This window comes from Helicobacter macacae MIT 99-5501 (assembly GCF_000507845.1).
Classification (GTDB): Bacteria; Campylobacterota; Campylobacteria; order Campylobacterales; family Helicobacteraceae; genus Helicobacter_B; species Helicobacter_B macacae.
This window is the reverse complement of record NZ_KI669455.1, coordinates 445,223-502,893: the sequence shown is the minus strand read 5'-3', so window position 1 is coordinate 502,893 and position 57,671 is coordinate 445,223. Positions and strand designations below refer to the sequence as shown.

Here is a 57,671-nt window from a genome sequence, read left to right as displayed (position 1 = left end):
GTCGCTCCGTATTCTGCACCAAAACGAAATAAATAACTTGTCGCATTTGAGCGTGCATTGCTATAAAGAAACATTACATCAACGGTTGGCACAAGCGCGATAAACCAGCCGTTTCTGTCATTTGGATTTGTGTAGATTGAGGGTTGTGCGTATTGAGTGTGTCTTAGTCGTCTTGATTCTTGTGGAGTGTTTGTAGCACCTGATAGTGCTGTGGATTCGTATTTGTAGAATTCTCTTTGCTGTCTTTTTGCTTCTCTTAGCTCTCTTTTTTGTGCTTGTTTTGCTTGGCGATTCTCTTGGGCTTGCCTCTCTTTTCTTTCTTTTTCCTCTTTGGCTTTGGCTTGCTTTTGTGCTTTTATCTCTTTGTTTTGTGCTTCTCTTTGGATTTTGGCTTCTAGACTTTGTCGCTGTTTTTCTAGCTTTTGCAATCTCTCGTCCAAATAGCTATCAGCTATGCCAAAAGATACACTAAATAAAAATATGCTTAAAAAATAGATTTTGCACTTTTTTAAGTGTCTATTACTCCCCCCCCCCCCCGCACAATTTAGATTTTGTGATAAGTATCTGCAAAGCATAAATATCCTTTATCTGGTTTTGTGTTGATTTTTTGTGTTAGTTTTTTTTGTGTGAATTTTCTGCGTGATTTTATATATATTTGATTTTGGATACAAAAATAGCTTAGCAAAATACCAAAATCTAGATTCCACCCCCTCCACCAATTCAATTCAACTCAATCAAACCTAAATCAAATTCAGTCCAAACCCCATTGGACTACTTTACCCCGCCTTTGATTCGTTTCACTTCCACGCTTATGCGTTTCATTTTGAATTTTAGCCTTTTTGATTCTAGTAGTTTTGACACTCTGCTAGTATTTTTAGACTAGCCTTTGCGTTTTTCGATGATTTCTTTTGCGGTGTTGTTTGGCACTTCACCATAGTGGTCAAACTCCATACTATAAGTCCCGCGTCCCTGTGTAGCCGAGCGTAAATCTGTGGAGTAGCCAAACATTTCAGCTAATGGCACAAAAGCATTTACGATTTTTAAGCCCATTCTGTCGTCCATTGAGTTGATTTGCCCTCTTCTGCGGTTTAGGTCGCCTATGACATCGCCCATATATTCCTCTGGGACTTCCACTTCGACTTTCATCAGTGGCTCTAGCAAGACTGCGTTTGCCTTGCGACAAGCGTCTTTAAACGCCATAGAACCTGCGATTTTAAACGCCATTTCACTAGAATCCACTTCGTGATAGCTTCCGTCATAAAGCGTTACTTTGCAATCCACCACAGGATAGCCCGCTAACACGCCGCTTTGCATTGCTTCTTGTATGCCTTTATCCACAGCTGGGATATATTCTTTGGGGATTACGCCACCACTGATTTCATTGACAAACTCATATCCTGTGCCTGCCTCTTTTGGCTCTAGCTTGATATGGACATGTCCATATTGTCCGCGCCCGCCCGATTGCTTGGCGTATTTGCACTCTTGGGTAACTTCCGTGCGAATCGTCTCTCTATACGCCACTTGTGGTTGCCCCACTTCAGCTTCTACTCTAAATTCTCGCTTTAGTCTATCTACGATGATTTCTAGGTGTAACTCGCCCATACCACCGATGAGGGTTTGCCCTGTTTCTTCTTGTGTACTGACACGGAAGCTTGGGTCTTCTTCAGCTAGCTTGCCTAGTGCGACTGCCATTTTTTCTTGGTCGGCCTTTGTTTTTGGCTCTACGGCGATATGAATCACAGGCTCTGGGAATTCCATTCGCTCCAAAATCACAGGTCGCTTCTCATCGCATAGTGTATCGCCTGTAAGCGTGTCTTTTAGCCCGACAAAAGCACAGATTTCACCTGCATAGACTTCTTTTATGTCTTCACGCTTGTTGGAGTGCATTTTTAGCAATCGCCCCACGCGCTCTTTTTTACCCTTAGTAGAATTTAGCACATAGCTACCTGATTCTAGTTTGCCTCGATATACGCGCACAAAAGTGAGCTGCCCTACAAACGGGTCAGTCATAATCTTAAAAGCAAGTCCTGCAAACTCGCCATCATCGCTAGATTCTACAAAAATCTCAGCATCATCGTTTTGTGGGTCTATGCCTTTTATATTGGTTACCTCTGTGGGTGCGGGGAGAAAATCCACTACCGCATCAAGCAAAGTCTGCACACCTTTGTTTTTGAAACTAGAGCCACAAAGCATAGGTATAAGGCTCATAGAGTGGCAACCTAGCTTGATTCCTAGCTTTATCTCATCTATGCTTAGCTCCTCGCCACCTAGATATTTTTCCATAAGTGCTTCATCTTGCTCGGCAGCAGCTTCGATGAGTTTTTCTCGATAGGAGTTTGCTTTTTCTTGTAAATCGGCTGGAATCTCCTCAATGTCGTATTTTGCCCCCATTGTTTCATCATTCCACACGATTGCTTTCATAGCGATTAAATCTACTACGCCCCTAAAGTTTTCCTCCGCACCGATTGGAATATTGATAGGCACAGGATTTGCCTTTAGACGCTCTTTGATTTGGGATTCTACGCTATAAAAATTCGCGCCGATTCTATCCATTTTGTTTACAAATACAAGTCGCGGGACGCCGTATTTATTTGCCTGTCGCCACACGGTTTCACTTTGTGGCTGCACGCCACCCACCGAGCAAAACACAGCCACTGCCCCATCAAGCACGCGCATAGAACGTTCAACTTCGATAGTGAAATCTACGTGTCCGGGAGTGTCGATAAGATTTACTTGGTAGTCTTTCCAAAAGCAAGTAGTCGCCGCAGAAGTGATAGTAATCCCTCGCTCTTTTTCTTGCTCCATCCAGTCCATTGTAGCGGCACCGTCGTGGACTTCGCCGATTTTATGGCTAACACCTGTATAAAATAAAATTCTCTCGCTTGTAGTTGTTTTCCCTGCATCAATGTGGGCTGCAATACCGATATTGCGGATTTTGTTTAGTGGGGTTTTTCTCGCCATTTGTTATTCCTTTTTTGTGGCTTGTAAGCCTTGTGGCTACCAGCGATAGTGGGCAAATGCTTTGTTTGCTTCCGCCATTTTATGCACATCTTCTTTTTTCTTAAATGCTGCGCCTTTATCGCTTGCTGCGTCCATTAGCTCATTTGCTAGCCTATCTACCATTGTGCGTTCGTTTCTTTTGCGAGTGGCTTCCAAAATCCAACGAATGCAAAGCGACTGCTGTCGCACAGGTCGCACTTCTACGGGGACTTGATAAGTCGCGCCACCTACGCGTCTAGAGCGCACCTCTACAAGTGGTTTTACCCTTTCTAGGGCTTTTTCAAAGATTTCGATACCTTTTTCGCCACTTTTTTCCTCTATCTTTGCAAACGCGGCGTAGATGATTTTCTCTGCTACACTTTTTTTGCCATCATACATCATTTTATTGACAAACTTAGTAACGACTTTGTTGTCATAAATTGGGTCGCCTAGAATCTCTCTACTAGGTGCTTTTCTTCGTCTCATCTAAATTCTCCTTACAAAAGTGATTTAAAGTGATTTTATGTCTTTGGAGTGATTGTGCTTGGTCGGCATAAGCTATTTTTTATCAGCCCCGCCTGCTTTTGCTTTTTTCGCACCATATTTTGAGCGAGATACGCTTCGTTTTGCTACACCTGCGGTATCAAGCGCACCACGCACGATATGATATTTCACACCGGGCAAGTCCTTTACCCGTCCGCCACGCACTAGCACGATAGAGTGCTCTTGGAGATTGTGTCCTTCGCCGGGGATATAGCTAATGACTTCAAATTTACTTGTCAAGCGCACTTTTGCGACTTTACGCAAAGCGGAGTTTGGCTTTTTGGGCGTGGTCGTATATACACGCGTGCATACTCCTCTGCGCTGTGGGCACTCTACCAATGCTGGCGACTTTGTCTTTTTGATTACTTTTTTTCGCTCTTTGCGAATTAGTTGGTTAATGGTTGGCAATGTTTGTCCTTTCGTTTAAATTTGCTACCAAGATTAAACCCAAGATTTTACAACATTTAATCTTTGTTTTCTCTTAGTTTTTTCCAGCTTATTCCAAAATCCGCAAGTTGATTTTAACTTTCTTGGGTTTTTTTGGAATCTTGCTCCTTAGCTTTAAGGATAAATCTCTTATCCTTGTATAGTCCTGTTCCCACAGGTATCATTCTACCTAGCACGACATTTTCTTTCAAATCCTCCAAGAAGTCGGTTTTTGCTGCGATACTAGCCTCTGTAAGCACTTTTGTCGTTTCTTGGAAAGAAGCAGCAGAGATGATAGAATCACTGCTAATAGCCGCACGCGTGATACCAAGCAAGACTAGCTCTGCGATAGCGGGCTCTCCGCCTAGTGCGATGATTCGCTCATTTTCCTCTTTGAAATGTCGCTTGCTTACCAAGTCATTTTCGATAAAGCGCGTATCACCAGAATCTATCACGCGCACTTGCCTTAGCATTTGGGATACAATCACTTCAATATGCTTATCAGCGATATTTACGCCCTGCCCTCGATAAACTTGTTGCACTTCATTTACGATAAATCGCAATAGCTCTTTTTCTCCACCTATACGCAAAATATCGTGGCTTGAGGTAACTCCCTCTGTGAGTGCCTCCCCTGCGTGGACAAATTCATTTGCATAAGCCAAAATCCGCTTATTTTTGTCGATGAGATACTCACTCACTCTGCCGTCTTGAGCTGTGATGATTACTCGCTCTTTGTTTCTCACAGGCTTGCCTATGGTGATAGTGCCATCGATTTCAGCTAGCACAGCTGCATCTTTTGGTCGTCTAGCTTCAAATAGCTCAGACACGCGAGGCAAACCACCTGTAATGTCGCGCGATTTTACTGTGGCTTTTGGTGTCTTTGCTAGCACATCAGCACGAGCGACTTTGCCACCCTCTACTACCTCTGCTGAAATAGAAGTGTTTGGCTCTAGCACATAGCGTTTGACTTCTTTGTCGTTTGAGATGATGATAGAGGGCTTAAACCCAGCAGGGATATAGTCATTGATTTTTAGCTTTTTCTTGCCATCTGTTTTGTCCTCTTGCTCGGTAACCGTTACGCTTGGGACAATGTCTTCAAAGCTTACTTCCCCGTCAATATCGCTAATCACAAGGGTGTTATAAGAGTCCCAAGTGGCGATTAGGTTATCGACTTTTTGGGTAGGCTCTGCGATTAGAGAATCAGGCTCTACTAGACTATTATCGCTTAGCACGATTTTGGAATCTCGTGCGATATAGTGCCTTGTAGCTTCTCTGTCATTTTCATCGGCAATAACGGCAAAGATACCTTTCTCTTTGATGACATCGCCTGCTTTTATCTCGTGTCTGCGCTCCAAATGGTCGCCCTCTAAGAAATAATATTTTACGATACCTTTTTCTTTGGATAGTATCCGCTGTGAAATGGGTGCGTTGTCTTTAGCGATGATTTCACTTGCATAAGGGATACGATTTGGAACATTCCAGCCGTCTTTTACGATGTCTATGATAGAGCCACCTTTGGCGACTTTGTAGCCACTGCTATGTGCGATATAGAGCTTGCCCTCAAGTCGCCCACTGACACCTGCAAGCTCATTTTGCTTGGCTACATCGCGTTTGCGCACCGTGTATCGCGCTTCTTGCTTGCCGTTTTTGACGGTTAGGACGATTTCATCGTGCGTTGACTCAATATTTAGTGTGCCATCAAATGGGGCTTTGACTTTTGGCTCTACCACTAGCACAGCAGCATTTCTGCGATTTACTACGATATTTTTGCCCTCTTTGTTTTTGTAGGTTTTGAGATTGTAATACCGAATAAAGCCCTCCTTTTCTGCGCGGATTTCTTTTTCCTCTTGAGTTCGGCTAGCTGTCCCACCTACGTGGAATGTGCGTAGAGTTAGCTGTGTGCCCGGCTCGCCGATTGATTGCGCAGCGATGACGCCCACAGCTTCGCCCGGTCGCACCATTTTGCCCTCACCTAGATTTAGTCCATAGCACTTAGCGCATACACCTTTAGGAGCTTTGCAGGTAACAGAATTTCGTATCGTTACAGATTTTACATTTGCTTCAATAATTCTGCGAGCTGCTCGCTCATCAATAAGTGTTTCAGCACTAAATAGCACTTCATTTGTGATAGGGTCTATCACATCAGCGGCAAGCACTCGTCCAAATACTCGCTCTTCTAGCGATTCTAGCAATTCAGAACCATCAATAATATCGCCAATCTCTATACCCTCGTGTGTGCCACAATCTTCCATTGAGATTTTGACATTTTGGCTGACATCAATTAGCTTGCGCGTTAGGTAACCTGCGTTTGCTGTCTTTAGCGCGGTATCAGCTAGCCCTTTTCTTGCGCCGTGTGTGGAGTTAAAATACTCAAGCACATTTAAGCCTTCTTTGAAGTTTGAAACAATAGGTGTCTCAATAATCGTGCCATCAGGCTTTGCCATAAGTCCGCGCATAGCAGATAGCTGCCGAATCTGTGCTGTGCTACCACGCGCACCAGAATCTGCCATCATATAGATAGAGTTGAATCCGTCTTTGTCTTTGGCAATGATTGTATTCATTTTTTCGCCAAGCTCTTTGCTCGCTTCTGTCCAAATGTCAATCGTCTTGTTGTATCGCTCTGCTTCTGTTAGGATTCCGTGCTCAAACTCGTCTTGAAGTTTTCGCACTTTTTGTCTCGCTACGGATATGATAGATTCTTTATTGTCAGGGATAATAATATCTGCAGCAGAGATAGAAATACCCGCCTTTGTCGCATAGGTAAATCCTAGATTTTTGAGATTGTCTAGGAAAGTCGCTGTCGTGCCGATGCCTGCTTCTTTATAGACATAGTCGATAAGGACACTAATGTCTTTTTTCTTTAGCACACGATTCCATAGATTTGTAGGGACAAAGTCTGGCAAAATCGAGCGCAAAATCATTCTACCTGTGGTGGTAGTAACAGGTTGTCGCTCAATAACGGTTTGGATTTTGGCATTTATATCTAGCTCGCCTGCATCAATAGCCACCATAATCTGGTCAATATCGCTAAATAGCTTATGCTCGCCTTTGACACCCTTTTTTTCTAGGCTTAGATAATATAGTCCCAAAACCATATCTTGGCTAGGCACAGCCACAGCCTTTCCGCTTGCGGGAAGTAAGATATTCATAGAGCTTAGCATTAGCACTTTGCATTCTGTGATAGCTTCTTGGCTAAGTGGAACGTGCACAGCCATTTGGTCGCCATCAAAGTCTGCGTTAAACGCAGAACAAACAAGAGGGTGAAGCTGGATTGCCTTTCCGTCAATAAGCTTGGGGTGGAATGCTTGGATAGATTGCTTATGCAGTGTAGGAGCACGGTTTAGTAACACAGGGTAGCCCTCTACGATTTCTTGGAGGCATTCCCACACTTCATTTACTTTTTGTTCTATCATTTTCTTTGCTTGCTTTAGTGTGCTAGCATAGCCTTTTTCCTCAAGTCTAGCTAGCAAATGTGGCTTAAACAGCTCTAAAGCCATATTTTTTGGTAGTCCGCATTGGTCCATTCGCAGATTTGGTCCCACGACAATGACGCTTCGTCCGCTGAAATCTACGCGCTTACCAAGTAGATTTTGGCGGAATCGTCCTTGTTTGCCCTTGATGATTTCGCTTAGGGATTTTAGTGGGCGTTTGTTTGCTCCTTTTACTGCATTGGCGTTTCTGCCATTATCAAATAGCGCGTCAACTGCTTCTTGGAGCATTCGCTTTTCATTGCGAACGATGATTTCAGGTGCATCTAGCTCAAGTAGTCGTTTTAATCTCTGATTGCGGTTAATCACGCGGCGATAGAGGTCATTCACATCGCTTACGGCAAATTTCCCGCCATCTAGCGCGACTAATGGACGCAAATCAGGTGGCAACACAGGAAGCACGGTTAGCATCATCCATTCTGGACGATTGCCTGAATTCATAAAGCTTTCTACCACTTTTAATCGCTTGATGATGATTTTCTTTTTGGCTTCGGAGTTTGTGGATTTGATTTCATCACGCAAGGATTTTAGCAAAGCTGCCAAATCAAGCTGTTCAAGTAGCTCTTTTACTGCTTCTCCACCCATTTGTGCGACAAACCCTTTATCCGCAAAACGCTGACTAATGTTTTGGAATTGCTCCTCATTTAGCACATCATATTTTAAAACAGGCTTTGTAGATTCATTGTCATAAAACGCTTCGCTTGGCTCTTTTACGATATATGCTTCATAGTAAAGCACGCGCTCCAAGTCTTTCATCTTTACACCCAAAAGCGTGCCGATACGACTAGGCAAAGAGCTTACATACCAAATATGCGCCACAGGCGTTACAAGCTCAATGTGCCCCATTCTAGAGCGGCGAACTTTTGAGCTAGTTACCTCTACACCACACTTTTCGCACACCATTCCTTTGTAGCGAGGTTTTTTGTATTTGCCACATAGACATTCATAATCCCTCACAGGTCCAAAAATCTTGGTGCAAAATAGCCCATCTCGCTCTGGCTTGAGCGTGCGATAGTTTATGGTCTCTGGTTTTTTGACTTCGCCACGACTCCAAGAGCGGATTTTCTCTGGGCTAGCAAGCACAAGCTGAAATGAGCTAAAATCTTTTGGTCGATTGTCCTCTTTGATTTCTAGTGGCTTTAGCTCGCCGTTTTCATCGGTATTGCGCTCATCATAGACATTAACATCAAGAGCTAGAGATTGCAATTCTTTGGTAAGGACATAGAATGTCTCTGGGATTTCAGACTCTCCCACAGGCTCGCTTCTAGTGATAGAGCGATAGGCATTTTCGCGCCCATTTATGTCATCGGATTTTAGGGTAAGCATTTCTTTTAGCGTATGTGCTGCGCCATAGGCTTCTAGTGCCCACACTTCCATTTCCCCAAATCTTTGTCCACCAAAGAGAGCTTTACCTCCAACAGGCTGCTGGGTAACAAGGCTATAAGGTCCTGTGCTTCGTGCGTGCACTTTTTCATCGACAAGGTGGTGGAGCTTTAGCATATACATATAACCAACATTGACTTTTTCGCGGATTTTCTCTCCTGTTTTGCCATCATATAGCTCAACTTTGCCATCCATATCGATTTTGGCTAGCTCAAAGAGTGTGTCAAGTTTTTTCATCGTAGAATCCTCAAACACAGGAGTGGCAAACTTCACTCCCCTAGCCCAATCTTTGGCGCATTCCAGCAAGGTGCTATCATCACATTTTTTGATAAAATCAATGATTTTTTTATCTTTTTCGTTGCTAGATTCTGCGATTTTTAGCATTTTTGCTCTTAGCTCGTCTTTGAAATTGTTTTTTTGATTTTCCAAAATCTCCTCAAGCTGCTTGCCCAATCGCTTGCCGACAAGTCCCAAATGAGTTTCCAAAATCTGCCCGATATTCATACGACTTGGCACGCCTAGTGGATTTAGCACAATATCCACAGGCTCGCCATCAGCAGTATAAGGCATATCTACCATTGGCACTATCGTGCTTACAATGCCTTTGTTTCCGTGTCGTCCCGCCATTTTGTCGCCAACTTTTAGCTTGCGCTTAGTAGCTATGTAGATTTTAACTTGTTTTACGACACCGCTTGGCAAAATGTCATCTTTTTCTAGGATAGATAGCTTTTCTTCGTGCTCCTCGCCAAGTGTCTTTTTTTGCTCTAAGAAACTTGATTTGATTTTGTCATACTTGGTTTGCACAGCTTTTGGATAGCTTTTGATAAGCGTGGCTAGGGCAAAACGATTGATATTTGCTATCTCGTTTTTGGAGATTTTTTGCCCTTTTTTGTATTTTTTGCCATTGACTTCAGTATCTGCGCTTAGCTCTTCTTTGCTTAGCATAAGCCCTACGCGCAAAAGCTCCTCTTTATTTAGCATAGTAAGCCTATCGTGATGCTCAATATCAAGTGCGGATTTTTCTTGTTCATAAGCACTCTTAGCTCGCGCATCACGCTCATAGCCCTTTTTGGTAAATATTTTTACATCGACAATCGTGCCCTCTAGGGAAGGTGGACAATAAAGTGATTTATTTACCACGTGTCCAGCCTTTTCGCCAAATATCGCACGAAGTAGTCTCTCTTCGGGACTTGGCTTGACTTCGCCTTTTGGAGATACTTTGCCAACTAGAATCATACCTGCGGTTACATAAGTGCCGATTCGCACGATTCCGCTTTCATCAAGGTGGGCTACTTCTTCTTCGCGCACGCCCGGTATATCTGCTGTAATCTCCTCTGTGCCGTGCTTTAACTCTCTTGCTTCGATTTCTTTTTCATAGATATGGTTAGAAGTGAAAGCATCCTCTTTGATAAGTCGCTCGCTTACTACGATAGCATCCTCGAAGTTGTATCCATTCCAAGGCATAAATGCTACGCGGATATTTTTGCCTAAGGCTAGCTCGCCTCTATCCATACTCGCGCCATCAGCGATGATTTGCCCTGCTTCTACTCTATCGCCTTTTTTGACTATCGGGCGTTGGACAAAGCAAGTATTTTGATTGGTGCGCAAGTTTTTTTGCAATGAATAATCATCAATATATACACTATCTCCCTCCTCACCCAAAATGTAAATATTGCGAGAATCCACTCGCTCAACAACACCACCTCGCTTTGCTTTCACAGCTTCCCAAGAATCTCGTGCGATGACTTGCTCAATACCTGTGCCGACAATGGGGGCATCGGGCTTAAGCAGTGGGACAGCTTGTCGCTGCATATTTGAGCCCATAAGTGCGCGGTTTGCGTCATCGTGCTCTAGGAATGGAATCAATGAAGCCGCCACACCCACAAGCATTCGTGGGCTTAAATCGATTAGCTCTACCTCTTCGGATTTGCGCAAAGTGATTTCGCCACCACAACGAGTCTCAATAAGAGAATCTACTATATTGTTGTCTGCATCAAGTTTAGTGCTTGCAGGGGCGATGACTTTGCCGTCTTCTTGTGTCGCTGTGAGATAGACTACTTCATCAGTAACTTTGCCATTTATGACTTTGCGATATGGTGCTTCGATGAAGCCCAAATCATTCACGCGAGTGAAAGTTGAGAGAGTGTTGATAAGCCCGATATTTTGCCCTTCTGGGGTTTCAATAGGGCAGATTCTACCATAATGCGTAGGATGCACATCGCGCGCTTCAAAGCCGACGCGCTCTTTTACTAGCCCACCCTCGCCAAGTGCTGATAATCTGCGTTTGTGCGTGATTTCGCTAAGTGGGTTTGTTTGGTCCATAAATTGAGATAGCTGCCCGCCTGTGAAAAACTCCATAATCGTGCTTGTAATGGTTTTTGCAGTTATCAAGTCTTGAGGCATTATACTATCAAAATTCCCACTCATCGTGGTTAGCTTATCTTTTATTGCTTTTTGCATTTTGACAAGCCCAGAGTGCATCTCATTTGCTAGTAGCTCGCCTATGGCGCGGATTCTGCGATTGCCTAGATTGTCTCTATCATCAATCCTAAACTTGCCTTGCCTGCCCTCTTCTTGGCAATTTTTGACACCCATAAGATAGCGAGCGGATTCTATGATGTCCTCGTGCGTAAGTACTGTTACATAGTTTGGCACATTTAGTCCTAGCTTATGATTCATTTTCATTCGCCCTACGCGTGTCAAATCATACGCCTCCGCATCAAAAAACAATCGCTTCACAAACTGCTTTGCTACTTCTTTGGTAACAGGCTCACCCGGTCGCATAACCTTGTAGATTCTAATAGCGGCTAGCTCATTCTCATCACTGATTTTCTCACTTTGTTTAAGTAGCTTTAGAGAATCTGTCTCTGCGATAAATGCGTTTATAATAGAGCTATCTACGCCATTTGCAAGGTCATTTACGATGACAAAATCTTTTAGTTTTAGCTCGGTTATTTTTTTGAGCTTTGCTTCATCGATTTGGGTCAGCGTATCAAGGATAACTTCGCCTGTTTTTTTGTCTATGATAGGCTCAAAAAGATAGCGATTTAGCAAAGTTTTGGTAGGGTATTGTATATAATCAAGCCCTTTTTCTTGTAACTCTTTTGCCTTTTTGGCACTTAGTCGCTTGCCTGAGGGCACTATGACTTCGCCATTTATGTCTTTTATATCAAATTCTACCCTACCCTCAAAATCCGCAGGATTAAACTTAATAAGAAATGTATCTTTTTGGATTTTGATATTTAGGCTTGGGTAAAAGATTTTCAAAATATCCATTTTGCTATACCCAAGTGCACGCAAAAAGATAGTCGCAGGGACTTTGCGCCGCTTGTTTATGCGGACAAACATTGTGTCTTTGGCATCGTATTCAAAATAAAGCCAAGAGCCTCTATCAGGGATAATCTGCCCCATATATATGGGCTTATTTACGGTTGAAGTAGAATCATCTTGCTTAAAAATCACACCGGGGCTTCTGTGTAGCTGATTTACTACTACGCGCTCTACGCCGTTTATGATAAAGCTAGTGCGGTCTGTCATCAGCGGAATCTCACGCACAAAAATGCTTTGCTCTTTTCTGTCCTTTGGCGCGAGTTTATCGCCTTTTTCGTCTTTTTCCCATTGGATAAGTTCGACTTTGAGTTTTAGTGGGATAGCATAGGTAATACCTCGCTCCATAGCCTCTCTAATGGTATATTTAGGCTTGCCATACTCGCAACTTTTGTATTCAAGCGTGATACGATTTTGGACATCTTGGATGGGGAAAATGGATTTAAACACTTTCTCTATGCCACTTTCTTTGCCATCGCGAGGATACAAAAACGAATCATAGCTATCACGCTGCAAAAGCAAAAGATTTGGCACTTCTAAGCCTTGCTGTTTAGCAAAATCAATACGAAGTCTATTTTTGGCTTGTGTTTTTGACATTTGATAATCCTTAAAGAAGTATTGAGCTACACCCTAAGAGATTGTAGCACTTGATATGCAAAATATATTTTTGTCGTAGAATTTATACATTTTGCGTATCATAAAAATGAGATTTTAGAATTTATGTTTAGAGATGTTTTTGGGTTTTAAATCCCTATAACTTTAAGTGATTTAATCTCTTTGGTGCTATTCCACTGCGTTTTTTTGTATAAGATTACCACTAAGATTTTGCAATCTCTGCTTAAAATCCCATAAACTACATTTGCAACGCCAAGACAACCCGCTTACGCCAACTATTCTACCAATTCTACAATCTCTTAGGGTGTAATGACAAAGCCTAGAATGTGCTAGATTCTAGGCATACAAACTTTTAAGCAACCTACTTTTGTAAGTTTAGCAAAAGCTATTTGACTTCTACTTTTGCACCTGCTTCTTCAAGCTTTTTCTTAAAGGCTTCAGCGTCATCTTTATTGACACCTTCTTTTATGGTGTGAGGAGTTTGCTCGGTAGCGTCTTTTGCTTCTTTTAGTCCAAGTCCTGTGATTTCACGCACAGCTTTGATAACGGCGATTTTGTTTGCGCCCGCTTCGACTAAGACAACGCTAAATTCTGTCTTTTCCTCTGCACCACCTGCTGCACCACCGCCTGCTGCTACTGCACCTGCGACAACGGTAGGCGCAGCACTAACGCCAAATTTTTCCTCAAATGCTTTTACAAGCTCAGAAAGCTCTAGGACTGATAGACCACCAATGTAGTCTAGGACTTCTTCTTTTGTGATAGCCATTTTTTCTCCTTTTTATGTGGTTAGTTTTGTTCTTTTTGCTTTCGTAAATTGTCTAATCCTGTGGCAAAATATCGCGCAGGAGCAGTCCAAACAGACAAAAGCATACCGATGAGTTCTTCTCTGCTTGGGAGTTTTGATACAGCGATAATATGTGCTTTATCCACTTTTTCGCCTTCAAAACAACCTAGCTTGATAGAAAAACTCGCTTCATTTGCGCTTGCAAACTTGACAACAATCTTTGATAGTGCGATTTGGTCTGCTCCCCAAATAAAGATATTGGTATCTTTTATATCCAAATCTGGGTAGCTAGAATTTTTTAGCGCAATACTTGCAAGCGTGTTTTTTATCACTTGGACTTTTGCGCCAGCTGCACGAGCCAAACCTCGCAACTCTTCTAGCGATTTGACACTTGTGCCTTTGTAATCGCAAAGAAGCAAGGCATTAGCTGCTTTGAATTCTTGTGTAAGGTTGTCAATGAGTTCTTGCTTTTGGGTTTTTGTCATCTTTCCTCCTTTCAGACGAGACTTATACAAGGCAACTAGAATCTAGCAATTAAGCTGTTAAGCCCTTGTAGTCATCAGTCTAAGATAAATGGATTCTCCTAAAGATTTGTTTTGTGTTGCGATTTTAGATTGTTTTGTCGTCCTTTTTATGTTTTTTTTATTTTTATTGTTTTGATACACTCTAGTTATACCCTTATTGCTTGTATTTTCTTACTTGCGAAATGATTGCAAAGTGAGCTTTGCAGAATATTAAGATTATTGATTTATTCCTTATCTAGCATAGTTATCCCAAAAATTAGCAGAATCAATAAACTTTATAAGTAATTTTTTGGGATTCTCAACTCTTTTACACTTAGTAATCATTGCCCCAGCTACACAAATCAACCTACGCTATACTTAGCACAACACTGCGCGACTAAATCTCTATGTGATTACTTCACATCCATTAAAATCTGTGCGTCTAGCTTCACTGCGGGAGACATTGTCAAAGATAGAGCACCACCGCGGATAAACTTGCCCTTTGCACTAGAGGGCTTTAAACGATTGATTGTTTTTACTAGCTCTAGCATATTGTCGCGGATTTTATCCTGCGGAAAACTTGCTTTCCCTATTGGTGCGTGTATATTTCCTTTCTTGTCTACGCGGAAATTTACCTGTCCACTTTTAGCATTTGACACTGCCTTGCTTATATCAGCAGTAACTGTGCCTGTTTTTGGGTTTGGCATTAGTCCTTTTGGTCCTAAGATTCTACCAACCTTACCAACAAGTGCCATCATATCTGGCGTAGCTATAACCATATCAAAATCTGTGTTGCCGTTTTTAATCTCTTCTGCCAAATCATCTGCACCGACAATATCTGCACCTGCTGACTTTGCTTCATCAGCCTTTGCCCCCTTGGCAAATACAGCTACACGCACTTTTTTGCCTGTGCCGTGTGGCAAAACAACCGCTCCGCGAATCATCTGGTCGGCGTGGCGAGGGTCTACACCTAGCCGCAAGGCGATTTCGACCGTCTCATCAAACTTTGCTGAAGCAAGTGATTTGACCGTGCTAATTCCAGAATCTATGTCATAGAATTTGCTTTCATCTATCTTTTGCAATAGATTTTGGATTCTTTTTGCTACTTTCATAGTCTCATATCTCCTTAAAATTTTAGATTCTTAATCTGTGATTTCAATACCCATAGAGCGAGCACTTCCAGCCACTATCTTTTTGGCTGCCTCTATGTCATTGGCATTTAAATCCTCCATTTTTGTATTGGCTATTTCTTCAAGCTGTTTGGAGGTTAGTTTGCCTATCTTATTCTTTAGTGGATTGTCAGAGCCCTTTGTGATATTGGCGGTTTTTTTGATTAAATCCGTTACAGGAGGTTTTTTGGTAATAAATGAGAAACTTTTATCTTGATACACGGTAATGATGACAGGAATATTGAAATTTCCCATATCTTTGGTTTTCTCATTAAATGCCTTGCAAAACTCCATAATGTTGATACCTCTTTGTCCCAAAGCTGGACCTACGGGTGGAGAAGGATTTGCTTTGCCTGCAGGGATTTGTAATTTTAATTCGCCTACTACTTTTTTTGCCATTTTTTACCTCTCTAATAAGATTATTTGCTGATTTAGATGATTTTCTCTACTTGTGAATATAGTATCTCTATCGGTGTATTTCTACCAAAGATAGAAACATTTAGTTTTAGCTTTTTATGCTCTATGTCATACCCCTCAACAGTCCCAGTGAAGTTTGCAAATGGACCTTCATTTATACGGACAACCTCGCCTTGTTCAAACGAAATCTTAGGTTTAGGAGCAGCACGGTTTTGCACTTTCTCAAGTATATGAGCTATGTCGCCTTCTCCGAGTGGAGTTGGCTTTTTGCTTTCGCCTATAAAACCACTCACTTTTGGCAATGACTGAATCGTATGCCAAAGCGAAGTGTCTAAATCAACATTTATAAACACATAGCCCGGATACAAACTCCTAGCACTTACCTTTTTGACACCATTTTTTATCTCATATACATCCTCGGTGGGAACTATGATTTCTTTTAGCCTATCTTGTATTTGATACTGCTCGACTAGATTTTCAATAGCCCTTTTTACGGATTGTTCGCTTCCAGAATAGGTCTGTATAGCATACCAGCTCAACGACATACAAGTCTCCTAAGTTTCTATAAAATACTAGACACAGAAGCAGACAAAATCAAATCAACTAATCCCAAAAACAATGCAATAACAAAAACAACCACCACGACAGAAATAAGAGCATTGCGAATCTGCTCTTTAGTAGGAAAAATTACCTTAAAGAGTTCCTCTTTTGCCATTCTGTAATAAGAGATTATTTTTTTCATTGTTTTTAAAGCCTTAGTCTTTTTTTATTTTGTTGGTTTTGATTAGCTCAACGCAAATGGCAGGTCAGGAGGGACTCGAACCCCCAACAGTCGGTTTTGGAGACCGATGCTCTACCATTGGAGCTACTGACCTTTAAAAGCTAGAGAATCTACTTAGAAAACTAAGTAGATTCTGCAAGATTCTAGCTTTTTAGCTTAACTTCCTTATGAATAGTATGCTTGTTAAGCCGAGGGCAGAATTTTTTAAGCTCCAGTTTCTCTGTCTTTGTCTTGGCATTTTTCGTTGTGCTGTAATTTATATCACCGCACTCCGAACATTTTAAGCCAATTTTTACCACATTGCCTTTTGCCATCTCGTAGCCTTACTTGATGATTTTGCTAACAACACCAGCACCAACAGTCCTGCCACCCTCGCGGATAGCAAACTTCGTGCCTACCTCAAGTGCGATTGGGCTGATAAGCTCAACCGTGATTTTGACATTGTCGCCGGGCATTACCATTTCTACACCATCGGGCAACTTGATAGAGCCTGTTACATCAGTTGTGCGCACATAGAATTGTGGGCGATAGTTATTTACAAATGGAGTATGTCGCCCGCCTTCATCTTTGGATAGGACATAGATTTCACCCTCAAATACGCTATGAGGAGTGATAGAGCCGGGCTTACAAAGAACCATACCACGCTCTACTTCTTCTTTTTTTGTTCCGCGCAAAAGGATACCGACATTATCGCCAGCCTCACCTTTATCAAGCTCTTTTCTAAACATTTCTACACCTGTAACGGTAGTTTTTTGCGTGTCGCGGATTCCAACGATTTCAACCTCGTCGCCCACTTTTACTACACCACGCTCAATCCTACCTGTAACAACAGTTCCGCGCCCTGCGATTGAAAACACATCTTCGACAGGCATTAGGAATGTCTTTTCTGTATCACGCTCAGGTGTTGGAATATAAGCATCTACTTCAGCCATAAGCTTTAGGACTTTTTCACCCCACTCACCCACACTGCCAGATTTTGCTTCCTCAAGTGCTTTGAGTGCAGAGCCAGCTACGATAGGTGTGGTATCACCGGGGAATTCATATTGGCTTAGCAATTCGCGCACTTCCATTTCCACCAAATCGAGCAACTCTTGGTCATCTACCATATCTTGCTTATTTAGGAATACTACAATGTAAGGCACGCCCACTTGGCGAGAAAGCAAGATATGCTCTCTAGTTTGAGGCATAGGGCCATCAGCTGCCGAAACGACTAGAATCGCTCCGTCCATTTGTGCCGCACCTGTAATCATATTCTTTACATAGTCAGCGTGTCCGGGACAATCCACATGCGCATAGTGGCGATTTTCTGTCTCATACTCAATGTGAGAAGTAGCGATAGTAATACCTCTTTCGCGTTCTTCAGGCGCATTATCAATCTTGTCGTAGTCTTTCATTTCTGCAAGACCTTTTGTTGATAAAACAGCTGAAATAGCAGCACTTAGTGTTGTTTTGCCGTGGTCTACATGCCCAATAGTCCCAATATTCACATGGGGCTTGTTTTTGACAAATTTTTCCTTTGCCATAAGAATCTCCTTAAAAAAATTTCAAAGTCTTGGATTTTATCTTAAAGTTCTTTATACGAAGCTAAAAAACTTTAAAAAACATCCCAAAAACTAAGATGACGAGAAAAACTGGAGCCCATAAGCGGGATTGAACCGCCGACCTCTTCCTTACCAAGGAAGTGCTCTGCCACTGAGCTATATGGGCTTTTACAAATGTTGTTTTAGAGAGTGAGTAAATGAAAGCATTTATTCAGCTCCCAGTGGTGGAGCGGGAAACGGGGCTCGAACCCGCGACCCTCAGCTTGGAAGGCTGATGCTCTAGCCAACTGAGCTATTCCCGCAAATACCATTTTGGCTACCACACCTAGAATCAAACAAGAATCTAAGATGGTGGTGAGTCGTGGATTCGAACCACGGAAGACATAGTCAGCAGATTTACAGTCTGCCCTCGTTGGCCACTTGAGTAACTCACCAAAACAGCAAAAACTGGTCAAACGCCAAATGAGATAGATTCTCTTTTGTTTGTGGTTGTAGAAATGGAGCTGGTTAAGGGACTTGAACCCCCGACCCTCTGCTTACAAGGCAGATGCTCTACCAACTGAGCTAAACCAGCATAGGCTAACAACAAAACGCTTAACGCAAAAAATCATAAAATGCAAGGCTTTATGAGGTATTTTTGAGTTCAAATTTTGTATCCACAATTTTTTAGTGCGGTGTTTTTTATGATTCCCAATCAAATTTGGACAAAATTCAAACGAAATTTAAAAAAGAAAACTGCGATTATATACAAATTGTGGCTTTTTTGTCAAGGGTGGAACGCTTATTTTAAGCATTTTTTATATGAATTGTTACTTTTGGGGATATTTTTGCAAATACTACTCTAAGCAAACACAACACAAAACGCCGTATAAATCAAATAAAAAAAATACTATACAAAAAATTTCTCGCAAGCAAAAAATTCACAAAACCCACTGCCAAAATCCCAAGAAATTCCACAGATTTATTCTGCGACACTTGCCCCAAGCCCAAAAATCAAAAGCAGGCTTTTTACCGCTGTTTTAAGCGTAATTTAATATTTTTTTAATTATAGTTCAGTTTGCAAAAAATTTAGGTAACTTTTATTTTTACCTCTTTAGCCATTTCTGCGCTACTATATTAACATTATCGTAGTGCATTTATAGCGCACTTGAAAGCATATCAGTCCAAGCATATCAGCCTATGCAAAAATATAAAAACTTTACCAAAATGTCAAAAAGATTGTCTAAAATACTTGATTAAAACTACAAAAAACACTAAAAAGGTGGAATCCACAAAATGTCAAAACCGCAATCCCCCCAAACTATCACAGAAAAAATATTTTCTCATCATTGTGGCAAAAAAGTCTATGCCGATGAAATCATAGAAACAAACATTGATATGGTTATCGGCAATGATATTACCACTCCGCTATCCATAAAAGCCTTTGAGAATTCAGGTGCAAGCAAGCTAGCAAATCCAGATAGTTTCTGCATCGTGATGGACCACTACATACCTGCAAAAGACATTCTCTCCGCAAATCAAGCTAGAATCTCACGCGATTTTGCCAAAAAGCACTCCTTAAAGCACTACTTTGATGAGCGAGATATGGGCATAGAGCACGCACTTTTGCCAGAAAAAGGCTTGGTAGTCAGCGGAGATGTCATCATCGGGGCAGATTCTCACACCTGCACTCACGGAGCATTGGGTGCGTTTAGCACGGGGCTTGGTAGCACTGATTTGGCTTATGCGATGATAACGGGCAAAAATTGGTTTAGAGTGCCTCGCTCTATCAAGGTAAATTTTCGTAGCGAAAATATCAAAAACGGCAAAAGCACAAGTATGGCAAAGGGAATCTATGGAAAGGATTTAATCCTAGAAGTGATTCGCAGGCTTGGCGTTGATGGCGCACTGTATCAAGCACTAGAGTTTGGTGGAGAAGCCATAAGCACGCTTAGTATGGATGATAGATTTTCGCTATGCAATATGGCAATAGAAGCGGGGGCAAAAAACGGCATAATCCCACCTGATGAGATAACAAAAGAATTTTTGGATTCTAGGAAAAAAGCAAATGGAGGTTTGAGGGCAGAGCCTATCTTTCATACAAGCGATGAGGGAGCGAAGTATGAGCGCGTGCTAGAAATCGACACAGACACACTAGAGCCACTTGTAGCATATCCGTTTTTGCCAAGCAATGGCAAAAGCATAAGTCAAGCGACAAAAGATGATATAAAAATCGACCAAGCCTTTATCGGTAGCTGCACAAATGGACGCCTAAGCGATTTGCAAATCGCAGCCTCCATCCTAAAGGGCAAAAAAATCCACTCTGATGTGCGACTAATCATCACACCGGGCACACAAGCTATCTACAAAGCCGCTCACAAGCTAGGCTACATAGATACTCTCCTAGAATCAGGGGCACTTATCTCAAATCCCACTTGTGGAGCTTGTCTTGGCGGATATATGGGGATTTTGGGAGATAATGAAAAGTGCATAAGCACGACAAACCGAAATTTCATAGGCAGAATGGGCTCTCGCAACTCACAAGTGTTTTTGGCAAATTCTGCAGTAGTGGCTTACTCCGCGATAGCAGGCAAAATAGCCGACCCAAGAGAAGTGCTATGAATGTGTTGTAAATATACTTGTGGATAAAAGCTGTGAGATTTTCATAAAAATCACAGGAACTTTAACAAGGGCTTTGTAGCATAAAATAAGATTTTGCAAAATCATAATAAATTTTTAAGGTAAAACAACAAGTGGCATAAGGAGAGAGTAGCATAAAGAGTGTAAAAATAAAGTGGAGTAAGAAAAAAGTAGCGTTAAAATGGTGTAAAGATAAAATTATCAAAGCAAACTTCTAGTGTTGAAGTATTGATTTGCAAAGCAAGGCAAGGCAAGCCAAGCAAAATAAAACAACAAGGCAAAATAGCAAGATAGAATCAGGGTAGAACAAGTAGGACAAATTAGGAGTAGCAGGAGTAGTAAATGGAAAAAGTGGCAAAAAGCAGTCAAAGCAAAATGGGGCAATGCCAAGCAATACGCGGGATACGCTTGGCACATTGGAAAAACTATCGACAAAATCAAATCAAGCAAAATCACAAAAATAGGCAAAATCTACAAAACCCAAAAACTTTTGACACACTTCAAGTTTTCAGCATTTTAGGTATTTCTAGCACAAAAAGGGAGGATATTTACGGGGGGGGGGGGGGCGATAAAAAATGGCAAAAGAGGCGATACCTATGCGTATAGAGAGAGTGGCAAGCCCAAGTCAAAGGGCGAATATGAATAGTTTTGCAAAGATTTTGACTGCTATTGCGGTTGTTTTGTTGGGATTTTATGTTTACTCGCTTGATTTATTTAGCGAAAATCCACCACAAACCAAAGTCTATCTCTACATAAACCCCACCAAACCTGTCCCCATAGATGACACAAGCGTGTGGAATACAAACCGACAAATCGCTGTTTTTGCCCAAAGTGTGAGCGGAATCAAATCCTACACCATAAAGGCTCGCACAAAAGGCGGGCTTACTGTGGTAAATACAAAAGAAGTGCTAAATGATAAGCCAAAAAAACTAAAAATAGTGCTACCAAAGCCTGATGTCCCACTGCCTGATAAAACTACCGTGGATTATGAGATTTGCATCACCGATTGGAGTAATGCAAATCTATTTAGCGGAAGCACGACTAAGAAAAATCTGCAACTAACTATCAACTCAAAGCAACCCGTCATAACCGTCATATCACATTCTAATAAAATCAGCTATGGTGGTAGCGCACTTGTAGTGTTTCACATAGATAGCGTAGATATAGGGGAGCTAAGCATTAGCAATGGCGTGCAAGAATTTATCCCTTTTCCCTTTATGAAAGAGGGATATTATGCCGCACTTATAGCGTGGTCAATCGCTAGCAAAAACTTCAGTGCAAGCATTTTTGTGCGAGATTCTGGCTACAATACTCGCAAAATGGTTGTGCCATTTATACGAGATAATGCTCCACGCTACTCCAAATCCACCATTGTGCTAAAAGAGGATTTTCTAAACAACAAGCTAGATTCTTTGATTAGTGATATTGGCCGTAGTTTCCCCGCAGGTATGGAGGATAATTTTGAAAAATTCCAATACATAAACGAAACCATTCGCAACCAAGATGATGAGATTATCTCCACAAAGCTGCAAGAAGCAATGAGTGCACGAGCAATCTTGCTATCCCAAAAACCTAATTGGGAAAACTTCACTCCGCTCAAAGGATATAGCACGGTCGGTAGGTTTGGCGATGCTCGCACATACATAGCACCTGATAAGCAAACAAGTCAATCTGTGCATTTGGGAATTGATATGGCAAGTGTCAAAAATGATAAAATTATGTTGTCAAATGACGGAAAAATCGCCCTTTCACAACAGCTAGGCGTGTATGGCAAAACCATTCTTGTAGAGCATAGCTTCGGGCTAGTAACGCTGTATTCTCACTTACAGGAAATCCAAAGAGATGAAAATGAAGTCGTAAGAAAAGGCGATGTCTTGGGGCTCACAGGGCAGAGTGGCTGGGCTTTTGGCGACCATTTGCACTTCGGAGTTTTGGTAGGAGGCGTGCCTGTGAGGGTAAGTGAGTGGCTAGACTCAAAGTGGATAAAAAACAACATAACAGATATTTTTGAAAGTGCGGCTTTAAGCATACAAAGGCAGGGCGAGAATCCTATGAATTTGGAACAATAATAGCAGTATGCAAAATCTAAGTGCTTGATAAGATTTTGCAAATTTGTAGCAAAAGTCTTAAAAAGTCTTGCGAAATTTTAGAAGCAAAATCTTGGAAGCGAAATTTTATTAAGTTTGCAAAGTTTTAAGGAGAATCCACAATGAAAACAAGACAGCATAATCAACGAGTAATTGTCCTAGAGGAGCAAAATGAAAATGATATTATCAAATTCTTGCATAAAAATGCCTTGTTGCTTATGCGCTTTGTGATAAACTTCAAGTCCCCTATTTCACAAAATCTACAATCCACGCTAAAAGAGCTAAATCTCTGCTACTTCGTGGGTGTGATAGAATCAAAGCCCACTCAAAGCGAGCAAGAAAAAATAGAAAATCTAAACACAGATTCTACAAAAGAGATTTTAGGGACAAAATCTAGCCAAAATGATTTAGACAAACCCAAATCTTGTGCCAATTCCACAAAGATTATCCACAAGGTGCGAAGTGGTGAGGAAATCACACATAATGGCTCTCTACACATTCTAGGCGATATAACAAGCGGGGCAAAGGTAAGTGCAAGCGGAAGCGTAACGATATTTGGCGATTGCTATGGGGTGCTAGAAGTTAAGGGGGAGTTTTTGATTTTGCGCAAATTGCACTCGGGGTATATTGTGTTTGATGATGAGAAGTTAAATGCCGATATGCTCGCAAAAATAAACGCAAATGACAATCTAAAAATCATCATAAAAAATGGCACAAATATCATCATAAAAGACATAGTTTTGGGCTAAAAATAGTGCAAAGTGTATAAAATCCAAAAATCTAAAATAAATGAAAAATCACGCAAGTTTGCACTAAACTTGCAAAGTTGAACTAAAATAACAAAACAAATACAAAAAAACTACAAACAATAAAAGGATAAATAATGAAACAACGAACTATCAAAAACAAAGTAGAGCTAACAGGTATAGGGCTTCACAAAGGCGTGCCTGTGAAGCTAGAGCTAGAGCCACTAGAAGCAAATAGTGGAATCGTATTTTATCGTAGCGATTTGGGCGTGTCTATCCCACTTAAGCCAGAATCTATCATTGATACGACTATGGCGACTGTAATAGGCAAAGGCGAAGCAAAAATCTCTACTATTGAGCATCTAATGAGTGCGATATATGCCTATGGGATTGACAATCTAAAAATCAATGTCGATAATGAGGAAATCCCCATAATGGACGGCAGCTCTATCGCGTGGTGTATGTTACTTGATGAAGCGGGGATTAGGGAGTTTGGCGAGGCAAGAGAACTTGTGATGATAAAAAAGCCACTTGAAGTGCGCGATGGCGATAAGTTTGTGCGACTAGAGCCAAGTGAAAAAACGATTTTTGATTTTGCCATAGATTTTAAGCACCCAGCCATAGGCAAGCAACAATATAAGTTTGCATTTTCTCGCAAAAACTACCGCGAAGAAATCGCACGCGCTAGGACATTTGGATTTTTACAAGAGGTAAATTATCTGCGTTCTATCGGGCTTGGCAAAGGTGGAAATCTAAACAACTGCATCGTGCTAGATGAAAGCGGGATAATGAATAAAGACGGCTTGCGATATAGTGAGGAGTTTGTAAGGCACAAGATTTTGGATGCGATTGGCGATATGGCGATACTTGGGATTCCCTTGCTTGGTAGCTATGTGTCTTTTGCAGGTAGTCATAAGCTAAATTCTATGCTTACACAAAAACTCCTTAGCGATGAAAGTGCTTATGAAATCATCACTTCTACACAAAACGAAAAAGCGATTGAGTTTGAAAAAGCACTAGCACTTGATTAGGATTTGATAGTTGCATTTGCTTGGCAGATTTTGCCAAAATCTCTTGTTTAATTTGTGCATAGATTATTCTGTGCGCAAGCAAGGTTTTTGCTAGAAATTTTGTGGCGGGTTTTGTAGCAAGTTTTGTGAAAAATTTTACAAAAATGTGCTTTGTGTAGTGCCACCAAACAAGCTTGATAATATAGCTACTAGCAGACAAATCCCATAAATCCATTAGCCTAGCCAACACTGCAAAATAAGGAATGAAATGCCCTCTTACAAAGCCTCTCTTACGCGCTTTAGCGCACTTATAGATTCACTAGAGCAGATTCCCACTATTGGCAAAAAGTCCGCTAGAAAAATCGCTTTTACACTTGCTACGGAAAATAAATATTTAGCCTTGCAAATCGCACAATGTATCGAAAACTCAATAGGTGCGGTGCGCTCTTGTAGTATCTGTGGTGCGCTTAGCGAGAATGAAATCTGTGAAATCTGCCTAGATGATAGCCGAGATAGCACCAAACTATGCGTGGTGCTAAATGCTAGAGATATTTTCACGCTAGAGGATATAGGGGATTTTGATGGGAAGTATTGGGTGCTAGAGGGCGAGCTAGAGAGTATAAACTTCACTGCGATAAAAGAGCGTGTAGCAAAGCAAGGCGTGCAAGAAATCATCTTTGCTTTCTCCCCAAGCCTAGCAAACGAAGCGGTAATGCTTTTTATCGAGGATAAATTAAGCGAATTTAGCCACATAGTGTTTAGCAAAATAGCTCAAGGTGTCCCCACAGGCATAGGACTAGAAAATATCGACCAGCTCTCACTATCTCGTGCGCTAAGTGCGCGAGTAAAGCTCTAAAATTCTATATCACTTAAGCAAAAAATAATCACTAGCAAATATTGATTTTACTAGCCAAAGGCATAAAATTTGATTCTGTCAAATACTAAAATTAGCATAGAGTTGGTATAATCCGCGCTATAAATTTAAAACTAAAAAATCTTAAAATACAAGACACTTACAAAGAGGACAAAATGGGATTTGAGATATTTGGAATGCGTGTGTTTGACTTTAGCAAGCCCTTTGGATATTTTGAGGCTTTTAGCACGATATTTATCGTGTGTGCTATTGCGTTTATTGGATTTCTACTGCTTGCAAATGCTGCCAAAAAGCACAACAAACATAACTAGATTTAGAGAGTATTTATAGTATGAAAAAGATTTTTTTATTTTTTGGGTTGGTGGTAAATCTTGCTTTTGCTAGCTCCGTGCCACAATGGGCAAAAAGCGGAATCTGCAATGAAAAAGACTGCGCAGTGGGCGAGGCAAGCAAAAAAGAGGGAGAGGCTTCTGCCCTAGCTCGTGCGCTAAAAAGCCTACGACTAAGTCTAGGCACAAGCGTGCAAGCAAACTATGAGGAGCGCGTAAACAGCGAGGGTGAGAGCAAAGCAAGTGCCCAAACCAAAATCTATGCTTCTATGCAAAATATCGGCTACAAGGTAATCGATAGATTTATCGATGATAAAAAAATCTACATAAAAATCCAATATGAACCAACAAAAAAGATTTTGCCAAATGAGGAAATAGGCGAATTTAGCATAATCTCAAACTTTGAAAAACTATGCAAATCACGCGATTTGGACGGATACTACTGCGTAAGTTTGGGCAAAAAATACGAAAATGGCGAAAATGACTTGGCAAAAAACGACACTATCGCGCTAAAATACTATGAACAAGGCTGCAAAATGGGAACTTTGGAGGGCTGCGTATATGCGGGGAATCTTTTGCAACAACAAAATATGCAAGGTGTTTTAAAAGGCGAGAAATCAAGCCAAAAAGCAAAGCAGTTTTTTAGCAAGGCGTGCGAGGGAGGGCTAGGACTAGGCTGTGAAAGGCTAGCAAGTATGGAGAGTGAGCCAACATTGCGCAGGGATTTGTATAAAAAAGGCTGTCTTTTAGATGATGCGCTATCTTGTGCTATTTTGGGCGAGATATATGAGTTTGGGCTAGCACATCTCTCAAAAAACCCCATAACTGCTGAAGTGGCATACGAGGATTCTAAGGGAATCGATAAAAACGGCGATGGCGCAGTCATACTAGCTTCAAAGATAAAAGATAAATCTCGCAGAATAAGAGAATACAAAAAACTATGCGAAGCGCATAACGCACGCGCTTGTGCCTTGCTAGGACAAGAGGAAAACAATATCACATACTTAGAAAAATCTAGTGCGCTAAACTCGCCTCGAGGGCTGTATTTCCTAGCCCTAAAACAAGAAGCTAGAAGCACCAAAAGCGAGCTACTAAAAAAGTCCTGCTTACTTGGAGAAGCAAAAGATTTCACAAAAGGTTGCGTAGAGCTAGGCAATCTATACGCACCCTCAAAAGAAAGTCTAGAGTATTATTCTATCGCTTGTGGAAGCCTTTTTTACGCGCAAGAAGCGTGTGAGAAACTATATGAAATCTCGCCAAAGGCTTGCAATAATGAGGTAGTTTGCGAGCAAATAGCAAACGCTAGACGCACTACAACACAAGTAGCACAAGAAAACGACTATGACACTTATGCACACGCTACAAAATCTAAGTCGCGCCACACACCAAATGATGAAACTGCTCTAAGTTCCCTATCGCCTAGATTTAGCCTATTTCTAACTGCGGGTTTTGGTGCAGCAGATGCCATAAAGCTAGAAAATATCAAAGGATATGATGAAATCCAATCTAGTGGCGCAAATTTTGTATTTACACTTAGATTTGGCTCTGAAATGCGACTGCTACACAAAAAATTTACCCCATATATTGCGCCCTACATTGGCATAAGCTCTACGGATATTTTTGATATTTCTAACTTTAGTGGCGTTAGCTCCACTCGCTCAAAAACATTGAGTATGACAGCGATAAATGGTGGCTCACAAGCGGGAATCAAGCTAGGTGGATTGAGAGTATATGGGCTTATAGACTATGGGTATAGGCTTTTTAGCGAGGGGACACAAGATATTGCTGTGCCTATTAGAAGTGCGCTAGGAATAGGTGGAGGCATAGCCTATCGCTTCAAAGTATGGGTTATCAGTGTAGAGTATCTGCAAGCAACCTATACTTACAATGGTGGGGAGATAAAAAGCAATAATAGGCGAAATAACTATTGGAGCAAAAACTTGGAGCTAAATCTAAATAGCTCCACACACAAAACAAAATCTAGCATATTTCTTGTAAATCTAGGGATTGCGTTTTAGATTTTGGTTACACGATTTTATATTTTCTAGATTTTTGCTTTTGTGCAAAATCTAAAAACTCCTTACGCGAAGTCCTATGCCTAGCCTATGAGAGATGTGATTATACTCATATAGATTGTCTCCATAGCCATAAAAATACTGCACATAAAGCGAAGTAAAATCATTTAGCCCAAAAGCATATCCTAGTCGCACACTTGCGTGATAGCGAGCATAGTCTGCAAGCAATGGCGTAAAATGCACTTCAGCTAAATGCCGTGAGTGCCTGTAGTAGAGCTTGATATTTGCATAGCCCATATACTCTGGCAAGTCTATATTGTCCTTGCGCTGCTGGATATAGGGCCAAGCACTGATATGCACACCCAAATTGTGCTGCTTTTTGACATTGCCAAAATCCCTCTCCCATATCGCCTCTAGCATTAGTCGATTTGCAGCACTTCGCGAGCGACAATCGCTAGGCGTAGGGTCTTCAAAGGATTCTCTCTTGCACTCTTCCCCGCCTATGCCATTGCTATAATGCAAAAATCCAAATCGCACTTCTTCTAGTCTCCCTCCCAAAATCTCCACCCCCACAGGATATGAGTAAAAAATACTTGGCTTGTAGTCTGTATCTCGCACGGGGCTAGAGTAGCGGAAATTAAACTGCTGAAACCACATAGTCTGCGTGTAGCCAAAAAACAAACTCCCCTTACTCCAAAAAGCCCCACGCCAAATAGGGATTTTCGCGCTTAGCTGGAATTTTAGCTCGTTTCTATCGTTTATCCCCCACACAGGCGTGAAGCTGTGATAAAACAAAAAATAAGTCCCCTCGTGCTCAAAAATCTGCATATAGTATTTGTAAGAATTCTGCGCTTTTTGGGCACGCTCTTTGTAAGTGCGGGAGAGAAAAAGCGTGCTTTTGTTTTGTGCAAAAATGTGTTTTTGGGTTTGTCAGTTTGTGCCGTAGTGTCTTGCAAAATCGATTGTGAAGTGGGGCTTAGGGTGGTTTGTGGATTTAAAATAGTTTGTGGGTTGGTTTGCGGATTTGGTTGCAAAATGCTTTGTGGATTTGCTTGGGAAGTTGGCTTTGGAGTGCTTCGCAAAAGATTTTGCCAAGAGTCTCTATTTGGTTGCAGTATGCTTGATTGTGTCGCGCCTGATTGTGGCACGCCTGATTTTAGCGTGCTTGATTCTAGTGTGCAAGATTCTACCACTAGCGCAAAAACGCAAAAATACTTAAAAATTTTTATTGATTCTTTTTTCACCTCTTGCTACCTCATTAGATATTCTTATCGTTTTGCAATATTCATTGATGGCTTATTTTACGCCCAAAAATTGCACAAGTCAAAATCTAGCTAGCTTTTTAGCTAAGCAAAACTCGTATTGTAATACATAAATGCGGATTTTATCTATGTTTTTGTGGCAAAAATGCTAGATGATTGTCAAAAAATAAAATGAAATGGGTAGCAAAATCTATCATTTTAAGCACGAATCATAAAAACCAAATTTTACGATTTTGATTTGCCACTAAATAGGCGATTAAGTTTTGTTATTTTGCTTCCTTTGTATTTGGCAGCAAGTCGCGCAAGTCCATATCAAACTCGGTGGCGATGATGAAAAGGTGGTGCAGATTGTAGCACACGCCGTGTTTGCGCGTCTCAATCTTGGCGATATAATTTGGCGACTTATGTCCCAAAATCTGCGCGAGTGCGAGCTGTGAAATCCCCCACTTCACGCGCTCACGCTTGACTTTACGCCACTATTTTATAAAAACTCCTTGATATACTACTTCGCGCCTTTTGTGCGATTGCATTCGCGGCAGAGCATTTGACAATTTTCAATAGTCGTTTTCCCACCCTTACTCCAAGCCTTTATATGGTCGGCTTCCATTTCTCCTATTTCAAATTTTTGTCCAGCGTTAGGACATTTTTTATTCGCACAAATTCCCCCTTGCTTTTCATACACTTCGCGCCTTGTATTTTCATCAAACGCCCTCAAACTCAAATGCTTTTCATCTCCGCTTAGCACATATTCATAGATTCCCTTTTTGTCCCCCACTTCGCTATCTTGCATTAGTTCTGCGATTTTAGCTTCAAGCTCTGTGGCATCTAGTGGCTTATCTTTGTATTTATTGTAAAAAATCCCCCACTCTAAGCCTTTCATTTCATTGCGATATTTTGGGAATTTCATCTCCACCCAATCAATCACCGCACAAAAATATCCCCACAGCTCATCAGCATTTTTAGAATCTTTGGCATTTTTGCCCATATACTCACAAATCGCCTTATCATCTCTTTTATTTACTCTCCAAGCAATCGCTTTCTCCAAATACTCCTGCCTCAAACTCTCACACTTCAAATACCTTCCACCTTTTTGCTCCGCAAGTGATTTGCGCTTACTAAATCTCCTTTTTGCATCACTTAGCCACGCGCTTACATATATGGCGTTTCGTAGCTCTTGCTCGGTGAGCTTTTCACCTGCGATATTTATCACTCTAAACCACTCTAACTTCTCGCTTTCCTCGCCCTCGCACACATACACCATAAGTTCATAACTTAAAAACTGCTCTTTTTTATCCTGCGCTAAATTATGAAAATACTGCTCATCTACGCTAAAATCGCCATTGTGATAATCACAAATGCTTATCGTGCGCTGCTGTCCGTCAAGCACTTCATAAGAATCCTCGCCGTTTTTTACCCAATAAATAGAATTAAGCGGAAATCCCTTAAAAATTGTGCGAATCACTTCATCGCGTTGTTTAGCTTTATAGACAAATTCTCTTTGATAGGCTGGGCGGATATTTAGTCTGCCACCATATCCCACTACTTCGCCACTTTCCTCATCGCGCTCATAACCTTCCACTAACTCTTTAATTTTTATTTTTTGTAATTCTATTTTCATTATTTATCCTTTCGTTTTTTAATAAGAATTCTTAAATACTTTTCAATGCCCCTTATTATCGGGCGTCCGTGTGGCGTATTTTTGTATCTAATACCATCGTTAACTTCACCTGTATTCATAATTCCTAAAATCTCAAACTGTTCAGGGTTATATTTATCCATAAATGTTATCGGAACTCCCATAACGCCCTCATAATCCATAGGAATCTCATTTGTTTTATCCACATTTATCGCGTCATAATTATCGTATTTGGGATATTTTTCAGGTGTTTTAGCATAAGAGTGGATAGTCTCTAAAATCTCGTGCCGTTTTTTAATATCTAAATTTGTAAGCCAAATTACTCCAGAAACTCGTATCATTCCCTCTATATGATTTCCAGCTGTTGCATAATCCTCATAATGCACATTGATGAAATGTCCTGCACCACCTCTAAATCCCATACCAAGCCAAATTTTATTTTCTTTAATTAACTTAAAAATTTCTTTATAAGTAATAGAATTTTGGTGTCCTATAATCACAAATTTTTTATCATATTCCACTAATTGCGCGACATATTCGCGGAATAGAGAAAATGGCGGATTGGTTACCACAATATCGCTTTGTTTTAATAACTCTATGCAATCGCTTGAGCGAAAATCCCCAGCATTACCTAAGTCTTTGTCCTCATATATTTCAAAGAGATTTTGTGAAGTTTTGCTTTGTGCTTTATCAGAATTTAGGGGTGTGGTTTTGGATTCTAATAAATGCTTATTTGCCTCAAAGGTTTCTAATAACTTGCTATCTTGCGTGGGGCTACGAGAGAGAGAGAGAGAGAGAGAGTAGTTGCTCAAGCTCGGGCAGAGGCACTTTTGCAGGGTCGCTTATGTCATTATCTTTGTGGATTCGCAAGCAGTAAGCCTTTTTAGGCGAATCCTCACTGCTAACCTCACGGAAATTTTGACTTTTATAGCAAGTGGTGATAAGCTCTTTTAGCTCCAAATGTTTGAAATTTAAAAAAAAGTATTTGAAAAAATTACTCGCCAAAGGGTCATCGCAGTTACAATACACCACTTTATCTTTAAAATGACTTTCGTAGTGTTTTAGCTCGTTTTCTATATCCGCAAGTTGCGTGTAGAACTCATCTTTTTTAGCGTTCTTTGCGCTATGCAAGTTTGCATTTTTTGCCATTGTGTTTCCCCATAAATGAAATACAAAATAAAATCGCTATTGTAGCAAAAATTGGCTATTTTTCTTGTTGCAAAGCGACAGCTAAAACAACAATCGAAGTAATGGCGGTGTGGCTTTGCGTTGTTTTGGCGCGAAATAAGCGAGATAAGACTAAAGCGTCTATCGAGCGAAATTTTGTCGCCAAAATAACGCAAATTGTATGCCCCAGAACGAATTGCCACTACCCTTTTGCGATTTTTTCGATTACCGCATTAAACACCTTGCTCGGTCGCATTATGCCATTGCACTTATCATCATCGAGCTTATAGTAGCCACCCAAATCTACCTTTTTGCCCTGTGCACCGTTAAATTCCGCGCGGATAGATTGCTCGTTTGATTCGAGCTCACTTGCCACCGCGCCAAAAAAGGTGGAGATTTGTGAATCCGCGCTTTGATTCGCAAGCGCGCGAGCAAAATACATTGCTAGGTAAAAATGGCTTGTGCGGTTGTCGTCCTCGCCGACTTTGCGCGAGGGGGCTTTGTTGTTATCTAGCCATTGTCCTATCGCGCTATCTAGGGCGTCTGCTAGGACTTTTGCCTTTGCATTGCTGTTGCGCTGTGCGTAAAATTCTAGACTCGCCTGAAGTGCGAGAAACTCGCCCAAGCTATCCCAGCGTAAGTGGTTTTCCTCTACGAGCTGCTCGACTTGCTTAGGTGCACTTCCTCCCGCCCCTGTCTCAAACATCGCCCCGCCATTTAGCATAGGCACAACGGAGAGCATTTTAGCACTTGTGCCAAGCTCTAGAATTGGGAACAAATCGGTGAGATAATCGCGCAACACATTGCCCGTAATGCTTATGGCGTTTTTCCCTGCGCGGATTAGGGCTAGGGAGGCTAGGCACGCTTCTTTGGGAGCGAGAATCTCCATAGATTTGCCCTTTTCGCTTAGTCGTTTGCGCACAATTTCAGCCATTATTTTATTACTCGCGCGTTTTTCATCAAGCCAAAAAATCGCCTTCTCACCCGTTAGCTCGGCTCTCTCAATGCCTAAATCTATCCAATTTAGCACCGCGTCAATCTTTGCTTGATTTGCGCGATAAATGTCGCCTTTGCGCACTTTGTGGCTTAAAAGCGCGTTGCCACTCTCATCGAGTATGCTAAACTCGCCATCACTTGGCGCGATGAAAGTTTTATCGTGGCTGCCGTATTCTTGGGCTTTTTTTGCCATTAGCCCGACATTGCTTACGCTCCCTAGCTTACTTGGCTCTAGTGTGCCGTTTTTGTGCAAATCCTCGATTACGGCTTCATAAATCGTGGCGTAGGTTTTATCGGGGATTACCGCGTTTGTGTCGCACTCTTTGCCCGAGCTATCCCAGAGCTTCGCGCCATTTTTTAGCATAGCGGGCATTGAAGCATCGACAATCACATCGCTTGGAATGTGGAGATTTGTGATGCCTTTGTCAGAATTTACCATTGAGATTTTGGCGGATTTTTGCAAAATCTCGTTGTAGAGCGCGAGAATCTCACTTTTTTTAGGGCTAGATTCAATCTTGCTTAGGATTTCAGCTACGCCGTTGTTTGGATTTACGCCTAATGCGTTTAGCTCATCGCCAAATCTCTCAAAAATCTCTTCAAAATACGCCCTCACAGCATAGCCAAAGAGCACAGGGTCGCTTACTTTCATCATCGTGGCTTTGAGGTGGAGGGAAAACAAAATCCCCTCTTTTTTGCATAGCGCGATTTGGGCTTTGTAAAACTCATAGAGCTTCGCACTATCCATAAATGTCGCGTCCAAAATCTCATCTTTTTCTAATTTGAGGTTTTCTTTTAGCGTGGCTACATTGCCATTTGAATCTTTGAATATGATTTTAGCGTTTGTGGGCTTGGCTATGAGCACTGCCTTTTCGTTGTCAAAAAAGTCGCCATCTTTCATATAGCTTACAATGGTTTTGGAGTTTTTATCAAAGGGAATTGTGCGATATGGGTTTTTACGCGCGTAGTCTTTGACTGCCTTTGTGCTGCGTCTGTCAGAATTTCCTGCGCGAAGCACGGGATTTACCGCGCTTCCTAGCACTTTTTGGTATTTTTCTTTGATTGCCTTTTGTGCGTCATCTTTTGGCTCATCGGGGAATTCTGGCACATTATAACCTTTGCTTTGGAGCTCTTTTATCGTGGCTTTTAGCTGCGGAATGGAAGCGGAAATATTGGGCGTTTTGATAAGGTTGCAGTCCTTTTCTTGCACGAGTTTGCCAAGTGCGCCAAGCGTGTCAGGGACGCGCTGGGAATCTTTTAGGAGTTCAGGAAATTGCGCTAAAACTCGCGCAGATAGCGAAATATCGCTTGTGGCAATTTCTATGCTAGCGTGATTGCAAAATGCCTTTGCAATGGGGAGGAACGAGTAAGTCGCTAGAGCTGGGGATTCGTCTGTCAATGTGTAGGTGATTTTCATTGTGTGTCCTTTTTTGAGATTTGGAATGCAAGGATTTGCTAAAGCCAAATAATAGCTTTAAGAAATGTCAAAAAGTATAGCAAAATATCATTATGTTTTGTGAAAAAATTTTTTACCTTTTATAAAATTTACTTTGGATTTTTGCAGGATTTTATTTGCTTAGAGAATACGCGCAAAAGAAAATCCGCATTTGTAGCAAAAGAATGCGTTATAATGTGCGTTTGTTTTTTAAAGCAAATTAGATAATTACAAAACACCACAAGCTAAGCAATAAAAGCAAAAACGGAGAATCCAAAATGCCGACAGACTTCACAACACCTTTTTCTATCAGCGTGCCTGCTACAAGTGCAAATCTAGGACCGGGCTTAGATGTGCTAGGACTTAGCCTAGATTTTCGCAATGAGTTTAGCCTCTATCCTGCAAGTGCGACAAGCATAGAGATTTATGGCGAGGGCGAGGGTGTGAAGCGGTTTATCGTGGATAATATGTTTGTCAAGGTGTTTTATAAAACCATAAGAATGCTAAATGAGGAATACGCCAAAGGCAAGGGGCAGCCACAATATCGCTTTGTATTTCACAACAAGATTCCCATTTCGCGCGGTATGGGCTCTAGCTCGGCTATCATCATCGGTGCGATTAGCGCGGCGTATAGGGCTTTGGGCTTGCAGCTTGATAGGGACTCTATCGTGCAAAAGGCTTTGAGTTATGAGCCACACCCTGATAATATCACTCCTGCGACATTTGGCGGGCTAAATGTCGCTATGCTGGGCGAGGGCAAAGATAGAGGAAAAGTGCTTCATATCAAGCATAATATGCCTAGCTGTTTGCGTGCGGTTATGGTTATCCCGCACCGCTCGACTTCGACAAAGATTTCTCGCCAAAGCCTGCCCAAAAAATACAGCTTCAATGACGCTGTGTATAATCTCTCTCACGCTTCACTTCTAGTAGCGTCTATAATGCAAGAAAAGTGGGATTTGGTGCGACAAGCAAGTAGGGATAGGTTTCATCAAGAGCGCAGAATGCGCTCCACTCCCGTGCTATTTGCCGTGCAAAAATGTGCCCTAGAAAACGGAGCGATTTTAAGCACGCTATCTGGCAGTGGCTCAAGCTTCCTTAGCCTATGCTTAGAAGATGATACAAAAAGACTTTTTGATGCGCTAAGTGCGAAGTTTGGCAAACTTCGCGTGGTAGAAATGGGACTAGATAATGAGGGAATAAAACTAGAAAAATGATTAAAAAATGGTTTGTGTAGAAAAAATCTGCGACAAAAATTTGTGTAAAAAAATTTTAGAAAAAATAAGAAAAAATAACTTTTGTAAAAAATCCACAAAAAATGTAGGCAAAATCTTGCAAGCAAATCCAAACAAGAATTTTAAAAGAAAGCATTTAGGAAGTCCAATGTATGAAATCGTGCTAGTGTGTATAAACTCGCCTTTGTATTATGGGGTTTACAAAGATAGGAATCTCATCTATGAGGAAAAAAAAGAGGGCAAGACTTTGGACGCACTGCACGCGATGCAGTGCGAGCTAAAAGCAAAACATATCACACCAAAAGCGGTGTATTATGCACGCGGTCCGGGGAATCTAAGTGCGCTAAAGCTAGCGCATACTTTTTTGCATACTTTGGAAGTGGTGGAGGGCATAGAGCTAAGGGCTTGTGATAGTTTTGATTTGCTTGGAGAGGTAGCGATATTTGCCTTTGGGAAGCGGTATTTTATCAAGCGTGATAATGAGATAGAGTGTGTGTTTTTGGACGAGGTGCTTAAACCTAGTGAAAAATCTAGGCAAAATGCTAGTCAAAATATCAGTGTGAAAAAAAAAGATTTTGGCTCTAGTGCAGGACTAGGCGCGGTATCAAGCGAAGTGCCAAAAGATTTGTATTCTAGTGTGGGAGGCGTGGTGGATAGCGCAAGGGATAGTGGTGTGGATTTTGGCTTTGCCAAAATGGCTAGCGTGAGCTCTAGTGCGGATAGTGCTAAAGTGGGTGGTGCAAAAGCAGATAGTGCAAAAAGGGTAATTTTTGATTCTAGCTTTGAGTTTAGATTCCCGCGCAGGCTTGATATTTCACTTTTTGGCTCTCCTTGTGAGCCACTATATGTCTTGCCACCTGTTACTTTGCCACCTGCGTGAAATTTATTTAAGGCGAGTTGATTTTGTGATATTTTTGTGATACTTATTATTTCCCCCCCCCCTTAAGCGGAGGGGGTTTGGGGGTGGGTAATTTCCACTTTGAATTTTAAGCTAAGCTAACAACTTGGTAGTAATGCAAATACTTTCGTCATTGTGAGATTCCACGCGAAAGAGTGCAATCGTGGCAAAACAAACGAAGTGAAGTTTCTTTGGTAATTTCTAGCAATGACGAGTTTTTGGGCTACTTGTGTTTTTGATAGCGCAAAAGATACCCACCCCCAAACCCCCTCCGCAGAGGGAGGGGGCTTATAGAAAAAGCAAATATCTTCGTGCTAAGGGAAGGAGTTTTTAAAAACATAAAAAATTTATTGTCATACTTAAGCGAAAGCAAAATATCTCAATGCAAACTTGCCACATTGAGCTTTTGCAAGAAGCGAAATATCCAAAAAAGCACTTCTTGTAAATTTGCATTTTTTTGAGATACTTCGGTTTGTGCCAAACCTTAAGTATGACAAGTAGTTGGCTTTAGGTATGACAACAAAAGGCAGAATACAACAAATCCCATAAAATCTCAAAATCTATTACAAATCATCACACAAAGACTTCAAAGCATACACCGCAAAAAATATATGCAAAAATTTTCACAAAATCCACCTCTACAACATTTCAAACATTTCAAAATTCTCTCAACTTCACAAATCCTCACAAAATCCCCTTGTGCTTCCCCGCATTAGTATTCTGTTTTTTTTTTTTTGTAGTATCGGGTTTGTAAATAAAAGATTTTTGATTTTAGGTTTTTGAAAAAATTTAAAACCCTAAATCAAAAAACATTAAACAAAGGATACTAAATGCAGAATCTACACTTTAGCCCACAAGAGAGAGAAAAGCTAGAAAAAGCACTAAAGTTATTTTTTGAGCGAAGTAGCACCCAAAGCGATACCATAGTGGGACTAAATACTTTTGATATTATCTCATATTTAGGTTTTCTAGTTGATTATGGATTTTTTGTTGATTGTTCATTTGGGGTGGGGAAAAAGGCAAAGGATACTTGGATAATATTTATAAGAAAAGACATACCAAATATCAAAGCAAGCTGGGGGGTGTATCCTAGAGTGTGCTTTCACAACACAAACAGTCAAATAGAAGTCAGCATTGATATTTCCACAAGCAAACATAAAATCACAAAAAAGCTATATGATTTTGTAGCTAAGCCAAAAGTATCAAACTACAATAGTCAAAATTCACAAAATGCTTACTTTTCATACCCAAGCTATGACATAGATAGCATTATCACAAAGCTAGAGAAAGACTTGCGGTGGTTTTTGCAGCTACCTACTAGCGAACTAGAATATGCACATAAAATCTAAAATAAGGAGCAAGAAATGAAAAAAGTGTTGTTGGTATTTTGTGTGATTGTAAGTATAAATGTAGCAAATGGGAAATGTCCTTATTTTTGTCATACTTATATGTCTCCTACTTGTGAGGACGCAATAAATGAATGTAAGAAAGAAGATACGGTAGAATCGTTGGAAAGAGCAATCTCATTTTGCAAAAAATTATATCATTCGTGTAATCATGATGATATGAGCAAATTAAAAAAACGAAAAAGTGAATTAGCTGCCCAACAAGAACAAGATAGATACGCTAAATGTCGCAATGGTAATGCAGATGCTTGCTTTGATATAGGCTATGAAGAGTTTGAAAAATGTAATGCGTTTGAAAATTGTGAAAATCCAAGTGAAGCACTTACATATTTCTCAAAATCGTGCAATCTAAAACACAAAGTAGGCTGCTTCAATACAGCTATGATACTAGAGCAAAATCTGTTTTTCAAAAACCCCACAAAAGCGCAGGAGTATTATAGAAAGTCTTGCAATATGGGCTATGAGCCAGCTTGCTTCAAGGTTAAATAAAAAAGTAAGGTTTATTTAGAAAGTCTTTGATTTCTTTAGCAAACAAGCAAAGCGAAAGTTATTTAGTAATGAATATTGGGTGTGGATTGCCGCGCTCACTTCGTTCGCTCGCAATGACGATTTTTTTTGGATTGCTTCGTTGTGGCTTTGCCACTGCCTCGCAATGACGGTGCAAGCGGAATTTATGTCTTTTGTGCGGATTACTAAAGAAACTTCAGCTTTGCTTTGTTTTCTAAAGAAACTGCGCTACGCTTGTTTTGTCACGATTCTACGCTTTCAAGCAAAATCTCGCAATGATAAAAATGTCTGCATTGTCAACGGTTGTTAGCTTTACTTGAAATTCAATGGTGGGTATATACCCACCCCCAAACCCCCTCCGCAAGGGAGGGGGCTTTTGAAGTTGCAAACCTCCTCCGACACATTTTTATCATTTGGGGGGGGGCTTCATATAGTAGCAACTTTTTAAAGCAAAAAAAATAGGGAGGAAAATAGCGATATTCATCACAAAAAAAACGAGGTAAAAATTAAGTCTTTATAACCCTTACTTTTTGTAGTTTGCCACTGCTTTTTGGAGTATCGCTTCAGCTTCTTTTATGTCGCGATAATCTTTGACTTTTACCCATTTGTTTGGCTCTAGGATTTTGTAAGTCTCAAAGAAGTTTTTGATTCTATCAAGTGTGATTTTTGGCAAATCCTGCAGGCTTTTGATGTTGTCATATCGTGGGTCGATTTTGCTTGTAGGCACGGCTAGTAGTTTCTCATCCATTCCGCTTTCATCTTCCATTATCAGCACGCCGATTAGTCGGGTTTTTATCACGCTTCCTGCTTGCAGGGGGTATTCATTTAGCACGAGTATGTCCACAGGGTCGCCATCATCTGCCAAAGTATTTGGCACAAAGCCATAGTTGGCTGGATAAAACATAGCACTATACATTACCCTATCGACTACGACTGCGCCAGAGTCTTTGTCTACTTCGTATTTTATGTTTGAGCCATAAGGGATTTCGATTATTGCGTTTATGCTATCAGGGCTTTTGCCTACTTGGATTTTTGAGATGTCCATTTTTACTCCTTTTATTTTAGATTTTTGGCTGTCTCTAGGACAAAGGCATTCATTTCAGCGACTATCTCTTCTATGGTTCGCTCGCCATTGATTTTGTGTAGTAGTTTTCGCGCTCCATAAAAGTTCTCGATACTTTTTAGCGGGTCTAGAAACACTCTCATTCGGTTGTTAAACACCTCAATATTATCATCAGCTCCTCTAGCTCTGCCTAGCACGCGCTCCCTTGCCACTGCTTCACTTACGCTTACCTCTATCACGCTTGCGAGTTTGACTAGGTTTTGGGATTCTAGCTTCTCGTGCAGGGCTTGCATTTGCTCGACACTGCGAGGATAGCCATCAATTAGGATAATATCTCTTGGTGCTTTTTGCATAGCTGAAATTATCGTGCTTACGACTATTTCTAGCGGGACTAGATTTCCTTTGGCGATGATTTTGCCGATGATTTTGCCTTGTTCGCTTCCGCGCTTGACTTCATCTCTTAGCAAGTCGCCTGTGGAATAATGCACGATTGTCTTTGGGTTTTTGCTAGCGATTAGCTGCGCGTCTGTGGTTTTGCCACTGCCGGGTGCACCGATGATTAAAAAAAGCTTTTTCATTTTTGCTCCTTTTTTGGTTTGGGATTTTACAAATGCGCTTTGTGAGTGCGTTTGAGAGCACTTAAGCGCACTATTGTAGCGAATTTTTTTGTGGATTGCGCAAGCGAATGTGCAACTCACGCAATAGCTCTTCGCCCACCGCACTTGGCGCAGAAGTAAGCGGGCAAGCTGCCTTTTGGGTTTTGGGGAATGCGATGACATCACGGATACTTGATGAGCGCGTGATAAGCATAGTAAGCCTATCTAGCCCGATAGCAAATCCTCCGTGTGGTGGCGCACCATACTGCAAGGCTTCAAGCAAAAATCCAAACTTCTCCTTTGCTTCATCTGGGCTAATCCCTAGCAAATCAAACACGGCTTGCTGCATATCGTTTTTGTGGATTCTAAGGCTTCCTCCTCCTAGCTCCACGCCATTTAGCACGACATCATAGGCGATAGATTCTATTTCCTCTATATCGCTAGAGCCACTCTTGTATTGCGCTAGGTTTTGGCTGGAGAGATTTTTTGGCATAGTAAAAGGGTGATGAAGTGCGGAAATTGCACCATTTTCATCTCTCTCAAACATAGGGAAATCAACCACCCACGCGAATTTGAACTCTTCCTCATTGATTAGCCCCATATCTTTTGCCACTTTTGCGCGCAATCGCCCCATATAATCCCAAATGCTTTTTTTATCCCCCGCGCCAAAAAATATAATATCCCCCTGCTGTGCCCCCACGCGCTCTAGCAATGAAGCTAGATTTTCTTGGCTTATGAATTTTACAAGCGGTCCTTTTGGCTCATCTTTGATTTGGATATATGCCAAGCCTTTTGCACCAAATTTTCTCACAAACTCTTCTGCTTCGCTTAGCATTTTTCGTGAGTAAAAATTGTCCCCGCCTTTTACACACAAGGCTTTGAAGCGGTTTTTGTGCGTATCTTTTGCGATAGAGGCAAAAATCTCATTGCTAGAATCCACAAACAAATCCCCAACTTCTATGAGTGGTAGCTCAAAGCGCAAGTCTGGCTTATCACTGCCGTATTTTTCCATAGCCTCGCTATAAGGGATTTTCATAAACGGCGTTTGTATGGGTAGATTTAGCGCACCAAAAATATCAGCTAGCAGATTCTCACACACGCTCATCACATCATTTTCATCACAAAAGCTCATCTCTACATCGATTTGGGTAAATTCTGGCTGCCTATCCGCTCTCAAATCCTCATCTCGAAAGCATTTTGCGATTTGGAAATATCTATCAAATCCGCTTATCATAAGAAGTTGTTTGAAAAGCTGTGGGCTTTGTGGCAGGGCGTAGAATTCGCCATCGTGGATTCTGCTAGGCACGAGATAGTCTCGCGCTCCCTCTGGAGTTTGCTTTGTCAGTATCGGCGTTTCCACTTCTAAAAATCCCATTTTTTGCAGGCTATTTCTCGCGCTCATCGTTATATCGCTGCGAGTTTTAAAAATGCTAAACGCCTTTGGGCTACGCAAATCTAAGTAGCGATATTTTAGCTTTAGCTCATCGCTGATATTTTCGTCATTTACAAGGATTGGTGGGGTTTTTGCGCGATTTTCGATAGTTAGGGCATCAATTAGAATCTCTATTTTGCCTGTCTCTAGTTTGGGGTTTTCTAGTCCCTCGCCACGCGCCCTTACCTTGCCCCTAGCTAGAAGCACAAACTCATCACGCACGCTTTGGGCTATCTCATAAGCCTGCGGAGTAGAGGTAGAATCACACACAAGCTGCACTAACCCACTACTATCACGCAAATCAATAAACACCACGCCTCCGTGGTCTCTATAACTATTGCACCACCCACATACTGACACTTCTTGCCCGATGAGGTTTTCTCTCACTTTTGCGCATAAATGCGTTCTTTGCATAGATTTCCTTTTTAGATTTTATTTAGATTTTGTGCTTGCAGATTTCGCGCCTGTGTAGCAGACGCAAGTCAAATGCTTAGAATCTACTTTTTTTAAGCCGTTTTGCAAGACGCTTTGTAAAAAACACTTTATAAGCTACTTTTGCAAGCCATTTAGATTAAAAACTTGCGCAGATATTCTTCGACTTCGGCGGGATTTGACTTAGAAATAAAGGCATTTGCGCCTAGCTTTTGAGCCATTTCGACATTAGAATCACTGCTCATAGAGGAGTTTACAATCACAGGGATATGTCTAGATTCTGGCGTGTTTTTGACTCTCTTTAGCACTTCAAAGCCCGATATTTTTGGCATTTCTAAGTCAGTTATGATAGCTCCCACTTGGGTAGCTACACCATCAGAATACAAATAATCAAGCAGTCCCTCGCCGTTTGCAAAAGTCATATAATGCACATGCAAATGCTCCAAAATCAGTCCCAACGCCTTGCTAGCTGATTTGGAATCCTCTGCTACTAAAATCAGTTTATCAGTGTTTATGCGTTGGAGATTGTCGATTTCAAGTTTGCTAGATTCTGCCATATCAGGAAACGCATCAGCTACCATTCGCTCGACATCTAGGATTTGGATTACCGAGCCGTCATCGTATTTTGTCGTGGCTACGACTTTGCTTTCCCCATCAAACCCAAACTCCCCGCCTGCTGTGATTTCGCCCCAATTTTTGTTGATGATTCGCTTCACGCCCAAAATCTTAAGCCCTATATTTTGGCTTGAGAAATGGCAAATCACCACAAGGCTTTTTTGAGAGTTTATCGAAAAGGGACGCAAATCTCTATGCGGGTCATTTGAGCTAAAGTATAGCCACCTGCGCATATCAATAAGTGGCATAGACTCCCCTCGCACGGTCAAAAATCCAAGCACAAGCCCGTCTTTTTCCCCCGCAGTTTCTGTTATTTCGCCGTCATAGTAGATGATTTCACGCACTTTAAATACATTTATCGCATAGAGTTGCTCGCCGATATGCTGCCCAGAAGTAGGGCTAAACACGCTTGATTCTAGGTTTTCTAGCAGTGGGTGTGGGTGGCTTTTGCTCTCATCTCTTGGGGTTTGGTGCGGTTTTGTGGGTTGTGGATTTTGGCTAGTGTGTTGATTGGTGTGTGAAGTGATATTTGTGATGAGTGAGTTTTGCGCGCTATTGTGCTTGATACTTGTGAGGTCTGTAAGCTGTGTAGCACCAGAGTAGACAGAATCGCTAACATTTTGGTGTGTATGCTCGTGGGGAGCGTGGGTTGCTACTTGTGCGCCCTCTACACTTGACTCGTTTGATTCTAGTGAATCCACCACATTGCCACAATGAGGACACACAGCCCCACCACAATGAGGGCATACTGATAGGGTGTTTGCTTGCTCTTGTCCTTGTAAGCTGTTTGGCAAGCTATTTGGCAAGCCGTTTGGCACTCCATTTGATGAGCCATTTTGCAAAGCACCTTGTGCTCCTGCCACATTTGCATTGCTCTGTGCTAGGCTAGAGTTTGTCGCGCTTGTGTTGTTTGAAATGCTTGCGCCATTTTGGGAAATCGCTCTAGAAGTGCCTTGCGATGAATTTGGTAGCGAAAAAAGCTCTAAGGGATTTTTATCATCAAGTGTGAAGCACAAAAACTGCGCTTCGTTGTTTAGGTGCAGGCTTGTTTGCTGGTCTATATCTTTTAGCAAGCTTAACTCCTTAGTATTGATTTGTGGCTTAAGATTCTGCGCCTTTGGATTTGGGTAGATTCTATTTAAGCAGATTCTCTTTATTAGGCAGAAAATTATATAATTTTACTTCAAATTTTCTTTATTTTTCTTTACAAACCCTTAAATAAAAGGCAAAAAATGCTTGCTTCTTTTGATGAATACACACAAGCGGTGGCAAAACTTTCTAAATATGCTTATGCCTACTATGTCTTAGATGACCCAATCGCTAGCGATGAGGAATATGACATTTTATACCACGAAGTCAAGGCTTATGAGGATTCGCACCCGCAGAGTATATCCCCGCTCTCGCCTACACAGCGCGTAGGTGGCGAAGTGCTAGAGGAGTTTAGCAAGTCTAGGCATTTAAGTAGAATGTGGAGCTTAGATGATGTGTTTAGCAAGGGTGAGATGAGCGAGTGGGTGGATAAAATCCTAAAATCCTATCCAAATGCGTCTTTTGTATGCTCGCCCAAATTTGATGGAGCTTCGCTAAATCTACGCTATCAAAACGGCACACTTATAAGCGCAGCGACAAGAGGCGATGGACTAGTGGGCGAGGAAGTCTTGCACAATGCCAAGACAATCCGCTCTATCCCGCTTCATATCCCATACAAAGAGCTAGTAGAGATTCGTGGCGAAGTGGTAATCAAAAAAGAGGATTTTGAGTCTATCAACAATGAGCGACTACAAAAAGGCGAGCCACTCTTTGCCAATCCACGCAATGCCGCTGCAGGCTCGCTTCGTCAGCTAGATAGTGCCATAACGGCTAAGCGAAAGCTACTTTTTGTCCCGTGGGGCATAGGCACAATCTCAAGTGAGACTAAATCAAGCGAAGTAGATTCAAGCCAAAAAAATCCAAATGAAGTAGATTCAAGCGAAGCAAAATCAAATGAGGCAGACTTGGACAAAACAAACCCAAATTCTAAGCTAGATTTCGCGCTTTTGGATTCTAGCTTTTATGGTGCGATGAAGCAAATCCAAGATTTTGGATTTGCGCCGTTTTTGGGGGATTTGGCAGTGGCAAAAGATGCGCGAGAAATCCACGCACACTATGAGAAGCTAAAATCTAAGCGAGATGATTTTGAAATGCTACTAGATGGAATGGTAATAATGCTAGATAGCTTTGCTTCTCAAGCGCAGCTAGGCTGGACAAGCAAATCCCCACGCTTTGCTTGTGCGTATAAATTCCCCGCACTCGAAAAAATCACAAAAATCCTCTCAATCACTCATCAAGTGGGGCGCACAGGTGTGATAACGCCCGTAGCCGAGCTAGAGCCTGTGGAAATCGAGGGAGCAAAAATCTCTCGCGCCACACTTCACAACTACGCAGAGATAGCAAAAAAAGACATACAAATAAATGATTTTGTAGTCCTCATACGAAGTGGCGATGTAATCCCCAAAATCATCAAATCAATCCCTGCAAGACGCGATGGCACACAATCACGCATAATCCCCCCCACACACTGCCCAATATGTGATAAAGAACTAGTAAAAGAGGATATTTTTATCCGCTGTGCAAATCTCTCTTGTCAAGCTAGAGTAAAAGAATCTATCGTGCATTTTGCTAGCAAAAAGGCACTAAATATCGATGGCTTGGGCGAGAAAATCATATACTTGCTTTATGATATGGGCAAAATCTCATCGATTTTGGATATTTATGAGCTAAAAAGGGAGGATTTGGCAGATTTGGAGGGCTTCAAAGACAAAAAAATCACCAACCTACTAGAAGCGATACAAGCTAGCAAGGGCGTGGAGCTGTGGCGCGTGATAAACGCACTAGGTATCCCAAATATCGGGGAGTGGGCGAGCAAGCAGCTTGCAAGTAGCTTTGGGGTGGAGTTTTATACAAGAAGCAAAGATGAGATTTTGGCAATCAATGGATTTGGCGAGGAAATGGCGCAATCAATCTTGGAATTTGGCGTGATAAATGCAAAAATCATCGCTAGGATTTTAGAGATTATCTCGCCAAAAGTGCCACCACTTAGGGTGATGAGCGATTCAAGTGGGGCTTTTGGCAGTGGAAATCAAGGCGGGGGGAATCAAGGCGAAGCAAGCACTCACGGTGGTGTGGGTAAAGCGAGTAATGTGGATAATGAGCGCGATTTGGGGCAGATTTTTGCGGGCAAAACATTTGTCATCACAGGCACTCTATCTCGCCCACGCGATGAGATAAAGCAAATGCTAGAATCGCTAGGGGCGCGAGTAAGCGGAAGTGTGAGTGCCAAAACGGACTTTGTGCTTTGCGGGGATAGTGCGGGGAGCAAGGAAGCAAAAGCCCGCGCTCTAGGTGTAAAAATCATCAATGAAGCAGAGCTAGAAAATATGCTGTAAATGGATATGATTTTGTAGTGGTTTTTGTTGTGTTTTTGGGTTTTATGTGATTTTTGCAAGTCTTTGCGTGAGTTTCGTGGAGGTTTGTAAGCGCGGAATTTGATTTTTGTGAGATTTTGACTTTGTGGTGTTTTTTGTCATATTGAGCTTTTTGCAAAAAAGCGAAATATCCAAAAAAAAAAAAAAAAGAAAGAAAGAAAGAAAGAAGATTTTTTATAAAATGGCAGAAAGTAGAATCGCAAAAAGAAAAAAGGCAGCCCCCTCCCCTCTCCCCCGCCCAAAAAAGAAAACGCTTCCGCTGTTTCTTTTTTGGCTTGGGGGAGTGCCTCGCGTGTTTTACTTCGCGCTAGAACTAAGCCTTGCGCTTTGCAAAAGGGCAAAGCCCCAAATATTCCCCCCTCCCTTGCGGAGGGGGTTAGGGGGTGGGTGGATTTCCGTCATTACTAAAGAAACTACGGCTTTGCCTTGTTTTGCGAGCAAGTCGCAAGACTTGCGTGGCAATCTATTTCTTTTTTTGTGGATTGCCACGAACGCTAAAGCGATTCTCGCAATGACAGCATAGTATAATTTATGCTTTTATTGTGAATTGCCACGATTCTACTCTTTCGCGTGGAATCTCGCAATGACAAGTTTGCCGCATTTTTTTGGATTGCCACGACTTGACTTCGTCAAGTCTCGCAATGACGGCGTGGTAGATTGCTTCGTTGTGGCTAAAGCCACTGCCTCGCAATGACGGAGGCATTTGCATCGTTAGCAGTTGTTTGCATTACTTTGGATTCAATGGGGAAAACCCACCCCCAAACCCCCTCCGCAAGGGAGGGGGCTTAAAGAGTGGTAAATATCCTCCGCCACAATTTTTATTATTTGGGGAGGGGGCTTAAAAAAGCAAGTATCCTAACGCAAAGGGAGGGGGCTTTAAGAAGTGAAGTATCACAAAGCTCAAAAATCTACTAGGAGAAACCTAGCGAAAATCCCCCTCCTAGAAAAATACCCTAGAGCAAAATCTCTTAGAGAAATCCCCTAGAAGTCATACTTCAAGCGGATAAGTCCTACAAGAGCCGTTCTATGATTATCTGTTTTAACCCTGTAAGTTTCAATAGTGTCATAAAGCCCAAGTTGTGGGACGACTTGGAAGCCTTTTGCGACATTGATAGGGAGGTTTGCATAGACTTTGTAGCTATGGATAGCTTGCGCCCCGTTATTATTGCTCAAATGTCCTCGCTGATTGTTACCATTAAATGTCGCTTGGTAGCCCACGCCTGCTGCTACGCTTATGGTGTCATTTATTTTTGCTCCACCTTCTAGTAGTAGCCCTGTGCGTTGTGCATTTAGCCCTGCTCCTTCATTGAGATTGCTATATCCATATGTGCCTGTAGAGTATGAAGTTTGTTGTTCGGAGTATAGGTGTCCATTTATTCCGTAGTGAAATATAGCAGATAGATAGGCTTTTTCTCCAAAGGGAATCTTTGCTCCTGCAACTAAATGCCCAGCGTGCACATTCGCTCTAGGTTGTGAAGAGTAATTTTCACCATACCACTTATAGGTAGCAGCGACTTTAAATTTACCTTTTTCGCCTATTTTGCCCTCATAAGATACAGCGATTCTAGGAAACGGATTTAGCCTAGAATTTGATAGGTAGCTTTGGGTATATACAGTATTGGTAGCATTCCCTGTTGCTGCTTCATCGGCGATAATAGCCACAGTCGCTCCAGAGTGGGAGTATTGGATTTGGAGCTTTCTGCTTCCAGTGGTTACAGAGCCAAATCCATTACCACCTGCATCGTTGTTGTTGAAATCTGACTGAAACCCACCCTCAATCGTAGGTGTGTCTATCTTACCAAAGGTTAGCTTACCGCCAGAGCCAAAGTCATAAGTCCCAAATACCTTACGCAAGCCGACATAATTTTTACTTGTGCCGTCGCTTGCAACTACTGTAGTGCCCAGAAATCCACCCTCACTCAAGCCAAACTCTACTTTTGTGAAAAGCTTGCCATACTTGGAGTTGATACCAAAGTGGGAGTTATTTTGGAAGCCGATTAGCGCATTACCACTCCCAACAGGTAATCTGCTATCATTTATCTTTGGAAGTTCTCCGCCACCACCGACAAAGCCTCTCAAGCTACCATAGAGCTCCACAGAAGCTCCCTTTTCCTCATTGCTATACACTTCGATACCTAGTGCAGGTATCGCCACAATCGCAGCTAGTGCGCCGCTCAAAGCCAACTTTTTCATTTCTTCTCCTTAAGAGTGATTTTAGGCTCGCTTGCTTTACACTTTTGCCTTACAAAAATGCCAAATGTAAAGCAAGCGTGAAACCTAATGCTAGTAATTGTGGCAAAAAAAAGTAAAAATGAGAAATAAAAAATGTAAAAATTGTGTAAAAAGCTAGAAAATGGTGGAAAATCTAGCGAAATGTTAGATTTTTGTGGAAAATTTTGTGGGGGAGTGGATTGTGGGGTGCTTGTGTGGTTTTTTTGATTTTTTGTTTTTTTTGATTTTTTTGTCATATTGGGCTTTTTGCAAAAAAGCGAAAATATCTCTAAAAATATTTTCTAACAACTCGCATTATTTTTTTGAGATATTTCGCTTGCGCTCAAATATGGCAATATTTTTTGTCATTGCTAAAAAACTTCGCTACGCTTGCTCGCAATGGCGAGAAATATTCCCCCCCTCCCTTAGCACGAGGGGGATTTGCTTTTTAATCCCTCCCTCTGCAAGTAGTAATTTTGCGAGTTCCCCCTCCCTTTGCAAGTGGTAATTTTGCGAGTTCCCCCTCCCTCTGCGGAGGGGGATAAAGGGGGTGGGTTGATTTCCGTCATTACTAAAGAAACTACGGCTTTGCCTTGTTTTGCGAGCAAATGCCTTAGCATTTGCGTGGCAATCCATACAAAAAATAAAAAGACATAGATTGCCACGAACGCTAAAGCGATTCTCGCAAATGACAGCGTGGTGGAGTTTATGCTGTCATTGTGGATTGCCACGATTCCACGCTTTCGCACGGAATATCGCAATGACAAGTTTGGCGCATTTTTTTGGATTGCCACGACTTGACTTTGTCAAGTCTCGCAATGACGGAAGTATTTGCATTACTAGAAGTTGTTTGTCTTGCTTGAGATTTAAGGGCAAAAGAACCCACCCCCAAACCCCCTCCGCAAGGGAGGGGGCTTAAGCAGTGTGGCGATTTCGCAAGGGAGGGGGCTTAATAAAGAAAGTATCCTCACGCTAAGGGAGGGAGATTCAAGAGTGGCAAATATCCTCGCACTAAGAGCAAATATCCTTGTGCTAAGGGAGGGGGCTTTTAAAGTCCCAAATCTCTCTGCTACAATTTATTATTTGGGGGAGGGGTGTTAAGCAGTGTAGCGATTTCGCAAGGAAAGGGGCTTAAAAAAGTGGCAATTTAGCAAAGAAAAGAAAATTTTATGAGATAGGGGTGGAATAAGTGGCGTTATGTGCCACAAAAAGTCCCTCCCCGTAGCTGAGGGATTTAGGGAGGGGTATTTACAAAGAATTACAAAATGCAGTTTTTTATCGCATAGTAGTTTTTTATGCTTGAGCGCAAACAATGTGCTAAAAAATTGCAAACAACGATTTGAGGGGCTTATATCTCCAAAAGATTTGTGCCGATTTTTATCCCGCGTGTTTTTAGAAACTCACTTGCGCGCATTTTGTTTTTGCTAGGGGCTTGCAGCTCATCTATCTCTATCGCGCCTTTTTGGCAGGCTACTATCGTGGGCGATATGCTTAGCACCTCGCCTGCTTTTGTCTTGCCTGCTTTTGTGCCGAGTGCTTCTATCTGTGCTACTTTGATACCAAAAATCTTTATGCCATTTGGCATAAACACGCTTGGCCAAGGGGTAAAGGCTAGGGATTTTTTGTAGATTTCGCTCGCATTTGTGAAGCGCACTTCCCCATCGGCTTTGCGAATCTTTTTGCAATAGCTAGCCTTGCTCTCATCTTGAGCTAAGGGCGTGATAGTGTCAAACTCACACAAAACCCTAGCAAGCTCTGCCCCACCTAGCTGGGCTAAAGTCGCGCTCAAAGCGGTGTAGTTCTCATCGTTTCTAGGGATTTTGCTAACCCCTAAAATCGCTCCGCTATCAAGCCCCTCCTCCATAGCCATTATGCTTACTCCATAGTGGCTATCATCGCTTAAAATCATCTGCTGAATGGGGCTTGCGCCACGATATTTGGGCAGTATGGAAGCGTGGACATTTATGCAGGGCGCGATTTGCAAAATCGATTTTGGCAATATCTTGCCATAAGCTACTACGAGTATAAAATCTATCTGCAATGAAGCTAGGGACTGGCTAAATGCGCTATCTAGGGTGCGTGGCTGCAAGACTTCTATGCCTTTTTGCAAGGCTTTTTGCTTCATCGGTGGGGGAGTGATTATGCCTTTGCGTCCCACAGGCTTATCCTCTTGGGTGATTACGCGCAGGACTTCACAGCTATGCCCTGCCCTCTCAAGCTCTGCAAGCAGCTTATCAAAAACGATAGTCGCAAAAATCGGTGTCCCCATAAATACGATTCTCATATACTCTCCTTGTGGTTAATGTGATTTGTGTGGTTTTGCGTGCTTAGTTTAGTATGGTTTGTGTGGTTTTGCACATTTGGCAGGCAATTTTTGCTTACTAAAAAGGCTAGATTCTCTAGATTTTACTTGTGGATTTGGGTGTGATTTTGCCTTATTGGAGATTTTGCTTGTGTGCTTGCCTTTGTGCTTGAGAAAAATATCTTGGCAAAAACGACTAAAATCTCCCTTTTGCTTGTGTGCTAGAAACCCTGCTTTTTGCGCGTTTGCTAGCACTTCTTTGCGCGTAGCATAAGAAGTGATGAGACAAGTGCTTTTGCTTATGGCAAAAAGGCGCTTGAAATGCTCCTCACTCCATAGTGCAGGGTTTTTGCCAAAGCTAAAGGGGTCTTGGTAGATAATATCAAAGCCTGCAAAATCTCTGGCAAAATATTCTGCAAAATCCCCCCCAAAACCCTGCGCAAAATCTCTCTCAAAATCTGCAAGATATTTTTGGTTTTTTGATTTTTTTGACAAATCTTTTGTGAAATCTTTTTCAAAAACTTGTGCAAGATTTTTTAGCACACTGCTTGCATCGCCCCAAATGATAGTTAGGCTAGTGCTTTGGTTTAGGCTAGTGCTTTGCCCGCTAGCTAGGCTTTGCCACTTCTTATCATCTAAGTGCCAAATCTGCCCTGCCAAATCCAAAGTAGCCCTATCTTTTTCTAGCGAAATGATATGAAGTTTTGCGCTAGCTGGTTTTGGCTTGGTGTTTGATTGTCCTAGTAAATACTCAAATGCGCTCGCGCTCAAAAAGGCATTATACCCTAGCCCAAAGCAAATATCCAAAATCCAAATATCGCTTTTTGTGCTAAGGGGGATTTTGGCTTTAAAATCATCGCTTTGCATTTGTGAGCGCAGATACTCAAACGCAGGGGCAATATGCTTGGTGAGCTTTTCGCTTAGCGCACCCTCACTAAGCGAGGAGTAGCACTCGCCAAACTCTTCATTAAACGCACTAAGAGAGCCATCGCTACTAGCAAAAAGAGTTGTGCTTGGATTCATTGCTTGGATTTATTGGTGGGGGTTTGTGGTTTTGGAAATTTTGCAAGGTGGCATTTGTGAGGTGGCTTGCTTGCAAAATGACTTGTATGAGGTGGCTTTGTGTGGAGTTGCGCTACTACTTGGGCTACTTGAAGTTTTTGCCCTCTTTTAGTAGCCCATCGTAGTATTCAAAATACTGCTTTGAGTTTTTGCGCTTGAGTGCAGAATCTAGCGAGCCGCTTGAGGCGTATTGCACACGCGAAAAAAACGGCGCAATCGTCTGCCCAACTGCACTTGTATCAAACGCCACGCTATCTAGCTCTACCAAACTTTGACAATCAAGCACGGAAAGCCTATCTCTTGTAACCAAAAAAAGCAATCCCACGCTATACACCGCGCAAGCATTGCTTAGCACTTTTGGCTTGGGGTCGAATTTGCTTTTGTCAAAAAGATAGCCCACCATTAAATCGGAGTTTAGAAACTGCATAGATGGGTAGCTAGCACGGATAGAATCATAAGTCTCTAGCGTAGGAGCGATGATAAAGGCTAGGCTATTTAGCGTCCCGAAATGCACCTCATCGCCTGCGACAGGCTTGTTTGTAGGGCTTGGGAGGTATTTTTGCTCTAAGACACTGATAGGATTTATCCGCGCTATTGCTTTTGCGCTCTGGCTGGCGTTATCTTTTGGATTTTGCTTTTGTGGGTTAGCTTTTTGTGAGGTTTTTTCTTGTGTGGTGTTTTTTGGGCTATATTCATTTTGGCTTGATTTTATCTCTATAATCGTAGCGGTGGCGATGATACTTGCGTAGTTTTCATCATAGATATGCCATATAAACCCACTCTCGCCCACTACGCGTCCCATAGCTGGAAATTCTATGGTGTTGGATTTTGTATCGACAGATGAAATGGCGATTTTTGTGGTGTGCTGAAGTTTGTAAAGATTCTTTAGTTGATTTTGCTCGCTGTGCGCTTGCTGGAGAGATAGCAAAAGTAGCAGGGCAAAAGCTAGCGCAAAAGTTTGGATACGCACTTGGTAGGGTTTTTGTTTTGTTAGATTTTTTGTCGTGCTCATCGTGGAAGTATTCCTTTTTTATAGATTTTGTGATTTTAGCTTTACTAATTTTGGCTTTGGCTACTTTTGGCTTTGGGATTCTCATCGCTTTTTACTAGCTTTTGCTTGAGGGCGATACTGATAAAAAAAGTAGTTGATAGCAAAGGCTAGAGAGGGTGTTTTGTGGTAGTCCTCATCACGCACGAAGTCCAATGCCTTGCTTGCTTTTAGGTATAGCACTTCGATTTTTTCGCCATCTATGCCACCACCTAGCGCGTGCTTATCCTCCTTGCTGACTTCTGCTAGGTATATTGTCTGCCTTGCGCCACTGATTCCCACAGAGTTGTAAAAGCTATTGACAAACTGCAAGCGACTTACAGGGATTTCATACCCGCATTCTTCAAAGACTTCTTCTATGGCGATTTCTTCTAAGCTCTTTTTTGGCTTATCCACAAGCCCCGCACAAAGCTCGTAAATATAGCCATTGTGATTGCGCATATACACCGCAGGGCGAAACTGCTTGACAATCACAAACGCTTCCAAATCACGCTCATATAGCATTATCGATACGCTATCGTGAGAGTGGATAATATCCCAATCTTTGTCCTCGCCGTCTTGCTTATAGTGCAATCGCAACGGCTTAATGAAGCGAGAATCTTTGCACTCGCCTTGTCGTAAATCTGTGATTTTGGGTGTGGCTTGAGGTGGGGTAAGAAAGTATTCCAAAGACACGCAAACTCCTTATTGTGGTTTTGTAATGTGGTTTTGCTTAATATATTGAGGTGAAAAATGCTAAAAACAGCCAAAATCATAAATAACTTTAGGGTGCAAAAAGTGCTGACAAAAGAAAGGGCATTTTAATAAGTTTTCTCTTAATTTCCCCTTTAATTTTGCTAGAATCTAACCCTTTGTGCTTCATTGTCTCCTGCCAAAAGTTATGGCATATACCATACTTCGCACATCAAAAATCTCATCTTTTGGTGGCTGCACACCACTTGGCAAGATAGATGGCATAAACACTTCTTCATTGCACTCATATCCGCTAAAAGAATCAAGTCTTAGCTCACCTAAAGTGATATGCTCTCTGATAGTTTTCTCTCCATTGCTATCTATGTGTGCCCACACACTTGTGGTATCCTCTAGGCTATCCTCTTGCTTTGCTACTTCAAGCACTAGGGCAAACTTTATCGCACCACTTTTTAGCTGCTTTTTGAAGCTAGATTCCAAAAAATCATCATTTAGATTTTCTAGCTCTTTTGGGTTTAGATTTTTTACACCATTTTTGGGGACAAAGCTAAATCTAGCAGGCACTAGCTCATCGTTAGATTTTGTGAAAAAAAATGTATGCACGCTATGATAGGCACTATCTGCAAAGCTAGGGCTTACCCCAAGATGTCCTATCTCGCGTGCGAAATTTACAAAAGAGCTTACACTCTCACGCTTTTTGGCTGCTTCTTGTGGAGTGATTTTTCCTTGCTTTTGCTCCAAATTTATGCCCAAAAACTGCATAAACTCATCTGCATTTTTGGCAAAATTTACACGCGAATTTGTCATAGCGATTTCCCAAAAATCGCTATTTTCACTTTGCATTTTTAGAGCCATTGCGCGGGATTTTGATTTATCACTTTGCTCACCACCACCAAGTGAAAATCTAGCTTTTACTTGGATTTTTGAGGAGTGCAAAAACGGGATAGCAAAATCTTTTGCCACTTTTTGATTGGGGATAAACTCCCCACTAGCGCAAAATCCTTTGGTGTGGTTGATTTTTTTGTGCGGGTTGTTTGGCTCGCCATTTAAGGCATAAAACATATCTGCGATTTTTTCTGCTGTCTTTGCTAGATTTTCACTTGGATTAGTTTGACTAGCATTTATCGCATTTATGCCAAGAACATTTATGCAAACAACGCTTGCAAAAACAAATCGCAAAAACCCTAAATGAAATATTTTAGAATCAGTCATTTTATATCCTTTTGTGCCCTTGTCTAAAAATGTAAATCTTGCTTTGCACCAAAAATCTAAAAGCCAAAAAATCTAAGAAGTGAAAATAATGTCTTTGTCGCTAGCTCCCCACCCCACGCTAGTATCACAACCAATGGCGCGGCATAGCGAATGATAAAAAACCACACGCTAAATGCCCTAGCAGATAAAAATCCGCTTGTCATTTTTCTCACTTTTTCTTTGCCGATAAACCACCCTACAAATATCACACTTAGCAACGCTCCAAGTGGCATAACAATATCAGAGCTTGCTTTATCCACTAGCTCAAAAAGCCCCTTGCCCCACACTGCTAGCATATCTGCATAATCTTTGTGCAAAGAAAAAATAAGCACCAAGCCCACTAGATAAATAACAGCCATAATCGCCCAAGTGATTTTGGCACGCGAGAATCCATACTTTTGGACAAAAAACATCACACTTGGCTCTAGCAAAGATATGGTAGAAGTAATCCCTGCAAATGCTAGCCCTAGAAAAAATAGCACAGAGATTATCACACCTACCATTCCCATTTTGCTAAACACTATGGGGAGTGCTTTGAATACAAGTCCCGCGCCTTGAGTGATTTCTACCCCGTGCTCAAAGACAAATGTAAAAATCATAAGCCCTGCGATGAGTGAAATAGCAATCCCACATAGACATACATACAAGGCAGATTCTAGCAGATTGGCATTGGGCTTGGTGCTAGCAGAATAGCTAATGATAATCCCCACACCAAGACTAAGTGAGAAGCACATTTGCCCCATCGCTGCGATTACCACATCTGCGCTAATGTCATAGTATTTGAAGTCAAACAAAAAATGCACCGCTCGCATAAAGCTAGGCTGAAAGCTCGCATACACCAAAAGCCCGATAAAGATAAGAAAAAGCAGTGGCATAAGCACGACATTTAGTCGCTCGATTCCCTCTTTTATCCCAAAAGATACTACCAATGCCGTGATAAACGCCACCGCGCTAAAGCCTAAAATCTGTGCCCAAATATTTACACTCAAAAGCGAGCCAAATACCCAATCAGCTTCGCTTGCATTGCTTGGCAAATCCATACTTGTGCTAAAAAGATAATACAGCACCCAACCTAGCACTATCATATAAAATGTGAGGATAAAAGGACCGCCTATCAGCACTAGCCCGCCCCATTTCCATACTTTGTGCTTGGTAGAATCTAGCTCTTTGAACGCATCGGCGGTGTTTTTTTGCGTGTAGTTGCCAATTAGCATTTCTCCTACAAGCATAGCAATCCCAGCAAGAAGTGTGAGTGCCAAAAAAAGTAGCACAAACGCACCACCGCCGTTTGTCCCTGCCATATATGGAAATCGCCAAATATGCCCAAGCCCGATAGAGCTACCAAGTGTGGCTAAGATAAAACCGATTTTAGAAAATCCACTCATTAAATTATCCTTCCTCTTATGAAAATATTACGAAAAATCAACATAATACAATAATAATGCCAAGATTTTGCGTGATAAAAATTTGTAAATAATTTTCTTTGACTTTTTATTGGCTAGTTAGCTCATTCGCTCTAGCCATAGATTTACATTGCGCTGCTCATAGGCTAAAATGCTAGATTCTCCGTGTCCGGGGAAAATCTCTATCTGCCCTACTTCCTCTAGCTCGTCCTCATCTAGCGTAAGCCCCAAATCAAGCGCAAAATCCAAATCCCTAAATCGCTTTAGTGATTGTGCCATATCGCTTTGGTTTGAGTATGGGAAATCATATCGCCCGATACTGCGATGAAATACAAAATCCCCGCTATAAATTCTTGCATTTTTGCTTTTGGGACAAGTGGTGGGGGTTTGATTTTGCGCGTTATCTTGTGCGTTATCTTGCGTGGATTTTTGCGCTTGATTTGATAGCCCGCTTTTAGTGCTATCTCCCCAAACACATACGATACTACACCCTGGGGTATGTCCGGGGAAATGCAAGTATGAGAAGCAAACCCCATCAATGCTAAAATCCTCTCGTCCCCTATTGCAAGGCACTTCCACACTTGGAGAGCAAGGAGTAAGCCCTGTATCAAAGCAATCACTTTTCATCATAAAGGCATCTTCGCTAGGGCAATAAATGGGCGTAGATTTTAGATTTTCGTGGAGTTTTGCTGTGTCAAAAATATGGTCAAAGTGCCCGTGAGTGATGAGAATAGCAAGCGGATTTTTTACATTTGCTAGCACCCACTCACTTGAGCCAATCCCGGGGTCTATGACTAGCTCGCCACGAGGAGTTTGGACAATGTAGCAATTTGTCTCATACACACCAAAAGCCTTGCAGATATGCGGATAGGGCTTGTTATTTGAGTTACTTGACATTTAGATTCTCCTTAAAATAAACTAAAACAATTTTGGCTCGTTTTGTAAATGAGCTAGATTCCATTTGGGTGGACTAAGTCGCAATAGCTCATAAGTCTTTATGCTTGCTACCCTGCCTCTAGCGGTGCGCTCCAAAAATCCATTTGCAAGCAAGTATGGCTCGATTAAATCCTCTATCGTTCCTTCATCTTCGCTAATGATTGCTGCGATAGTGTTTAGCCCCATAGGGGATTTTGCCCTAGCCAAAGCCTCCAAATAGCGCAAATCAAGCTCATCAAAGCCTAGCTCATTTACGCCAAGCTCGCTTAGGGCGTGCTTTGTGGTGTCTAGGGATATGACTTCCTCTCCTGCGACATCGGAGAAATCCCGCACGCGCTTTAGTAGCCTTAGGGCGATTCTAGGTGTGCCACGCGCTCTTTTTGCGATTTCTAAACTTGCGTCTTTTTTGATTTCTCTTTTTAGCTTGTGTGCGGCTTTGTCAATGATTAGGCTTAGCTCGGAGTTGTCATAAAACTGCAATCTAAAATCCATACCAAACCTATCACGCAAAGGGCTAGATAACATTCCCGCCCGAGTAGTCGCACCGATAAGCATAAATGGTGGCAAATCAATTTTTATGGTTTGCGCTGCTGGACCGCTACCTGTGATAATATCTAGCCGAAAATCCTCCATAGCAGGATATAGTAGCTCCTCAATAGCTGGAGAAAGCCTATGAATCTCATCAATAAACAAAATATCCCCCTCGCCAATGTTTGTCAAAATCGCAGCCAAATCCCCGCCTTTCTCTATCATCGGCGCGGCAGTTACTTTGATATTTGCACCCATTTGTGTGGCGATTATGTGGCTAAGGGTTGTTTTGCCAAGACCTGGGGGACCAAAAAGCAGAGTATGCATCAAAGGCTCGGAGCGTTTTTGTGCGCCCAAAATAGCGATTTTTAGGTTTTTTTTGATTTGGGTTTGCCCTATGTAGTCTTCCCACACGCTAGGGCGAAGCGAAGTTTCTATGTTTTCATCAAAGCTAATTCTCTCAATA

53 protein-coding genes, 5 tRNA genes and 3 pseudogenes (2 of these 61 running past the window's edge) are annotated in these 57,671 nt (G+C 41.7%); 18 read left to right on the top strand and 43 right to left on the bottom strand.

The features are described 5' to 3' along the window. The 18 genes from HMPREF2086_RS09705 to HMPREF2086_RS09615 form a co-directional block, all read right to left on the bottom strand. Window positions 1-575, bottom strand: partial view of a cell envelope integrity TolA family protein gene (locus HMPREF2086_RS09705; RefSeq protein ID WP_023928653.1) — the 5' portion only. The gene continues 610 nt to the left of window position 1, outside the view; the window shows 575 of its 1,185 coding nt (coding positions 1-575); the start codon lies at window positions 573-575; the stop codon falls past the left edge of the window. Window positions 576-879: 304 nt separating this feature from the next. Further along, window positions 880-2,961: an elongation factor G gene (gene fusA, locus HMPREF2086_RS09695; RefSeq protein WP_023928652.1), complete on the bottom strand. Its 2,082-nt coding sequence runs from the start codon at window positions 2,959-2,961 to the stop codon at window positions 880-882. Window positions 2,962-2,997: 36 nt separating this feature from the next. Next, on the bottom strand, window positions 2,998-3,465 hold the full coding sequence (rpsG, locus tag HMPREF2086_RS09690) for a 30S ribosomal protein S7 (RefSeq protein ID WP_023928651.1): 468 nt from the start codon (window positions 3,463-3,465) through the stop codon (window positions 2,998-3,000). Window positions 3,466-3,537: 72 nt separating this feature from the next. Next, the gene (rpsL, locus tag HMPREF2086_RS09685) at window positions 3,538-3,930 is read right to left on the bottom strand and encodes a 30S ribosomal protein S12 (protein ID WP_023928650.1); all 393 of its coding nucleotides are present in this window, start codon (window positions 3,928-3,930) and stop codon (window positions 3,538-3,540) included. A 113-nt stretch (window positions 3,931-4,043) separates the two neighbouring features. Next, on the bottom strand, window positions 4,044-12,743 hold the full coding sequence (locus HMPREF2086_RS09680; protein WP_023928649.1) for a DNA-directed RNA polymerase subunit beta/beta': 8,700 nt from the start codon (window positions 12,741-12,743) through the stop codon (window positions 4,044-4,046). Between the two features lie 403 nt (window positions 12,744-13,146). After that, window positions 13,147-13,527: a 50S ribosomal protein L7/L12 gene (rplL, locus tag HMPREF2086_RS09675; protein WP_023928648.1), complete on the bottom strand. Its 381-nt coding sequence runs from the start codon at window positions 13,525-13,527 to the stop codon at window positions 13,147-13,149. A gap of 20 nt (window positions 13,528-13,547) precedes the next feature. Continuing rightward, window positions 13,548-14,030: a 50S ribosomal protein L10 gene (gene rplJ, locus HMPREF2086_RS09670; RefSeq protein ID WP_023928647.1), complete on the bottom strand. Its 483-nt coding sequence runs from the start codon at window positions 14,028-14,030 to the stop codon at window positions 13,548-13,550. 431 nt (window positions 14,031-14,461) lie between these two features. Then, window positions 14,462-15,160 carry a 50S ribosomal protein L1 gene (rplA, locus tag HMPREF2086_RS09665; protein ID WP_023928646.1) on the bottom strand — a complete coding sequence of 233 codons (699 nt, stop codon included), beginning with the start codon at window positions 15,158-15,160 and terminating at the stop codon, window positions 14,462-14,464. Window positions 15,161-15,190: 30 nt separating this feature from the next. Continuing rightward, window positions 15,191-15,616, bottom strand: coding sequence for a 50S ribosomal protein L11 (rplK, locus tag HMPREF2086_RS09660; protein ID WP_023928644.1), 426 nt, complete (start codon window positions 15,614-15,616; stop codon window positions 15,191-15,193). Between the two features lie 32 nt (window positions 15,617-15,648). Next, window positions 15,649-16,173, bottom strand: coding sequence for a transcription termination/antitermination protein NusG (gene nusG / locus HMPREF2086_RS09655; protein WP_181882898.1), 525 nt, complete (start codon window positions 16,171-16,173; stop codon window positions 15,649-15,651). 23 nt (window positions 16,174-16,196) lie between these two features. After that, window positions 16,197-16,376 carry a preprotein translocase subunit SecE gene (gene secE / locus HMPREF2086_RS09650; RefSeq protein WP_023928642.1) on the bottom strand — a complete coding sequence of 60 codons (180 nt, stop codon included), beginning with the start codon at window positions 16,374-16,376 and terminating at the stop codon, window positions 16,197-16,199. Window positions 16,377-16,433: 57 nt separating this feature from the next. Continuing rightward, a tRNA-Trp gene (locus HMPREF2086_RS09645) sits at window positions 16,434-16,509 on the bottom strand. 49 nt (window positions 16,510-16,558) lie between these two features. Beyond that, window positions 16,559-16,729: a 50S ribosomal protein L33 gene (gene rpmG, locus HMPREF2086_RS09640; protein WP_034561604.1), complete on the bottom strand. Its 171-nt coding sequence runs from the start codon at window positions 16,727-16,729 to the stop codon at window positions 16,559-16,561. Between the two features lie 9 nt (window positions 16,730-16,738). Continuing rightward, window positions 16,739-17,938, bottom strand: a complete 1,200-nt coding sequence (gene tuf / locus HMPREF2086_RS09635) for an elongation factor Tu (RefSeq protein WP_023928641.1) — start codon at window positions 17,936-17,938, stop codon at window positions 16,739-16,741. A gap of 109 nt (window positions 17,939-18,047) precedes the next feature. Continuing rightward, window positions 18,048-18,122, bottom strand: a tRNA-Thr gene (locus HMPREF2086_RS09630). Between the two features lie 59 nt (window positions 18,123-18,181). Continuing rightward, window positions 18,182-18,258, bottom strand: a tRNA-Gly gene (locus HMPREF2086_RS09625). 47 nt (window positions 18,259-18,305) lie between these two features. Further along, window positions 18,306-18,390 (bottom strand) — tRNA-Tyr (locus HMPREF2086_RS09620). A 64-nt stretch (window positions 18,391-18,454) separates the two neighbouring features. After that, window positions 18,455-18,530, bottom strand: a tRNA-Thr gene (locus tag HMPREF2086_RS09615). A gap of 701 nt (window positions 18,531-19,231) precedes the next feature. Between HMPREF2086_RS09615 and HMPREF2086_RS09605 the strand changes: the two genes are divergently transcribed. The 8 genes from HMPREF2086_RS09605 to HMPREF2086_RS09570 all read left to right on the top strand — a co-directional run bounded on the left by HMPREF2086_RS09605 (window position 19,232) and on the right by HMPREF2086_RS09570 (window position 27,639). Next, window positions 19,232-20,557: a 3-isopropylmalate dehydratase large subunit gene (locus HMPREF2086_RS09605; RefSeq protein ID WP_023928640.1), complete on the top strand. Its 1,326-nt coding sequence runs from the start codon at window positions 19,232-19,234 to the stop codon at window positions 20,555-20,557. Window positions 20,558-20,917: 360 nt separating this feature from the next. Beyond that, a complete protein-coding gene (locus HMPREF2086_RS09600) occupies window positions 20,918-21,181 on the top strand; it encodes a hypothetical protein (RefSeq protein WP_023928639.1) in 264 nt (87 codons plus the stop codon). Continuing rightward, complete coding sequence (locus HMPREF2086_RS09595) at window positions 21,151-22,644, top strand: M23 family metallopeptidase (RefSeq protein WP_084330390.1); 1,494 nt, start codon at window positions 21,151-21,153, stop codon at window positions 22,642-22,644. Before HMPREF2086_RS09600 ends, HMPREF2086_RS09595 begins: the two co-directional genes overlap by 31 nt. Before the next feature lie 140 nt (window positions 22,645-22,784). After that, window positions 22,785-23,411, top strand: coding sequence for a septum site-determining protein MinC (locus HMPREF2086_RS11050; RefSeq protein WP_023928637.1), 627 nt, complete (start codon window positions 22,785-22,787; stop codon window positions 23,409-23,411). A gap of 134 nt (window positions 23,412-23,545) precedes the next feature. Further along, window positions 23,546-24,439 carry a UDP-3-O-acyl-N-acetylglucosamine deacetylase gene (lpxC, locus tag HMPREF2086_RS09585; protein WP_023928635.1) on the top strand — a complete coding sequence of 298 codons (894 nt, stop codon included), beginning with the start codon at window positions 23,546-23,548 and terminating at the stop codon, window positions 24,437-24,439. A gap of 247 nt (window positions 24,440-24,686) precedes the next feature. Beyond that, a complete protein-coding gene (recR, locus tag HMPREF2086_RS09575; protein WP_023928634.1) occupies window positions 24,687-25,274 on the top strand; it encodes a recombination mediator RecR in 588 nt (195 codons plus the stop codon). Between the two features lie 173 nt (window positions 25,275-25,447). Next, complete coding sequence (locus tag HMPREF2086_RS11970; protein ID WP_023928632.1) at window positions 25,448-25,603, top strand: hypothetical protein; 156 nt, start codon at window positions 25,448-25,450, stop codon at window positions 25,601-25,603. Between the two features lie 20 nt (window positions 25,604-25,623). Beyond that, window positions 25,624-27,639, top strand: coding sequence for a tetratricopeptide repeat protein (locus tag HMPREF2086_RS09570; RefSeq protein ID WP_023928631.1), 2,016 nt, complete (start codon window positions 25,624-25,626; stop codon window positions 27,637-27,639). Window positions 27,640-27,690: 51 nt separating this feature from the next. Here the strand turns inward: HMPREF2086_RS09570 and HMPREF2086_RS09565 are convergent, their stop codons facing one another. The 7 genes from HMPREF2086_RS09565 to HMPREF2086_RS09535 all read right to left on the bottom strand — a co-directional run bounded on the left by HMPREF2086_RS09565 (window position 27,691) and on the right by HMPREF2086_RS09535 (window position 34,111). Next, window positions 27,691-28,431: a phospholipase A gene (locus HMPREF2086_RS09565; protein ID WP_232219103.1), complete on the bottom strand. Its 741-nt coding sequence runs from the start codon at window positions 28,429-28,431 to the stop codon at window positions 27,691-27,693. Further along, on the bottom strand, window positions 28,395-28,880 hold the full coding sequence (locus HMPREF2086_RS09560) for a hypothetical protein (RefSeq protein WP_034561598.1): 486 nt from the start codon (window positions 28,878-28,880) through the stop codon (window positions 28,395-28,397). Before HMPREF2086_RS09560 ends, HMPREF2086_RS09565 begins: the two co-directional genes overlap by 37 nt. Before the next feature lie 284 nt (window positions 28,881-29,164). Beyond that, window positions 29,165-29,350, bottom strand: a complete 186-nt coding sequence (locus HMPREF2086_RS09555; protein WP_148374529.1) for a hypothetical protein — start codon at window positions 29,348-29,350, stop codon at window positions 29,165-29,167. A 50-nt stretch (window positions 29,351-29,400) separates the two neighbouring features. Beyond that, the gene (locus tag HMPREF2086_RS09550; protein WP_023928628.1) at window positions 29,401-30,516 is read right to left on the bottom strand and encodes an HNH endonuclease family protein; all 1,116 of its coding nucleotides are present in this window, start codon (window positions 30,514-30,516) and stop codon (window positions 29,401-29,403) included. After that, window positions 30,516-31,346 carry an adenine-specific methyltransferase EcoRI family protein gene (locus HMPREF2086_RS09545; RefSeq protein ID WP_023928627.1) on the bottom strand — a complete coding sequence of 277 codons (831 nt, stop codon included), beginning with the start codon at window positions 31,344-31,346 and terminating at the stop codon, window positions 30,516-30,518. Before HMPREF2086_RS09545 ends, HMPREF2086_RS09550 begins: the two co-directional genes overlap by 1 nt. Next, window positions 31,309-31,683, bottom strand: coding sequence for an adenine-specific methyltransferase EcoRI family protein (locus HMPREF2086_RS12580; protein ID WP_023928626.1), 375 nt, complete (start codon window positions 31,681-31,683; stop codon window positions 31,309-31,311). The genes HMPREF2086_RS09545 and HMPREF2086_RS12580 overlap by 38 nt, the downstream gene beginning before the upstream one ends. A gap of 220 nt (window positions 31,684-31,903) precedes the next feature. Next, complete coding sequence (locus tag HMPREF2086_RS09535; protein WP_023928625.1) at window positions 31,904-34,111, bottom strand: NADP-dependent isocitrate dehydrogenase; 2,208 nt, start codon at window positions 34,109-34,111, stop codon at window positions 31,904-31,906. Window positions 34,112-34,407: 296 nt separating this feature from the next. Here HMPREF2086_RS09535 and thrB point away from each other — a divergent pair, with 296 nt between their 5' ends. The 4 genes from thrB (at window position 34,408) to HMPREF2086_RS09515 (ending at window position 38,154) form a co-directional block, all read left to right on the top strand. Then, entirely contained in the window at window positions 34,408-35,343 is a 936-nt protein-coding gene (gene thrB, locus HMPREF2086_RS09530) for a homoserine kinase (RefSeq protein ID WP_023928624.1), read from the top strand. Window positions 35,344-35,509: 166 nt separating this feature from the next. Further along, a complete protein-coding gene (locus tag HMPREF2086_RS11045; protein WP_023928623.1) occupies window positions 35,510-36,241 on the top strand; it encodes a hypothetical protein in 732 nt (243 codons plus the stop codon). A gap of 848 nt (window positions 36,242-37,089) precedes the next feature. Then, on the top strand, window positions 37,090-37,608 hold the full coding sequence (locus tag HMPREF2086_RS09520) for a hypothetical protein (protein WP_023928622.1): 519 nt from the start codon (window positions 37,090-37,092) through the stop codon (window positions 37,606-37,608). Window positions 37,609-37,623: 15 nt separating this feature from the next. Then, a complete protein-coding gene (locus tag HMPREF2086_RS09515) occupies window positions 37,624-38,154 on the top strand; it encodes an SEL1-like repeat protein (RefSeq protein ID WP_023928621.1) in 531 nt (176 codons plus the stop codon). A gap of 541 nt (window positions 38,155-38,695) precedes the next feature. Here the strand turns inward: HMPREF2086_RS09515 and ppa are convergent. The 5 genes and pseudogenes from ppa to HMPREF2086_RS12220 form a co-directional block, all read right to left on the bottom strand. Then, window positions 38,696-39,217 (bottom strand): inorganic diphosphatase, encoded by a 522-nt coding sequence (gene ppa / locus HMPREF2086_RS09510; RefSeq protein WP_023928619.1) that lies wholly within the window; start codon window positions 39,215-39,217, stop codon window positions 38,696-38,698. An 11-nt stretch (window positions 39,218-39,228) separates the two neighbouring features. Further along, window positions 39,229-39,813 (bottom strand): adenylate kinase, encoded by a 585-nt coding sequence (locus HMPREF2086_RS09505; RefSeq protein ID WP_023928617.1) that lies wholly within the window; start codon window positions 39,811-39,813, stop codon window positions 39,229-39,231. A gap of 70 nt (window positions 39,814-39,883) precedes the next feature. Next, window positions 39,884-41,677, bottom strand: coding sequence for an aspartate--tRNA ligase (gene aspS / locus HMPREF2086_RS09500; RefSeq protein ID WP_023928615.1), 1,794 nt, complete (start codon window positions 41,675-41,677; stop codon window positions 39,884-39,886). Window positions 41,678-41,829: 152 nt separating this feature from the next. Further along, window positions 41,830-42,717 carry a chemotaxis protein gene (locus tag HMPREF2086_RS09495; RefSeq protein ID WP_267902098.1) on the bottom strand — a complete coding sequence of 296 codons (888 nt, stop codon included), beginning with the start codon at window positions 42,715-42,717 and terminating at the stop codon, window positions 41,830-41,832. A gap of 561 nt (window positions 42,718-43,278) precedes the next feature. Beyond that, window positions 43,279-43,383: pseudogene (locus HMPREF2086_RS12220) on the bottom strand (chemotaxis protein CheV); the annotation flags it as partial. A gap of 159 nt (window positions 43,384-43,542) precedes the next feature. On the opposite strand from HMPREF2086_RS12220, the gene ligA reads away from it, so the two are divergent. Beyond that, a complete protein-coding gene (gene ligA / locus HMPREF2086_RS09490; RefSeq protein WP_023928612.1) occupies window positions 43,543-45,735 on the top strand; it encodes an NAD-dependent DNA ligase LigA in 2,193 nt (730 codons plus the stop codon). On the opposite strand, the gene HMPREF2086_RS11830 is transcribed toward ligA, so the two are convergent. Next, the gene (locus HMPREF2086_RS11830) at window positions 45,704-45,892 is read right to left on the bottom strand and encodes a hypothetical protein (protein ID WP_148374528.1); all 189 of its coding nucleotides are present in this window, start codon (window positions 45,890-45,892) and stop codon (window positions 45,704-45,706) included. The genes ligA and HMPREF2086_RS11830 overlap by 32 nt on opposite strands. 63 nt (window positions 45,893-45,955) lie before the next feature. Between HMPREF2086_RS11830 and HMPREF2086_RS09485 the strand changes: the two genes are divergently transcribed. After that, a complete protein-coding gene (locus tag HMPREF2086_RS09485) occupies window positions 45,956-46,297 on the top strand; it encodes a hypothetical protein (RefSeq protein WP_148374527.1) in 342 nt (113 codons plus the stop codon). Window positions 46,298-46,303: 6 nt separating this feature from the next. Here the strand turns inward: HMPREF2086_RS09485 and HMPREF2086_RS11825 are convergent, their stop codons facing one another. Beyond that, window positions 46,304-46,477 (bottom strand): hypothetical protein, encoded by a 174-nt coding sequence (locus tag HMPREF2086_RS11825; RefSeq protein WP_156921338.1) that lies wholly within the window; start codon window positions 46,475-46,477, stop codon window positions 46,304-46,306. 89 nt (window positions 46,478-46,566) lie between these two features. Here HMPREF2086_RS11825 and HMPREF2086_RS12415 point away from each other — a divergent pair, with 89 nt between their 5' ends. Next, window positions 46,567-46,689, top strand: a complete 123-nt coding sequence (locus HMPREF2086_RS12415; RefSeq protein ID WP_267902094.1) for a hypothetical protein — start codon at window positions 46,567-46,569, stop codon at window positions 46,687-46,689. A 66-nt stretch (window positions 46,690-46,755) separates the two neighbouring features. On the opposite strand, the gene HMPREF2086_RS09480 is transcribed toward HMPREF2086_RS12415, so the two are convergent. Together HMPREF2086_RS09480 and HMPREF2086_RS11820 are read right to left on the bottom strand one after the other, a co-directional pair. After that, window positions 46,756-47,967 carry a hypothetical protein gene (locus tag HMPREF2086_RS09480; protein WP_023928611.1) on the bottom strand — a complete coding sequence of 404 codons (1,212 nt, stop codon included), beginning with the start codon at window positions 47,965-47,967 and terminating at the stop codon, window positions 46,756-46,758. Window positions 47,968-48,369: 402 nt separating this feature from the next. Next, window positions 48,370-48,621 (bottom strand): hypothetical protein, encoded by a 252-nt coding sequence (locus HMPREF2086_RS11820; protein WP_148374526.1) that lies wholly within the window; start codon window positions 48,619-48,621, stop codon window positions 48,370-48,372. 22 nt (window positions 48,622-48,643) lie between these two features. On the opposite strand from HMPREF2086_RS11820, the gene HMPREF2086_RS11815 reads away from it, so the two are divergent. Both HMPREF2086_RS11815 and HMPREF2086_RS11810 read left to right on the top strand, forming a co-directional pair. Further along, window positions 48,644-48,904: a hypothetical protein gene (locus HMPREF2086_RS11815; protein WP_148374525.1), complete on the top strand. Its 261-nt coding sequence runs from the start codon at window positions 48,644-48,646 to the stop codon at window positions 48,902-48,904. A 5-nt stretch (window positions 48,905-48,909) separates the two neighbouring features. Next, a complete protein-coding gene (locus HMPREF2086_RS11810; protein ID WP_156921337.1) occupies window positions 48,910-49,086 on the top strand; it encodes a hypothetical protein in 177 nt (58 codons plus the stop codon). A 247-nt stretch (window positions 49,087-49,333) separates the two neighbouring features. On the opposite strand, the gene fmt is transcribed toward HMPREF2086_RS11810, so the two are convergent. Together fmt and HMPREF2086_RS09455 are read right to left on the bottom strand one after the other, a co-directional pair. Further along, a complete protein-coding gene (gene fmt / locus HMPREF2086_RS09460; RefSeq protein WP_023928610.1) occupies window positions 49,334-50,269 on the bottom strand; it encodes a methionyl-tRNA formyltransferase in 936 nt (311 codons plus the stop codon). Window positions 50,270-50,317: 48 nt separating this feature from the next. Next, the gene (locus HMPREF2086_RS09455) at window positions 50,318-51,310 is read right to left on the bottom strand and encodes an MnmC family methyltransferase (RefSeq protein WP_023928609.1); all 993 of its coding nucleotides are present in this window, start codon (window positions 51,308-51,310) and stop codon (window positions 50,318-50,320) included. On the opposite strand from HMPREF2086_RS09455, the gene HMPREF2086_RS12215 reads away from it, so the two are divergent. Then, complete coding sequence (locus HMPREF2086_RS12215) at window positions 51,297-51,461, top strand: hypothetical protein (RefSeq protein ID WP_222859737.1); 165 nt, start codon at window positions 51,297-51,299, stop codon at window positions 51,459-51,461. The two genes, HMPREF2086_RS09455 and HMPREF2086_RS12215, sit on opposite strands and share 14 nt — an antisense overlap. On the opposite strand, the gene HMPREF2086_RS11040 is transcribed toward HMPREF2086_RS12215, so the two are convergent. The 7 genes and pseudogenes from HMPREF2086_RS11040 to ruvB all read right to left on the bottom strand — a co-directional run. Then, a complete protein-coding gene (locus HMPREF2086_RS11040; protein WP_023928608.1) occupies window positions 51,435-52,361 on the bottom strand; it encodes a plasminogen-binding N-terminal domain-containing protein in 927 nt (308 codons plus the stop codon). The genes HMPREF2086_RS12215 and HMPREF2086_RS11040 overlap by 27 nt on opposite strands. An 81-nt stretch (window positions 52,362-52,442) precedes the next feature. Continuing rightward, the gene (locus tag HMPREF2086_RS09445; RefSeq protein ID WP_023928607.1) at window positions 52,443-53,072 is read right to left on the bottom strand and encodes an NUDIX hydrolase; all 630 of its coding nucleotides are present in this window, start codon (window positions 53,070-53,072) and stop codon (window positions 52,443-52,445) included. 183 nt (window positions 53,073-53,255) lie between these two features. After that, window positions 53,256-54,299, bottom strand: coding sequence for a catalase (locus HMPREF2086_RS09440; RefSeq protein ID WP_023928606.1), 1,044 nt, complete (start codon window positions 54,297-54,299; stop codon window positions 53,256-53,258). Window positions 54,300-54,355: 56 nt separating this feature from the next. Beyond that, window positions 54,356-55,723: a sodium-dependent transporter gene (locus HMPREF2086_RS09435; RefSeq protein WP_023928605.1), complete on the bottom strand. Its 1,368-nt coding sequence runs from the start codon at window positions 55,721-55,723 to the stop codon at window positions 54,356-54,358. A gap of 246 nt (window positions 55,724-55,969) precedes the next feature. Continuing rightward, a pseudogene (locus HMPREF2086_RS12575) lies at window positions 55,970-56,095 on the bottom strand (MBL fold metallo-hydrolase); the annotation flags it as partial. 123 nt (window positions 56,096-56,218) lie between these two features. Next, window positions 56,219-56,638: pseudogene (locus HMPREF2086_RS12570) on the bottom strand (MBL fold metallo-hydrolase); the annotation flags it as partial. A 21-nt stretch (window positions 56,639-56,659) separates the two neighbouring features. After that, on the bottom strand, window positions 56,660-57,671 hold the 3' portion of the coding sequence (gene ruvB / locus HMPREF2086_RS09425) for a Holliday junction branch migration DNA helicase RuvB (protein ID WP_023928602.1). 143 nt of this gene lie beyond the right edge of the window; the window shows 1,012 of its 1,155 coding nt (coding positions 144-1,155); its start codon lies off the right edge, out of view — the gene reads right to left on this strand; the stop codon is at window positions 56,660-56,662.

Bases quoted from the DNA above. Each gene is read 5' to 3' on its own strand.
- fusA (WP_023928652.1), bottom strand. From the start codon at position 2,961: ATGGCGAGAAAAACCCCACTAAACAAAATCCGCAATATCGGTATTGCA.
- rpsG (WP_023928651.1), bottom strand. From the start codon at position 3,465: ATGAGACGAAGAAAAGCACCTAGTAGAGAGATTCTAGGCGACCCAATT.
- HMPREF2086_RS09680 (WP_023928649.1), bottom strand. From the start codon at position 12,743: ATGTCAAAAACACAAGCCAAAAATAGACTTCGTATTGATTTTGCTAAA.
- rplL (WP_023928648.1), bottom strand. From the start codon at position 13,527: ATGGCTATCACAAAAGAAGAAGTCCTAGACTACATTGGTGGTCTATCA.
- rplJ (WP_023928647.1), bottom strand. From the start codon at position 14,030: ATGACAAAAACCCAAAAGCAAGAACTCATTGACAACCTTACACAAGAA.
- rplA (WP_023928646.1), bottom strand. From the start codon at position 15,160: ATGAAAGTAGCAAAAAGAATCCAAAATCTATTGCAAAAGATAGATGAA.
- rplK (WP_023928644.1), bottom strand. From the start codon at position 15,616: ATGGCAAAAAAAGTAGTAGGCGAATTAAAATTACAAATCCCTGCAGGC.
- secE (WP_023928642.1), bottom strand. From the start codon at position 16,376: ATGAAAAAAATAATCTCTTATTACAGAATGGCAAAAGAGGAACTCTTT.
- rpmG (WP_034561604.1), bottom strand. From the start codon at position 16,729: ATGGCAAAAGGCAATGTGGTAAAAATTGGCTTAAAATGTTCGGAGTGC.
- tuf (WP_023928641.1), bottom strand. From the start codon at position 17,938: ATGGCAAAGGAAAAATTTGTCAAAAACAAGCCCCATGTGAATATTGGG.
- HMPREF2086_RS09605 (WP_023928640.1), top strand. From the start codon at position 19,232: ATGTCAAAACCGCAATCCCCCCAAACTATCACAGAAAAAATATTTTCT.
- HMPREF2086_RS09600 (WP_023928639.1), top strand. From the start codon at position 20,918: ATGGAAAAAGTGGCAAAAAGCAGTCAAAGCAAAATGGGGCAATGCCAA.
- HMPREF2086_RS09595 (WP_084330390.1), top strand. From the start codon at position 21,151: ATGGCAAAAGAGGCGATACCTATGCGTATAGAGAGAGTGGCAAGCCCA.
- HMPREF2086_RS11050 (WP_023928637.1), top strand. From the start codon at position 22,785: ATGAAAACAAGACAGCATAATCAACGAGTAATTGTCCTAGAGGAGCAA.
- lpxC (WP_023928635.1), top strand. From the start codon at position 23,546: ATGAAACAACGAACTATCAAAAACAAAGTAGAGCTAACAGGTATAGGG.
- recR (WP_023928634.1), top strand. From the start codon at position 24,687: ATGCCCTCTTACAAAGCCTCTCTTACGCGCTTTAGCGCACTTATAGAT.
- HMPREF2086_RS11970 (WP_023928632.1), top strand. From the start codon at position 25,448: ATGGGATTTGAGATATTTGGAATGCGTGTGTTTGACTTTAGCAAGCCC.
- HMPREF2086_RS09570 (WP_023928631.1), top strand. From the start codon at position 25,624: ATGAAAAAGATTTTTTTATTTTTTGGGTTGGTGGTAAATCTTGCTTTT.
- HMPREF2086_RS09550 (WP_023928628.1), bottom strand. From the start codon at position 30,516: ATGAAAATAGAATTACAAAAAATAAAAATTAAAGAGTTAGTGGAAGGT.
- HMPREF2086_RS12580 (WP_023928626.1), bottom strand. From the start codon at position 31,683: ATGGCAAAAAATGCAAACTTGCATAGCGCAAAGAACGCTAAAAAAGAT.
- HMPREF2086_RS09535 (WP_023928625.1), bottom strand. From the start codon at position 34,111: ATGAAAATCACCTACACATTGACAGACGAATCCCCAGCTCTAGCGACT.
- thrB (WP_023928624.1), top strand. From the start codon at position 34,408: ATGCCGACAGACTTCACAACACCTTTTTCTATCAGCGTGCCTGCTACA.
- HMPREF2086_RS11045 (WP_023928623.1), top strand. From the start codon at position 35,510: ATGTATGAAATCGTGCTAGTGTGTATAAACTCGCCTTTGTATTATGGG.
- HMPREF2086_RS09520 (WP_023928622.1), top strand. From the start codon at position 37,090: ATGCAGAATCTACACTTTAGCCCACAAGAGAGAGAAAAGCTAGAAAAA.
- HMPREF2086_RS09515 (WP_023928621.1), top strand. From the start codon at position 37,624: ATGAAAAAAGTGTTGTTGGTATTTTGTGTGATTGTAAGTATAAATGTA.
- ppa (WP_023928619.1), bottom strand. From the start codon at position 39,217: ATGGACATCTCAAAAATCCAAGTAGGCAAAAGCCCTGATAGCATAAAC.
- HMPREF2086_RS09505 (WP_023928617.1), bottom strand. From the start codon at position 39,813: ATGAAAAAGCTTTTTTTAATCATCGGTGCACCCGGCAGTGGCAAAACC.
- aspS (WP_023928615.1), bottom strand. From the start codon at position 41,677: ATGCAAAGAACGCATTTATGCGCAAAAGTGAGAGAAAACCTCATCGGG.
- ligA (WP_023928612.1), top strand. From the start codon at position 43,543: ATGCTTGCTTCTTTTGATGAATACACACAAGCGGTGGCAAAACTTTCT.
- HMPREF2086_RS09485 (WP_148374527.1), top strand. From the start codon at position 45,956: ATGGCAGAAAGTAGAATCGCAAAAAGAAAAAAGGCAGCCCCCTCCCCT.
- HMPREF2086_RS11825 (WP_156921338.1), bottom strand. From the start codon at position 46,477: ATGCCTCCGTCATTGCGAGGCAGTGGCTTTAGCCACAACGAAGCAATC.
- HMPREF2086_RS09480 (WP_023928611.1), bottom strand. From the start codon at position 47,967: ATGAAAAAGTTGGCTTTGAGCGGCGCACTAGCTGCGATTGTGGCGATA.
- HMPREF2086_RS11820 (WP_148374526.1), bottom strand. From the start codon at position 48,621: ATGGATTGCCACGCAAATGCTAAGGCATTTGCTCGCAAAACAAGGCAA.
- fmt (WP_023928610.1), bottom strand. From the start codon at position 50,269: ATGAGAATCGTATTTATGGGGACACCGATTTTTGCGACTATCGTTTTT.
- HMPREF2086_RS09455 (WP_023928609.1), bottom strand. From the start codon at position 51,310: ATGAATCCAAGCACAACTCTTTTTGCTAGTAGCGATGGCTCTCTTAGT.
- HMPREF2086_RS11040 (WP_023928608.1), bottom strand. From the start codon at position 52,361: ATGAGCACGACAAAAAATCTAACAAAACAAAAACCCTACCAAGTGCGT.
- HMPREF2086_RS09440 (WP_023928606.1), bottom strand. From the start codon at position 54,299: ATGACTGATTCTAAAATATTTCATTTAGGGTTTTTGCGATTTGTTTTT.
- HMPREF2086_RS09435 (WP_023928605.1), bottom strand. From the start codon at position 55,723: ATGAGTGGATTTTCTAAAATCGGTTTTATCTTAGCCACACTTGGTAGC.